Annotated in this window: 50 protein-coding genes, 1 pseudogene and 8 riboswitches (2 of these 59 only partly in view); of the genes and pseudogenes, 27 read left to right on the plus strand and 24 right to left on the minus strand. The window is 63.9% G+C overall.

All coding sequences use genetic code 11. The annotated features are described in order from the left end of the window. Positions 1-1,883, minus strand: partial view of a dynamin family protein gene (locus U5768_RS01580; protein WP_322028989.1) — the 5' portion only. Its footprint begins 235 nt before the window's first position; 1,883 of the gene's 2,118 nt are visible here — the first part of the coding sequence; it begins with the start codon at positions 1,881-1,883; its stop codon lies off the left edge, out of view. Next, positions 1,838-2,647: a hypothetical protein gene (locus tag U5768_RS01585; RefSeq protein ID WP_322028624.1), complete on the minus strand. Its 810-nt coding sequence runs from the start codon at positions 2,645-2,647 to the stop codon at positions 1,838-1,840. The genes U5768_RS01580 and U5768_RS01585 overlap by 46 nt, the downstream gene beginning before the upstream one ends. Then, positions 2,631-2,698, minus strand: a riboswitch (Fluoride riboswitch). (Overlaps the previous gene by 17 nt.) Positions 2,699-2,826: 128 nt before the next feature. On the opposite strand from U5768_RS01585, the gene U5768_RS01590 reads away from it, so the two are divergent. Continuing rightward, on the plus strand, positions 2,827-3,216 hold the full coding sequence (locus U5768_RS01590) for a hypothetical protein (RefSeq protein WP_322028625.1): 390 nt from the start codon (positions 2,827-2,829) through the stop codon (positions 3,214-3,216). Here the strand turns inward: U5768_RS01590 and U5768_RS01595 are convergent. Then, positions 3,213-3,683, minus strand: coding sequence for a hypothetical protein (locus U5768_RS01595; protein WP_322028626.1), 471 nt, complete (start codon positions 3,681-3,683; stop codon positions 3,213-3,215). The two genes, U5768_RS01590 and U5768_RS01595, sit on opposite strands and share 4 nt — an antisense overlap. Before the next feature lie 121 nt (positions 3,684-3,804). After that, positions 3,805-3,871, minus strand: a riboswitch (Fluoride riboswitch). A gap of 148 nt (positions 3,872-4,019) precedes the next feature. Next, positions 4,020-4,087: riboswitch (Fluoride riboswitch) on the plus strand. A gap of 182 nt (positions 4,088-4,269) precedes the next feature. Here U5768_RS01595 and U5768_RS01600 point away from each other — a divergent pair. From U5768_RS01600 to U5768_RS01670, 15 genes are all read left to right on the plus strand, one after another. Beyond that, positions 4,270-4,599 carry a DUF190 domain-containing protein gene (locus U5768_RS01600; RefSeq protein WP_322028627.1) on the plus strand — a complete coding sequence of 110 codons (330 nt, stop codon included), beginning with the start codon at positions 4,270-4,272 and terminating at the stop codon, positions 4,597-4,599. Further along, positions 4,599-5,135 carry an inorganic diphosphatase gene (ppa, locus tag U5768_RS01605; RefSeq protein ID WP_322028628.1) on the plus strand — a complete coding sequence of 179 codons (537 nt, stop codon included), beginning with the start codon at positions 4,599-4,601 and terminating at the stop codon, positions 5,133-5,135. The genes U5768_RS01600 and ppa overlap by 1 nt, the downstream gene beginning before the upstream one ends. Positions 5,136-5,196: 61 nt before the next feature. Beyond that, a complete protein-coding gene (gene eno / locus U5768_RS01610) occupies positions 5,197-6,507 on the plus strand; it encodes a phosphopyruvate hydratase (protein WP_322028990.1) in 1,311 nt (436 codons plus the stop codon). Between the two features lie 43 nt (positions 6,508-6,550). Beyond that, positions 6,551-7,843: a phosphopyruvate hydratase gene (gene eno / locus U5768_RS01615; protein WP_322028629.1), complete on the plus strand. Its 1,293-nt coding sequence runs from the start codon at positions 6,551-6,553 to the stop codon at positions 7,841-7,843. 134 nt (positions 7,844-7,977) lie between these two features. Next, positions 7,978-8,346: a DUF190 domain-containing protein gene (locus tag U5768_RS01620; RefSeq protein WP_322028630.1), complete on the plus strand. Its 369-nt coding sequence runs from the start codon at positions 7,978-7,980 to the stop codon at positions 8,344-8,346. Positions 8,347-8,396: 50 nt separating this feature from the next. Continuing rightward, a riboswitch (Fluoride riboswitch) is annotated at positions 8,397-8,468 on the plus strand. A gap of 167 nt (positions 8,469-8,635) precedes the next feature. Then, a complete protein-coding gene (locus tag U5768_RS01625; RefSeq protein WP_322028631.1) occupies positions 8,636-9,583 on the plus strand; it encodes a respiratory chain complex I subunit 1 family protein in 948 nt (315 codons plus the stop codon). 4 nt (positions 9,584-9,587) lie between these two features. Beyond that, positions 9,588-10,268, plus strand: a complete 681-nt coding sequence (locus U5768_RS01630) for a hydrogenase (protein ID WP_322028632.1) — start codon at positions 9,588-9,590, stop codon at positions 10,266-10,268. A gap of 2 nt (positions 10,269-10,270) precedes the next feature. Further along, entirely contained in the window at positions 10,271-11,749 is a 1,479-nt protein-coding gene (locus U5768_RS01635) for a hydrogenase 4 subunit F (protein WP_322028633.1), read from the plus strand. Continuing rightward, positions 11,746-13,233: a nickel-dependent hydrogenase large subunit gene (locus U5768_RS01640; RefSeq protein ID WP_322028634.1), complete on the plus strand. Its 1,488-nt coding sequence runs from the start codon at positions 11,746-11,748 to the stop codon at positions 13,231-13,233. Before U5768_RS01635 ends, U5768_RS01640 begins: the two co-directional genes overlap by 4 nt. A gap of 30 nt (positions 13,234-13,263) precedes the next feature. Next, positions 13,264-14,076: an NADH-quinone oxidoreductase subunit NuoB gene (gene nuoB, locus U5768_RS01645; protein ID WP_322028635.1), complete on the plus strand. Its 813-nt coding sequence runs from the start codon at positions 13,264-13,266 to the stop codon at positions 14,074-14,076. Next, complete coding sequence (locus tag U5768_RS01650; RefSeq protein WP_322028636.1) at positions 14,066-16,060, plus strand: proton-conducting transporter membrane subunit; 1,995 nt, start codon at positions 14,066-14,068, stop codon at positions 16,058-16,060. The genes nuoB and U5768_RS01650 overlap by 11 nt, the downstream gene beginning before the upstream one ends. Before the next feature lie 94 nt (positions 16,061-16,154). Next, on the plus strand, positions 16,155-16,832 hold the full coding sequence (locus tag U5768_RS01655) for an MgtC/SapB family protein (protein ID WP_322028637.1): 678 nt from the start codon (positions 16,155-16,157) through the stop codon (positions 16,830-16,832). A gap of 63 nt (positions 16,833-16,895) precedes the next feature. Beyond that, positions 16,896-16,961: riboswitch (Fluoride riboswitch) on the plus strand. 77 nt (positions 16,962-17,038) lie between these two features. After that, the gene (locus tag U5768_RS01660; protein WP_322028638.1) at positions 17,039-18,355 is read left to right on the plus strand and encodes a voltage-gated chloride channel family protein; all 1,317 of its coding nucleotides are present in this window, start codon (positions 17,039-17,041) and stop codon (positions 18,353-18,355) included. A gap of 25 nt (positions 18,356-18,380) precedes the next feature. Continuing rightward, positions 18,381-18,737 carry a DUF190 domain-containing protein gene (locus U5768_RS01665; protein ID WP_322028639.1) on the plus strand — a complete coding sequence of 119 codons (357 nt, stop codon included), beginning with the start codon at positions 18,381-18,383 and terminating at the stop codon, positions 18,735-18,737. An 86-nt stretch (positions 18,738-18,823) separates the two neighbouring features. Further along, on the plus strand, positions 18,824-19,999 hold the full coding sequence (locus tag U5768_RS01670; RefSeq protein ID WP_322028640.1) for an MFS transporter: 1,176 nt from the start codon (positions 18,824-18,826) through the stop codon (positions 19,997-19,999). Here U5768_RS01670 and U5768_RS01675 read toward each other — a convergent pair. After that, entirely contained in the window at positions 19,979-21,259 is a 1,281-nt protein-coding gene (locus tag U5768_RS01675) for a hypothetical protein (protein ID WP_322028641.1), read from the minus strand. The two genes, U5768_RS01670 and U5768_RS01675, sit on opposite strands and share 21 nt — an antisense overlap. A gap of 62 nt (positions 21,260-21,321) precedes the next feature. Beyond that, a riboswitch (Fluoride riboswitch) is annotated at positions 21,322-21,394 on the minus strand. Positions 21,395-21,503: 109 nt separating this feature from the next. Further along, positions 21,504-21,566, plus strand: a riboswitch (Fluoride riboswitch). Positions 21,567-21,745: 179 nt separating this feature from the next. Here U5768_RS01675 and U5768_RS01680 point away from each other — a divergent pair. Continuing rightward, on the plus strand, positions 21,746-23,422 hold the full coding sequence (locus U5768_RS01680; protein ID WP_322028642.1) for a dynamin family protein: 1,677 nt from the start codon (positions 21,746-21,748) through the stop codon (positions 23,420-23,422). Between the two features lie 70 nt (positions 23,423-23,492). Here U5768_RS01680 and crcB read toward each other — a convergent pair whose 3' ends face one another. The 9 genes from crcB to U5768_RS01725 form a co-directional block, all read right to left on the minus strand. Then, on the minus strand, positions 23,493-23,885 hold the full coding sequence (gene crcB / locus U5768_RS01685) for a fluoride efflux transporter CrcB (protein ID WP_322028643.1): 393 nt from the start codon (positions 23,883-23,885) through the stop codon (positions 23,493-23,495). A gap of 59 nt (positions 23,886-23,944) precedes the next feature. After that, positions 23,945-24,008: riboswitch (Fluoride riboswitch) on the minus strand. Positions 24,009-24,077: 69 nt separating this feature from the next. Then, positions 24,078-25,322 (minus strand): MFS transporter, encoded by a 1,245-nt coding sequence (locus tag U5768_RS01690; RefSeq protein WP_322028644.1) that lies wholly within the window; start codon positions 25,320-25,322, stop codon positions 24,078-24,080. 16 nt (positions 25,323-25,338) lie between these two features. Beyond that, the gene (locus tag U5768_RS01695; protein ID WP_322028645.1) at positions 25,339-26,088 is read right to left on the minus strand and encodes an SDR family NAD(P)-dependent oxidoreductase; all 750 of its coding nucleotides are present in this window, start codon (positions 26,086-26,088) and stop codon (positions 25,339-25,341) included. Between the two features lie 63 nt (positions 26,089-26,151). Then, the gene (locus tag U5768_RS01700) at positions 26,152-26,997 is read right to left on the minus strand and encodes an alpha/beta hydrolase (RefSeq protein ID WP_322028646.1); all 846 of its coding nucleotides are present in this window, start codon (positions 26,995-26,997) and stop codon (positions 26,152-26,154) included. 241 nt (positions 26,998-27,238) lie between these two features. Further along, positions 27,239-27,742 carry a DUF3237 domain-containing protein gene (locus U5768_RS01705; protein WP_322028647.1) on the minus strand — a complete coding sequence of 168 codons (504 nt, stop codon included), beginning with the start codon at positions 27,740-27,742 and terminating at the stop codon, positions 27,239-27,241. Positions 27,743-27,774: 32 nt separating this feature from the next. Next, complete coding sequence (locus U5768_RS01710; protein WP_322028648.1) at positions 27,775-28,521, minus strand: glucose 1-dehydrogenase; 747 nt, start codon at positions 28,519-28,521, stop codon at positions 27,775-27,777. Continuing rightward, entirely contained in the window at positions 28,514-28,945 is a 432-nt protein-coding gene (locus U5768_RS01715; protein ID WP_322028649.1) for a DUF427 domain-containing protein, read from the minus strand. The genes U5768_RS01710 and U5768_RS01715 overlap by 8 nt, the downstream gene beginning before the upstream one ends. A 65-nt stretch (positions 28,946-29,010) precedes the next feature. Next, on the minus strand, positions 29,011-30,210 hold the full coding sequence (locus U5768_RS01720) for an MFS transporter (protein WP_322028650.1): 1,200 nt from the start codon (positions 30,208-30,210) through the stop codon (positions 29,011-29,013). 41 nt (positions 30,211-30,251) lie between these two features. Beyond that, a complete protein-coding gene (locus U5768_RS01725) occupies positions 30,252-30,998 on the minus strand; it encodes an SDR family NAD(P)-dependent oxidoreductase (protein WP_322028651.1) in 747 nt (248 codons plus the stop codon). 155 nt (positions 30,999-31,153) lie between these two features. Here U5768_RS01725 and U5768_RS01730 point away from each other — a divergent pair, with 155 nt between their 5' ends. Beyond that, entirely contained in the window at positions 31,154-32,035 is an 882-nt protein-coding gene (locus U5768_RS01730) for a LysR family transcriptional regulator (protein WP_322028652.1), read from the plus strand. Between the two features lie 39 nt (positions 32,036-32,074). On the opposite strand, the gene U5768_RS01735 is transcribed toward U5768_RS01730, so the two are convergent. The 6 genes from U5768_RS01735 to U5768_RS01760 all read right to left on the minus strand — a co-directional run bounded on the left by U5768_RS01735 (position 32,075) and on the right by U5768_RS01760 (position 37,342). Next, entirely contained in the window at positions 32,075-32,890 is an 816-nt protein-coding gene (locus tag U5768_RS01735) for an IclR family transcriptional regulator (protein WP_322028653.1), read from the minus strand. A 54-nt stretch (positions 32,891-32,944) separates the two neighbouring features. Beyond that, positions 32,945-33,673 (minus strand): SDR family NAD(P)-dependent oxidoreductase, encoded by a 729-nt coding sequence (locus tag U5768_RS01740; RefSeq protein WP_322028654.1) that lies wholly within the window; start codon positions 33,671-33,673, stop codon positions 32,945-32,947. A 27-nt stretch (positions 33,674-33,700) separates the two neighbouring features. Continuing rightward, positions 33,701-35,002: an MFS transporter gene (locus tag U5768_RS01745; protein ID WP_322028655.1), complete on the minus strand. Its 1,302-nt coding sequence runs from the start codon at positions 35,000-35,002 to the stop codon at positions 33,701-33,703. A gap of 34 nt (positions 35,003-35,036) precedes the next feature. Further along, entirely contained in the window at positions 35,037-35,774 is a 738-nt protein-coding gene (locus U5768_RS01750; RefSeq protein ID WP_322028656.1) for an SDR family NAD(P)-dependent oxidoreductase, read from the minus strand. Continuing rightward, positions 35,771-36,292, minus strand: a complete 522-nt coding sequence (locus U5768_RS01755; RefSeq protein ID WP_322028657.1) for a 2,4'-dihydroxyacetophenone dioxygenase family protein — start codon at positions 36,290-36,292, stop codon at positions 35,771-35,773. The genes U5768_RS01750 and U5768_RS01755 overlap by 4 nt, the downstream gene beginning before the upstream one ends. Positions 36,293-36,406: 114 nt before the next feature. Further along, positions 36,407-37,342 (minus strand): LysR family transcriptional regulator, encoded by a 936-nt coding sequence (locus tag U5768_RS01760; protein WP_322028658.1) that lies wholly within the window; start codon positions 37,340-37,342, stop codon positions 36,407-36,409. A gap of 175 nt (positions 37,343-37,517) precedes the next feature. On the opposite strand from U5768_RS01760, the gene U5768_RS01765 reads away from it, so the two are divergent. Further along, entirely contained in the window at positions 37,518-38,657 is a 1,140-nt protein-coding gene (locus U5768_RS01765) for an iron-containing alcohol dehydrogenase (protein ID WP_322028659.1), read from the plus strand. 43 nt (positions 38,658-38,700) lie between these two features. On the opposite strand, the gene U5768_RS01770 is transcribed toward U5768_RS01765, so the two are convergent. The 3 genes from U5768_RS01770 to U5768_RS01780 form a co-directional block, all read right to left on the minus strand. Next, positions 38,701-41,445 carry an EAL domain-containing protein gene (locus U5768_RS01770; RefSeq protein ID WP_322028660.1) on the minus strand — a complete coding sequence of 915 codons (2,745 nt, stop codon included), beginning with the start codon at positions 41,443-41,445 and terminating at the stop codon, positions 38,701-38,703. An 8-nt stretch (positions 41,446-41,453) separates the two neighbouring features. Beyond that, entirely contained in the window at positions 41,454-42,236 is a 783-nt protein-coding gene (locus U5768_RS01775; RefSeq protein WP_322028661.1) for a substrate-binding periplasmic protein, read from the minus strand. Between the two features lie 237 nt (positions 42,237-42,473). Continuing rightward, a complete protein-coding gene (locus U5768_RS01780) occupies positions 42,474-43,826 on the minus strand; it encodes an MFS transporter (protein WP_322028662.1) in 1,353 nt (450 codons plus the stop codon). A gap of 305 nt (positions 43,827-44,131) precedes the next feature. Between U5768_RS01780 and U5768_RS01785 the strand changes: the two genes are divergently transcribed. From U5768_RS01785 to U5768_RS01805, 5 genes and pseudogenes are all read left to right on the plus strand, one after another. Then, the gene (locus U5768_RS01785) at positions 44,132-45,916 is read left to right on the plus strand and encodes an IlvD/Edd family dehydratase (RefSeq protein ID WP_322028663.1); all 1,785 of its coding nucleotides are present in this window, start codon (positions 44,132-44,134) and stop codon (positions 45,914-45,916) included. A 27-nt stretch (positions 45,917-45,943) separates the two neighbouring features. Beyond that, positions 45,944-47,122 carry a fumarylacetoacetate hydrolase family protein gene (locus U5768_RS01790; RefSeq protein WP_322028664.1) on the plus strand — a complete coding sequence of 393 codons (1,179 nt, stop codon included), beginning with the start codon at positions 45,944-45,946 and terminating at the stop codon, positions 47,120-47,122. Between the two features lie 41 nt (positions 47,123-47,163). Continuing rightward, positions 47,164-48,605, plus strand: a pseudogene (locus tag U5768_RS01795) (aldehyde dehydrogenase family protein). A gap of 186 nt (positions 48,606-48,791) precedes the next feature. After that, positions 48,792-49,352 (plus strand): DUF308 domain-containing protein, encoded by a 561-nt coding sequence (locus U5768_RS01800; protein WP_322028665.1) that lies wholly within the window; start codon positions 48,792-48,794, stop codon positions 49,350-49,352. A 131-nt stretch (positions 49,353-49,483) separates the two neighbouring features. After that, the gene (locus U5768_RS01805) at positions 49,484-49,864 is read left to right on the plus strand and encodes a PLD nuclease N-terminal domain-containing protein (RefSeq protein ID WP_322028666.1); all 381 of its coding nucleotides are present in this window, start codon (positions 49,484-49,486) and stop codon (positions 49,862-49,864) included. Between the two features lie 88 nt (positions 49,865-49,952). Here U5768_RS01805 and U5768_RS01810 read toward each other — a convergent pair whose 3' ends face one another. Further along, entirely contained in the window at positions 49,953-50,279 is a 327-nt protein-coding gene (locus tag U5768_RS01810) for an RcnB family protein (RefSeq protein ID WP_322028667.1), read from the minus strand. Positions 50,280-50,666: 387 nt separating this feature from the next. Between U5768_RS01810 and U5768_RS01815 the strand changes: the two genes are divergently transcribed. From U5768_RS01815 to U5768_RS01825, 3 genes are read left to right on the plus strand one after another with little or no spacing between them, the layout of a single operon-like run. Next, positions 50,667-51,830: an efflux RND transporter periplasmic adaptor subunit gene (locus tag U5768_RS01815; RefSeq protein ID WP_322028668.1), complete on the plus strand. Its 1,164-nt coding sequence runs from the start codon at positions 50,667-50,669 to the stop codon at positions 51,828-51,830. A gap of 11 nt (positions 51,831-51,841) precedes the next feature. Further along, positions 51,842-55,027, plus strand: a complete 3,186-nt coding sequence (locus tag U5768_RS01820) for a multidrug efflux RND transporter permease subunit (protein ID WP_322028669.1) — start codon at positions 51,842-51,844, stop codon at positions 55,025-55,027. Further along, positions 55,020-56,489 carry an efflux transporter outer membrane subunit gene (locus tag U5768_RS01825; protein ID WP_322028670.1) on the plus strand — a complete coding sequence of 490 codons (1,470 nt, stop codon included), beginning with the start codon at positions 55,020-55,022 and terminating at the stop codon, positions 56,487-56,489. The genes U5768_RS01820 and U5768_RS01825 overlap by 8 nt, the downstream gene beginning before the upstream one ends. Positions 56,490-56,498: 9 nt before the next feature. Here the strand turns inward: U5768_RS01825 and U5768_RS01830 are convergent, their stop codons facing one another. Continuing rightward, positions 56,499-57,442: the 3' portion of a diguanylate cyclase gene (locus U5768_RS01830; RefSeq protein WP_322028671.1), read on the minus strand. It continues 556 nt past the right edge of the window; only the last 944 of its 1,500 coding nucleotides appear in the window; its start codon lies beyond the right edge, outside the window; it ends in the stop codon at positions 56,499-56,501.

The raw sequence follows: 57,442 nt of genomic DNA on the forward strand, positions 1-57,442 counted from the left end.
CGCAACGTAACGCGCGCGCCGAAATAGAACCCCAGGCGCCCGAAAACTCGCCCCCATGATCCCGGCAGCAATGTCATCGGCAATTCATCCTGAAGCACGAACGCCGGAGCGATGAAAGACACCGGAAGCGCGGGGACCACGCCGGGTAGCCCCAAGGCATCGGCAAGACCGCGCAGCGCAATGCGAGCGCTGGCATGATGCGTTTCGACCGTTCGCGTGGCCGCACCGGAAAACGACAACGCGCGCGCATTCGTTGCGAGTTCGAGTAGCCGCGTTGCATCGAACGCGAGATCGTGAGTTTCGGACCATAGTGCGGCGGCGTTGTGGGCAATTTCGTCGATGAGACGATTCGTTATCCTGTCGATTGATTTCGCGGCGTCCGCACGTGAACGGATCGCGGCATGAACGGCGTCGCGGCTTGCGGCAAGGGCTCGCAGTGCTTCATCGACTTGCGCTTTCGTACCGGTGGCGGGCGCGCGCAACATCAGGCGGGTCTGGAGCGCGTCGAGTACGTCGCGGCGCAGTGTCGCGAGTTGGCGCTGGCGTATTTCGGCTTGCTGCGACCGGCACTGCGCCACGGCCTCGGCAAAGGGACCATCGATCCACGCGCGTCGCCACGGCGGGTCTTCTTCGCGTGTGCTGACCAGGTAGACCGGCACTTCGAGTTGCGTGCTTTGCCAGATTCCGCGCACGACGTGTTCGTAGATGCGCCAACGGTCCTCCGCGCCGACAAGATCGACCTTCGTAACGAGCACGACCACGCGCGCGCCACGGCCGGAAAGCTGGCGCACGAGCGTGGCCTCATGAAGGGTGAGAGGAGCCGCGGCCGAGATGAGCACGACTGCGATATCGCACCACGGCGCGGCAGTGACGCCTCCCTGCGCGTTGTCCCATTCTTCCCAGTTGATGCCAGGCGTGTCGATGATAGTCATGCCATCGGAAAGGAGTGCCGCGGGGGTTTCAAACGTAATCCGCGTCACGCCGCGGCAATTTCGAGGGTTCGAATGCTCGTCGACAAATTCGGCTATGCGGGCGTGGTCGATCAGTTCGGTTTTCGAAGCAGCGAATTCGACGATACCGCGCTCCGCTTTTCCATAGCGTATCTCGACGGGTACGGCGGTTGTCGGCAGCGCGGCGACGGGCAATAGCGCGTTGCCGATCAGGCTGTTAAACAGCGACGATTTTCCCGCGCTGATGGCGCCGAAGAGGCCGACAACGATATCCGGCGACGCCAGATGTCGCACGAAGTCCACGCTGCGGCAGTGAAGTTCGCCAAGCCCGTGCGCGGCGGTAATCCGTTCGAGTTCGCTTGCGAGCGATTGAGCCGGCTGATCGGCGGCCGTCGCATCGGCGCTTGACTTCGTGTGGAGGTCCCGCGAGAGTGAATTTTCCAGCCCATCGAGCAACGCCATTAAATGACCGACGAGCCGGCAGGCGTCCTCTTCCTGATCCTCTGTCAACAAGTAGTCGGTCCGCGCGCGGATTTCATTCGTGGCGCGCGGATCGAGTTCGGAGAGTGCAAGCATCGCTTCGCTGATACGAAGCCTGCAAGACTCAATGGAACTGGCGCGTGGCGCGGGCAACGAAATATCGTGGCGGGCGGTGATCGTCTGCATGGCCTTGCGGATCAGTTCCAGCTCGCTGAGCACCATGCGGTGCTGGACCGGAATCGCATCGGCGATGCGGGAGGCGAAGGGCGAACGCTGCATGACAGGATCGAGGTAGTGCAGCGCATCGGCGAGGCTCGCGTCAATGCGAACGAAAACATCTCCCACGCGCCTGGCGTATGCGGGAGGAAAGCCGTGAGTGTCGCGTCGCTGCATGGCGGGCTCTTTGTTCAATGGGCAGGGAACGTTTGCAGGATCTCGCTCCAGCCGGCGCACCAACCGATGGCCGCGAGGAGTGCGCCCCGATCCTCGGCTGCGTCCGTGCCGCGGCTGTCCCAGCGAAAGGCGTGCTCGAAGCGCGCGAGGTGCCCGGCAATGCGGGAAACGGCCGCGCCGTGGTGCTGAAGCGCGGTCGATGCATCGTGCTCCATTGCTTCGATCAGATGATGGCGGCAAAGGACGTCGCCGTCGTTTCCCGCGCATCGACCGCAGACGTAGGGCAGCCATCCTTCGCTGTTCTCAGCCGCGAATGCACGCGCATTCGCGAGATCCCGTCCTTGCGCCAGGCGCTCCGGCGGAGCGTTCCCGGACGATTCGGGGCCGTAGCCCAGGCTGCACATATGGCACGGTCCGAAAAGACGCAGCCGGTGTCGCACCATTGCCGGCGGCGCCAGGCTGTACACGCCGTGACCGGCCAGCAGATGCGCCGCGCGCTGCATCAGTTCGTTGTACAGAATGGTGCTGCCATGGATCAGATGCGGGCGAAAGGCCGCCTCGACGCAGAAAAAGGCGAGGGCGTGCCGCGCGCACATTCCCCAATGGGCATGGAGGCGCGCTCTCACGTCCGCATCCATGATGCTGCCCTGGATAAACCACCATAGAAAATCGACCTCGCCATCGGACAACGCCAATGGCGAGTGCGAAGCGAAAGGGGAAGAAGCGGGCACGATGCGCTGTCCGGTAAGCCAAACAGAAAGCAAAACCTGGACAGGGGCATTGGGATGACCCGACAGCTCCTGACCAGGAACCGTAGGCATCATCAGCCGGGCGAAGCCGGCGGTTTGAGGAGGTATGCCATCTCCCGCAACTTCATTCTAGTGACGCAGCCGCGAGTTGGCAACGGATGGCCGGTGCGGACCGCTACGTTGTCCTACACTATCGCCAAGGCGAAAGGAGGCGCGAAAAAATGGCGGCACCATCCGAAAACACGAGGCGCGCTTTGCGTGGACATCTCTGGCGTTTGCTGGACCTGCTCGAAAAGGTGCGCGAAACGAGTGGCGTGCAGGCGAATAGCGGCGCGCATTCCTGCTACGTGCATCGTCTCGACGACGGCAGGCAGCGCGACGTCCAGCGCTTTCTCGAACAGTTCGACGAAGAGATCGACCGCGCGGCGGCGAAGTGGCAGATCGACATGGAAGGCGCGCCCATCGACGCGATGCACGCACTTTCTGTCACGCTTCAGTTCGTCGGGATTGCGCTTGACGAAATGTCGCCGTCGCGCCTGTCCGGTTTCGGGCCGCTCGATCCCGCGTTCGAGAAAGACTACGCGGCGTTTATTCAGACGCTTCGCGCGCAGCTCGACGCCATTCAGCACTCGCTCGATCCTTAACTGCGCAGCGTTGCGACAAGCCGTTTCGGGCGCAGCAGAAGCCCGAGGCCATCGACCGCGTGGCGAACCACGACGTCGGCGGCGTTCAGTGCGTCAACGGCGAGACCTTCGGTGCCGAGCACGGCGATTCCAAGCGCGGCCTGTTCGAGCATTAGCGCGTCGTTTCGCCCGTTACCGATTGCCGCCACGCGCTCCGGCCCAAGGCGTTGCACATAGTCGCTTTTGGCGAGCGCCTGGCCCGTTGCGGACAGGCAGACGACTTCCACCGGACAATCGCGCAGATGCTCACGCGCATCGCCGTAAGTGTTGCCCGTTACCACGTGTAAATCCAGCTCATTGGCCAGCGCCGCAAGACGCGACTCGACGCCGTCGAGCAGACGTCCGTCGACGGCGAGCGTTCCATTGAAGTCGAGAACAAGATGCTCGAGGGTGAGGGTGCGAAACCCCGGGATGTCGATGACGATCATCCGTCTCTCCTTGCGCGCCTCGCGGAAAATCGGGCCCCTGCCACGGCGCAACCTGGCGATTTGCCCGCACCATCCTGAAGCATGGGGAGACGCTTGCGCAACAGCGCGGCCCGATGTCCGGACGGCTGCAGGCATCATTAGCCGGTCGCACCGGCGGTTTGGCGGAGAATGCCATCTCCGTAATCGATATTTCCACTCTAGACAATGCGGGGAAGCTGCGCAATCCGGTTTTTCGGCGCGCGGCGCAGTGTGCATTAGTCTGATTCCGGGACCGGCGTGTGCTTCGAAAGTGCTTCGGAGCAGGCAGTAGCGGGTGCGAAATATGCGTGTTACACTGGCCCGAAAGGAGATGGCATTCCTCCTCAAACCGCCGGCGTCGCCCGGCTAATGATGCCTACGGTCCCTGGGTCAGGAGGTCGTGGGCATTGTCAAAGCGTCCCGCTCCTTTCTGCTGCCCGGATTTGTTCAATCTACGAATCTGGTACTTCATGCGATCTGTTTCTTTTCCGTGCCTGGCGAGGCGTGGTGCGCACATGCGCTCATTTTTTCCTGACATGACGGTCCTTTTGTTTGTGCGGAGGCGCTCATGAAAGGGAGCCAGCTCACCTTGTACTCGGCAAACCAGAGTCACCGCGTGAAGCACATGACGGTGGTCGACTGGTTGCTCCATGAAGCCAAACAGGCGGGCATTGTCGGCGCGACGGTGGTCGAGGTGGCCGAAGGCATCGACGCGAAAGGCCGCTACCACGCCGCCCGATTCTTCGAGCTGACGGATCAACCGGTCGCAGTTACGTTGATTGGCGACGACGAAAAGATCGATGCCATGCTGGCCTTGTTGCGGGCCGGGGGCCTTCGCCTCTTCTATACGCGCACGCCTATCGAATACGATACCTTGGGAACGCTGGGAGGCCAGTAATGGATTTCAACGCTATTCCACCCGGCGAGAACGTTCCGCTGGAAGTCAATGCCGTCATCGAGATTCCGGCCCAGAGCGAACCTGTGAAATACGAGGCGGATAAAAGCCTCGGACTCCTGAGGGTTGACCGGATCATGAGCGCCGGTATGCGCTATCCGGGCAATTATGGCTTCATCCCCCAAACGCTTGCGCGCGACGGCGATCCGCTGGACATCATCGTAATAGCGCCGTTTCCGCTCGAGCGGCTCTCGCTGATTGCTTGCCGGCCGGTAGGATTGCTGAATATGACCGATCAGGCGGGGCCCGACGAAAAGGTGATTGCGGTGCCCACCGACGGCGTGTGCCCGGCCACCCGCACCATCACGGATCTGAATGGCGTTGGCGAGTACATGCTGAACCAGATCCAGTTTTTCTTCGAGAACTACAAGAAGCTCGAACCGGGCAAGTGGGTGCAGTTCGAGGGATGGGCGGATGTCGACGCGGCGTATCAGGCAATCCGCAGCGCCGTCGCCGCGTTTCACGACGCGCATCCCTGATTCTGTCTTCTTCCGATTTCCGTTCGCCGGCGTTGAGCGCCGGGCCCACAGGAGCGCCGCGATGAGCAACCACGCAGTGATTGAACGCGCAGTGATTGACCGGATAGTGGCCGACGAAATCCTCGATTCGCGCGGCAATCCGACCGTCGAGGTCACCGTCACGCTGTCCAACGGTATCGCCGCCAGTGCGGCGGTGCCGTCCGGGGCTTCGACCGGCGAGTTCGAAGCGGTGGAGCTTCGGGATAAGGACCCCGGGCGGTATGGAGGCAAGGGCGTGCTGCGCGCGGTCCAGCACGTGAACGAGGAAATCGCGTGGGCGCTCACGGGAATGAAGGCGGACGACCAGCGGCTCATTGACGGCAAACTCATCGAGCTGGATGGCTCCGAAACGAAGGCAGTGCTCGGCGCGAACGCGATCCTCGGCGCCTCGCTTGCCTGTGCGAAAGCTGGGGCCATGGAGAGTGGCCTGCCGCTGTTCCGCTATCTCGGAGGGACGAACGCCCACGTGCTGCCGGTGCCGATGTTCAACGTACTCAATGGCGGCAAACACGGACATCGCGGCCCCGATGTTCAGGAGTACAAGCTAGTGCCGCTCGGCGCGCCGACGTTTCGCGAGGCATTGCGTTATGGCGCGGAAACGTATCACGCGCTGGGGACCGTGCTTGCCGAAGAGGGCGCATCGACGAATGTGGGCGACGAGGGCGGCTATGTTCCCCAACTGTCCTCCAATGCGGTTGCAGTGGAACTCATCCTGCGGGCGATAGAGCGCGCAGGCTACCGGCCCGGGGAAGATATCGCGATCGGTATCGATCCGGCGGCTAGCTCGTTTTACGAGGACGGCCGCTATCATCTGAACCGGGACGACAAGGTGCTGACGTCCGCGGAGATGATCGCGTACTGGGCGGACTGGGTGGACCGCTACCCGCTGATATCGCTCGAAGACCCGCTGGCGGACAGCGACTGGGAAGGGTTCGCCGCGCTCACGCGCGAATTGGGCAGCCGCGCGCAGATCGTGGGCGACGACCTGTTCGTGACGAACCGGAAGTTTCTGCAACGAGGCATCGACGAGCATTGCTGCAACAGCATCCTCATCAAGCTCAACCAGATCGGCACCGTGACAGAAACGCTGGATACGGCGCAGCTCGCGTTCTCCGCGGGATACACCTGCCTTGTCTCGCACCGGTCCGGCGAAACGGAAGACACGAGCATTGCCGATCTCGCGGTTGCGCTGGGCTGCGGTCAGATCAAGTCCGGCGCCCCCGCGCGCGGGGAAAGGGTGGCGAAGTACAACCGGCTGCTCGCCATCGAGAGAATGCTCGGCGACGACGCGCAATACGCCGGCCGCGCCGCATTTCGCCAATTCCGGCGTTAGCCGCGCCGGAAACGGGAATCGCCGGCGCCTGGGGAGCGAGGAGATGGCAACGTCCGCGTCGATCGCCCGCGTAATCGGAGAGGAGGTCCTGGATTCGCGGGGCAATCCGACCGTGCAGGTTACCGTCGTTCTCGACGACGGCTCGCTCGCCAGCGCAACGGTGCCGTCGGGCGCCTCGACGGGGGAGTCGGAAGCCGTCGAGTTGCGCGATGGCGACCGGCAACGGTATGGCGGCAAAGGCGTGCTGAACGCCGTCAAGCACGTCGACGAGGTGATCGGCCCCGCGCTGACAGGCCTGCTCGCCGATGATCAGTGGCGCATCGACGCCGTGCTGATCGAACTCGATGGAACGGATTTCAAGTCGCGCCTGGGCGCCAATGCAACGCTAGGCGTGTCTCTCGCTTGCGCGCGTGCCGCCGCGCAGGCCTGCCGCCTCCCCCTTTTCCGGTATCTCGGCGGGGACGAGGCGCGGGTTCTGCCAACGCCCATGCTCACGGTACTGGACGGCGGCAGTCATGGGACAGGCGGCCCCGACCTGCAGGAATTCATGCTGGTGCCCGTTGGCGCGCCGACATTCCGGGAGGCGCTGCGATACGGCGTGGAAACTTACCATGCGCTGCGCGACCTGCTCGTGGAGCGTCGCGCGTCTGTCAATGTCGGCGATGAGGGCGGCTTTGTGCCGGCGCTCCGGTCCAATCGCGCGGCGCTCGATCTGCTGGTGCAGGCAATCGAGCGTGCCGGATATCGCCCTGGCGAAGACCTCGCGCTCGCCATCGACTTTGCCGCGAGCGGACTCTGGCACGATGGCCGATACCGGCTGGCGCGTGAGGGGCGCGATCTCCGCGCGGAGGAAATGGCGGGGCTTTGCCGGGAATGGGGCGAGCAGTACCCGCTGGTTTCTGTGGAGGACCCGCTCAGATGCAGCGACTGGGGCGGCTACGCGCAACTGACGCGCGAACTAGGCGAGCGGATGCAGATAGCCGGCGACGACCTGTTCGTGAGCAACCGGCCGTTCCTCGTCAAAGGCATCGCCCAGGGTTGCTGCAACTGCGTGGTCATCAAGCCCAATCAGGTCGGAACGGTCACCGAGACGCTGAACACCGCGCGCATGGCGCTTGCCGCGGGCTATTCGTGCCTCGTGGCGCACCGCTCCGGGGAGACGGAGGACACCAGCATTGCGGATCTGGCGGTGGCGCTGAATTGCGGCCAGATCAAGGCCGGGGCGCCCGCGCGAGGCGAGCGCGTCGCGAAGTACAACAGGCTTCTGACCATCGAGGCGCAGCTTGGCGAGCGCGCGCAATATGCAGGCCGGGCGGCGTTCCAGCGCAGACGTTGAACGGCGGCCGCGCTTTCGCGGCGTTGCAGCATGCGTGACGCCCGCCGTCATGCACTAGAATTCTGTGCAGGGCGTTCGGCCCTGGGGCTGCCATCGTCGTGACGGCATCCTGGTGTCGTTTGACGGAGGCAGACATGAACGGCTACCAGCTCACTTTCTATACGGAACAGAATCGCCGGCATGGTCACCATACCGTCACGGACTGGCTGCTCCACGAGGCGAAACAGCTCGGCATTCACGGCGCGACGGTCATCAACTGCGCGGAGGGAACGGGGCATGCGGGCGCGCATCATGCCGCGCACATGCTTCGGCTCACCGATCAACCGGTCCAGGTCATCCTCGCCGTGACGGAAGAAGAAGCGGACCGGATGCTCGACGCCGTGAAAACCGAACACGTGCATGTGTTTTATACCCGTTCGCCCGTGGAGTTCGGCGTGCTCGGCGATGAAGGGCACGAGGGCGCGGGGAAGCATTTTTCTCTCTTCCATCGGCGGCCGCACTAGAAGAAGGCTGCGGGCTTGCATGTATCGATGTGTCTCCTATACTCGATACTGTTGTTTGCGGAGATGGCATCCTCCCTTAACCGCCGCGTCGCCTCCACGCGGCTAATGATGCCTGCCAAGTCCCCGGCAGCCGGGGCCGGCAGGTATTTTTGGCCGGCTCGCATTCACGAGCATCCCGGGCATTTCAATGCCACAAAAAAGCGAAAAACATGGGATGCACCAGCGAGCGTTCATGGCAAATCCCCCGTTGCGTTGACCCTGGCTCCCCTGCATGTGCAGGAGCACGGCCATGAGCGCGCGCGACGTCCTGCTCCAGATCGCCCAGGTGGTGACCGTGCTCGCCCTCTCGCCGCTGCTGCAGGGCGTGATCCTGCAATGGGAGGAGCGCATCCAGCGCGGGCGCGGGCCCGGCATCTTCCAGCCCTATCGCGACCTGCGCAAACTTTTCCTCAAGCAGATCGTTGTGCCCGAAACGGCGTCGTGGATCTTCTGGTGCGCCCCGGTCGTGGCGTTCACCTGCATGATGACGGTGCCGATCCTGATTCCGGTGCTCACCGATTTTCCGCTGCCGCTCTCCGACATGGGCGACATACTGGGCGGCGGCCTCATTCTCACGCTGGGTTCTTTCGCCATTGTTCTGGCGGGACTCGACTCGGGCAGCGCCTATGGCGGAATCGGTTCGAGCCGTTCCGTCATGCTCGGCATACTGGCTGAGCCAACGTTGATTCTCGTGCTCGTTGGCATTACCTTGCTCGCCAAGTCGATGCTGCCGTTCGTGGTGAATCACCTGCTCGTCCAGCAGCCCGCCGTTTACTGGAGCCCGGCGCACCTCTTTCTCGTGTTCGCTTTCTTCGTGTTGCTGCTCGTGGAAACGGACCGCCTGCCGATTCATTCGAGCACGCATATCGAGGTCTACATGATCGAGGAGGCGCGCATTCTCGAATACTCCGGCCCACTCCTGGCACTCCTGAAGTGGGCGTCGATGATGAAGCAGTTCATTCTTTTCACGATCTTCTGCAACGTGCTCACGTTGCCGTGGGGGCTTTCGCAGCATGGTACGGCGATCGGCGCAATCGGCGCGGCAGCGGGGCTGTTCGCCCGGATGCTCGTCGTCGCGGTGGTGATCGTGCTGGTCGAAACGGCGCAGTCGCGCCTGCGCTTTTTCCGCTATCAGGAACCGCTCGCGGCCTCGTTCATGCTCGCGGTGCTCGCCATCGCGGCAAACCAGTTGCGGTGACGCCATGCTACTTGCCCATCTGAATCCACTTGCGGCTTCCCTGTTCAGTCTGCTCGCGATCGGCAGTCTGCTGCTGGCGTTCGTCATGCTCGGTTCGCGCTGGCTCAAGGACTATCTGCTCGCGTTCATGGCGGAGTCATGGTTGATCGCGATCCTTTCCGGCGCGGTGGGCTATTTCGGCAACTTCCACGAACTCTATCTGGTGGCCGTGCTCACGGCGTTTTTTCGCGGGCTCGTGCTGCCGTACCTGATCTGGCGGATCATCGCGCGGCTGTCCGTCGAGCGCGAATTGCACGTCACGTTGCAGCCGAGTTCGAGCCTCGTGCTCGGCGCATTGCTCGTGCTCTTTGCTTTCGTGGTTTCCAGTCACCTGGGCAATTCGCTGGGGCTGGGCGGCACGGTGGTCGTGCTCGCGTTGACGGTGATGCTTTCGATGAAACTCATCGGCTTTCTGATGCTCGCCGTGCGGCAGGAAGCGATCAGCCAGGTGCTTGGCCTGCTGGTCCTTGAAAACGGCATTTTTCTCGGCTCGCAGATTCTGGTTCCGGGCATGCCGCTGCTCATCGAACTCGTTCTCCTGTTCGATCTTCTCGTCATCGTGGTGAGCTTCGGCGTGCTTGTGCGCTATCTGGTCGCGCACGTGGGCAGCACGAGCAGCCATGAACTCAGGCGTCTGGTGGGGTGATCATGATCGAAGCCTGGCTCGCGATTGTCGTCCTCGCACCGGTGCTGGCCGCCGTGCTCGCCGGCGTGAGCCAGCACGGCAGAATGGCCGAGTACGCCAACCTCGCGGCCGCGCTCGTGTGCCTCGTTGCGTCGTTGTGGCTCGTCGTCCATGTCGACGGATCGAGGACGTTCATCAACGGTTATGTTCTCTTCGACGGCCTCGGCGCGTGGACGCTCGTTTGTACCTGCGTCGTCTATTTCCTCGCCTCCGTCTACGCGGTCGGCTACATGCGGCTGCTCAAGGAGGAGGAAGGGCGCTTGCCCGGCTTTTACGCACTGTTTGCGTTGTTTGCCGCGACGATGATCTGCGGGCCGTTGATGAACAACATCGGCGTCTACTGGATCGCCATCGAACTGACTACGCTGGTGAGCACGTTTCTGGTCGGTTTCGAGCGCGGGCAGGAAGCTATCGAGGCGGCGTGGAAATACATCATCGTGGTGTCGGCGGGCATCAGCCTCGCCCTGCTCGGGACGGTGCTGTTTTACTGGGCCGGCAGTCTCGTTCTCGGTCCGACCTACGACATGACGTGGGATGCCTTGCGCCGCGCGGCGCCCCGCATGAGCCCCGCGCTCACGCAGATGGCTTTTCTTCTGGTGCTGGTCGGTTACGGCACCAAAGCGGGTCTCGCGCCCATGCACACATGGTTGCCGGACGCCCATAGCGAAGGCCCGGCGCCCGTCTCGGCCATGCTCTCGGGGGCGCTGCTGAACACGGCGATGCTCGGCGTCGCGCGTTTTCTGACCATAACGGATGCGGCGAGCGGATCGATGCTCCCGCGCACGGTTCTCGTCGCGTTCGGCGCGTTCTCGCTGTTCGTCGCCGCGCTTTTCATCGTGCGGCAGCAGGGCATCAAGCGGCTCATGGCGTATTCGAGCGTCGAGCATATGGGCGTGCTCGCGCTCGGCTTTGGGTTTGGGGGCTCGCTGGCCATTGCCGCGGTGCTGTATCACATGCTCAACCACTCGCTGAACAAGTCGCTCATGTTCTTCGGCGCGGGAAACGTGATGCGCGTGTATGGAACGAAGGACATGGACGCCATACGAGGCGTGTGGACGCGCTTTCCGGTGACCGGCGCATTGTGGATCGCAGGGGCGCTCGCCATTACGGGCGCGCCGCCCTTCGGGCTCTTTCTGAGCGAACTGGCGCTGATGCGCGCGGGGTTCGCCACGCCCAATGCATGGGCCGTTATCGTGCTGCTGCTGCTCCTCATCGTCATTTTCATAGGATTCCTGAATCATTTCCGGGCCATGTACTTCGATACGCGGACTCCCGATACCGCCGTGGCATCCGTCGCCAACGGCGTGGAGGTCAGCCCGTGGATGACGCTGCCAATGTGGATGGCGCTTCTGCCCGTATTCGTACTCGGGATCTGGTGGCCGCAGGAGTTATGGCGTTATTTCGGAATCGTCGCGGCGGATCTGGCCGGAGGCGCGCGATGACGAACTGCGAGTTCGAGACGCTGTCGATAGACGAGCTTGTGGCGCGCGCACAGGCGCTGGTCGCTGCGGGCGGGCGCTTTCAGGGCGTGTATGCGTGGTTCCCGAGCGGATCGGACGCGGAACTGCGATACGTCGCCACGTTGCCGGGCCGGGAGAAATTCACGGGCTGGCGCGTGCCGGTGAAGGGGCGCGCCGTGCCAAGCCTCGCTGCAATCAGTCCGCTCCTTGGCTGGCACGAGCGCGAAGTCATGGAAATGAGCGGTGTCGAGTTTTCGGGCCACCCGGAACCCGAGAGACTGGTCACGGCGTTCTTGCCGCGCGCCGAACGCGGTCCCCTGGAGCCCGCCAGCGCGCAGGGAGACAGCATCGCGGCGAAGCTGCCCGCGCCGGTGCTGCCGGCCGTATCGGGCAAGCATGTGCAATTGCTGCCCTTCGGGCCGGTGCGCGCCGACGTGCTGGAGTCCGCGCAGTTCATTTTCTACTACCTTGGCGAAGGCATCCTGCACTATCACCCGAATCTCTTTCTCAAGCACCGCGGCATGGAAAAGCAGTTCGAAGGCATGGACACCGGTTCCGCGACCTTGCTTGCGGAACGCGTGGCGGGCATCGACAGCGTGGCGCATGCGATTGCATTCGTGGAAGCCATCGAGGATGCTGCGGACTGCGAAGTACCCGCGCGGGCGCAATGGACCCGGCTCCTCGCCGCGGAACTCGAACGCATCTACAACCATCTGCATTACCTGGGGCACCTGTGCCACACGACCACCCTGAAGGTTGGCGAAGCTCAGGGAAAACTGCTTGAAGAACGGGCCAAACAGATCAATGGCCGCGCGAGCGGCAGCCGCTTTCTGCGCAGCCTCGTATGGCCCGGCGGTGTGCGGCGCGAGCTTGATCTTCAGGCAGTCAAGGAAGGACTCGCGGTGTTGAAGCCCCAGATCGACGAATACATCGGGCTGATCGAAAGAACGACGAGTCACCTCGATCGCTTGATCTCCACGGCGCCGTTGAGCCAGCAGCTTGCCTTCGACCAGGGCGCGACGGGCCCGGTCGAGCGGGCCTCGGGCGTGGACCGCGATCTGCGGCGGGACCACCCGTACGCGGCGTATCGCGCGCTGCAACCGGAGGTGGCCGTGGCGCAGGAAGGGGACGCCGCCGCGCGGATGCGGGTTCGCATCGCGGAACTGCGCGCGAGTATCGCGCTCGTTGACAAAGCCATCGCCGAGGGTTTGCCGCAAGGCCCGTTATCGGCCGCATGCGTGCCCGCCGCGAACACCGAGGGGCTCGGATGGTCGGAATCGCCGCGCGGGACGGTGCTGTATGCGGTGCATGTCGGCGCGGACGCCCGGCTGCTGCGCGTGAAGATCAAGTCGCCGTCGTTCGCGAACTGGCGTGTGTTTCCCTCGACTGTGCACGACAGCAACATGATGGACTACGCAATCAATGAAGCAAGCTTCGGGCTGACGATCTCGGGCTGCGCCCGCTAGCCGATGCGAATGTTTTGAGGAACGCGCGCCATGTCGCTCTGGACCTGGTTTGGACTCAAGGAAGGCAGTGCGAGCACGGACTGGCCGTCGAAAGGCGGCGAGGACGGGCAGCAGGGCGTGCTCGGCATGCCGCGCTACGACCCGTCGAAATGCCGGCCGCACTGCGACGAGTGTGCGCAGGTTTGCGTGACTCACGCTATCCGCTTCGCGCCGCGCGAAGATGACACGGTTACGCCGCCCGAAGTGGACTGGGGGCGCTGCATCGTGTGCCAGCGCTGCACCGAAGTTTGCCCGACTGCCGCGTTTACGCCATCGGCGGACTGGGCGCTCGGGGTTGGCGAGCGGCTCGATCTCAAATGGGACGCGGCGTTCAGCGAGCGCGTTCCCCGCGAGATCGTGGCGCATGGGCGCCGCGCGTTCGGGCGCAGCCTGCATATCCGGCACGTGGATGCGGGGTCGTGCAACGGCTGCGAGTCCGAACTGCAGGCGTTGAACAATCCCTTCTACAACCTGCACAGGCTGGGGATTTTCTTCACGCCGTCGCCTCGCTTCGCCGACGTGCTGCTGGTCACGGGGCCCGTCACGAAGGCCATGCAAGGACCGCTTCTCGAGACCTGGGAGGCAATGCCCGCGCCACGCTGGGTCATTGCAACCGGCACCTGCGCGGTTTCGGGCGGCGTCTCGGGCGGCAACTACGCATCGGGCACCGGGCTTGACGGCGTCGTGCCTGTCGATGTCTATCTGCCGGGCTGCCCGCCCAATCCCGCGGCGCTGATTCACGCGCTGCTGATGATCGTCGGGCGAGCGGAGCAGCGCATGAGGGGAGGCCGGATTGAACGCTAACCAGTTGCTCGGCATGGCGGCCGCGGCCTGGGCGCTGGCCGCCGTCCTGTCTACCCTGCGGGTCATGCATCGCCCGGTCCGCGCGCTGCTTGGCGCGGGCTGTGTGCTCGGGATGCTCGCGTGTCTCGTTGCTTTGCCGCTGGGAACAATGCCCGTCGCGCTGGGCGTTTCGCTCGCGTCCCAACCTGTTTCGTTCGCCGTCGAACCGTCCGGCCTGTGGTTGCTGGGCTTCGGGCTGGTCCCGGCCATCTTTGCCTGCTGGCTCGGATCGCCGCTTGCGGGGCGCTCGGGGCGCTGGTATGCGGGCGCGGCATTCAGCCTTCTTGGCGCGCTCGGCGTGACCGGCCTGCAGGAGGGGACCGCGCTGCTGGTGGCATGGGAGGTGATGAGCCTGGGCGGCGCGCTGATGCTCGCGGGGGAACGTGCGCAGGAGAACGAAGCAAAGCCGGTCTTGCTGATGCTCGCCCTTCTGGAGGTCGGCGCGGTCGCGCTAGTCTTTGCGATCATTCTGCTCGATCACGCCGCGCGCGGAACCGGATTCGGCAATTTCGTTGCCAATGCAACGACATCCGGCAACGTCGTTTCATGGTTCGCGGGTATTGCGCTTCTCGTCGGGTTCGGCGCGAAGCTTGGCTTGCTGCCCTTCTACGAATGGTTTCCGAGGGCCTATTCGAGCGGCAGCGGGGCGACGGGCGCGCTCTTTTCGGGCGTCGTGCTCAACGCCGCGTATTTCGCCTTGAGCCGCGGATGGAACACCTGGCTCAACGTGGCGTCGCATTCGGATACGGCGTTCGGCCTGGGCGTGATCGCCATCGCGGTGGGCGTCGTGAGCGCGATCCTGGCCGTGCTCTTTGCGTTCCAGCAGGACGACTGGCGGGCGCTGTTGAGCTATTCGTCGGCGGAGAACGCATCGGTCGCCGTGGTAATGCTGGGCGTGACGCAGCTTTTTCGCGCCGACCATCTTCCCGACCTCGCCGGCCTGGCCTGGACCGTGGCGATGCTGCATCTGGCCGGTCATGCGCTCGCGAAAGGGGCGCTCTTTCTCACCGCCGACGGCATTTTCCTCGCCTCCGGGAGTTACGACATCGTCTCGCGCGGCTGGCTCAAGCGCAGCGGTTTTCTGCTGGGGCTAGGCGCGGTGTTTGCCGTGATGAGCCTCGCGTCGGTTCCGCCTCAGGCAGGTTTCGTCAGCGAGTGGTATGTATTCCAGTCCGTTTTCCAGGGCTTTCACCTTTCGTCGTTCGCCGGACGGCTCGCGTTGGTGCTTGCCGGCGCCGGGCTCGCACTTGCGGCCGCCGTCGCGCTGGCGACCTTCGTCAAGGTCTTTGGTCTGGGATTGCTCGGGTTGCCGGACGTCGACGTAACGCCATTGGTGCCGCGCGCAAACGCAGTCGCGGTGGGCATCCTCGGTGTCTGCGTGCTGGCGGTGGCAGTCGGCGCGCCCTTGTGGCTCAACGCGCTGGCGGCGGACGCCCAGGCGCTGTTCAACGCCAACAGTCCGCAGGCGATGGTCGCCGGCTGGGTGCTCGTTCCGCTCACCAGCAAGTTCGCCTTTATCTCGCCATCGAAGCTCATCATCGTGATGCCGCTGCTGGCGATTCTGCCGCTCGCGCTGCTATGGCTCGCGAAGCGTCGCGCGGTCAGGCGGGCGCCGGTCTGGTTCGGCGGCATGACGACGAACCCGCGCGACGCGATGACCACCGCGCTCACTTTCTCGAACGCCATGCGCACGTTCTATAGCTTTGTGTACCAGCCGACCATCAGCACCACGCGCGAGCACGAGCAACGCGAGTACTTCATCAAGCGCCTTGTGTTTTCGGCAGGCGTCACCGACCTGTTCGAGCGTCACCTGTTCGACCCTGCCGTACGGATCGTGAACCGGTGCGCGGAGAAGCTGCGCGCCTTGCAGTCGGGCAATCTGAATTTTTATCTGGCCTTGATCGGCGGATTGCTGATCGCGATTCTTTTCCTCACGCTCCTTTAGCGCTGCGCCTTCCTGCGCGGCACAGTTGTCACGAAAATGTCAAAATAAGACGTTTAGGGGACGTTGTCCCCGTGACAACCAGGGGAGTTTCATCGTGATTGGCAATCTCGAACTGCTGTCGCGCCTGCTGATCGCGGCACTTCTCGGCAGCGTGATTGGATTCGAACGCGAGCGTCTAAACTGGGCGGCGGGTCTGCGCACGCACATGCTGGTATGCGTGGGCGCCGCGCTCATGATGCTGGTTTCGGCATTCGGTTTTGCCGACGTGCTCGGCGAAAAGAACGTTGTGCTCGATCCATCCCGGGTGGCGGCGCAGGTCGTATCGGGGATCGGCTTTCTGGGCGCCGGCTCAATCCTGCTTCGCGGCGAAGTCGTTCGCGGGCTCACGACGGCCGCGAGCCTGTGGTCGGTGGCCGGAATCGGTCTTGCGGTGGGCGGCGGCATGTACACGGCCGCAATCGGCGCGACGGCCATCATCCTGATCATCCTGGCCGGCATGAAGCCGCTGGAGCGGCGTTTCATTTCCGTGCGCCAGCAACGCAACATACAACTGCTGGTCGCACGCGGCAGCGTCACCCTCGACTCCGTGCACAAGGCCCTCGGCTCGGGCAGCGTGCGCGTGAAGCAGTTCATCGTCCAGCAGTCCGAGGATGACGCCGAACTCGACGACGTGCAGATCGCGCTGTCGCGGATGAGCGCCAGCGAATTCTCGGCGATCTGCTCGCGGCTCGAAGCCATGTCGGGCGTGCGCGAATGCCGGCGTGAGAAGTAGCGCCCGCCTGCTCATTTTTGCGACAGTCGGGTTGCGGGAGGGCGCGGCGTCCCTTACAATCGCACGGCTTTCGGAGATGGCATACCTCCCGTAACCGCCGCGTCAGCGGCTGATGATGCCTACGAGTTCCTGGGTGAAGGAGGTCGTAGGCCGTCTGTGCGGAGCCCCCGTCGCCCGGGTTTGATGATGTTTCAAACCTGGAAATCATGAAAAACCTGAAGTCTCTCGAGCAGGTGGCCATGCTGCCGTACATGGCGCGCTGGCTGCTCCTGTCCTCCATTCTCGGCACGCTCGCCGGCACCGCATCCGCTGTCTTCCTCTACGCGCTCGATCGCGCAACCGACATTCGCCTCGACAATCCGTGGCTGCTGTGGCTGCTGCCACTGGCGGGTTTCGCGATGGGCTGGGTCTATCACCGGGTGGGCCAGTCCGTCGAAGGCGGCAACAATCTCCTGATCGACGAGGTGCACGATCCCAAGAAGATCGTGCCCAAACGCATGGCGCCGCTCGTGCTGATCGCGACCGTGGTGACGCATCTCTTTGGCGGCTCCGCGGGCCGCGAGGGCACGGCAGTGCAGATGGGCGGCGCGCTGGCCGACCAGGTAACGACGCTCTTCGGCCTCCAAAAGGAGGAGCGCCGGATTCTGCTGATGGGCGGCATTGCAGCGGGCTTCTCGTCGGTTTTCGGCACGCCGCTGGCGGGCGCCGTGTTCGGCCTCGAAGTGCTCGCTATCGGCCGCCTTCGGTACGACGCGCTGCTTGCCTGTATCGCTTCGTCGGTCGTGGCGGACCAGGTATGCCGCGTTTGGGGCATCCATCACACCGTGTATAGCATTCCGGCCGTGCCGCCCGTCACGGCGCTCGGTGCGGCTTCGGTGATCGTCGCGGGAATTGCGTTTGGCGTGGTGGGCATGCTGTTCGCCGACTCGACCCACGCGCTGTCCGCTCTCATCAAGCGCAAGATCGCCTACGCGCCCGCGAGACCCTTGCTGGGCGGCGCAATCGTCGCGCTGGCCGGCGTGCTGCTGAACGTGCCGCAATATCTGGGGCTCGGCATCCCCACGATCGTTCAGGCGTTCAACGGACCGCTGCCGGTCTACGACTTTGCCGGCAAGTTCGCCTTCACGGCTGTCACGCTGGCGTCCGGCTTCAAGGGCGGCGAAGTGACGCCGCTGTTCTATATCGGCGCGACACTGGGCAACGCACTGGGTCATGTGCTGGCGCTGCCGATTCCCGTACTGGCCGGTCTCGGCTTCGTCGCCGTGTTTGCCGGTGCCGCGAACACGCCGATTGCATCGACCATCATGGCCATCGAACTGTTCGGTTCGGACATCGCGGTGTATGCCGCGCTCGCGTGCGTCGTGGCCTATCTTTTTTCCGGGCACACGGGCATTTATCGCGCACAGCGTGTCGGTCATGCCAAACATCCTCTTTTGCCTGCGGGAATGCGTCTTTCCGACATTCCGGCGCTTCGGCGCGCGCGTCGCGCCGCGGCCGCCGCGGCAGCGTCAACCCAGTCGTGATCCGATCACCATTCCCCTGAAGACCATGTCCAGACTGATTTCGCTTCGCCTGTATTTTCACCACTCCGAACGCGCCCACGCCCACGAACCGAGGCGCTTCTGGCAGCGCTTCACGCGGCCGAGTCTTGCGCGCCACTTGCTGGAGCATGCCCGGCGTGCCGGCATCGAGCAGGCGGTTCTGCACCGCGTGCACGCCGGTTATCTGAACGGAGACCGCGTTCATCACGAACACGTCGAGGCCGCGCATCACCGCTTCCCGCATTGCATCGAACTGATCGACCTCGAAAGCAAGGTGAGGGCGTTCTGGGGCGCGCACGGCAAAGGGCTTCATAACGTGCGCGCCGTGTTTCTTCCCTGCGAAGGCGCCGTAGTCGAGGGATAACCGGTTGTGAAGATCGTGATCGGGTGGTGATTGGTACTGCTATCTATCCAATGAACGGCACCGATGGATTCGCGGCGCGGCGCGCCATGAGGTTCGTACTCCTCGTGGGCGCGCTCAGCCTTTTTGCCGATTGCACCTACGAGGGCGCGCGAAGCGTTCTCGGGCCGTGGCTCGCCACCATGGGTGCGTCCGCGACGGTCATTGGAATCGTTGTCGGGTTTGGCGAACTGCTCGGTTATGGACTGCGGGTCGTATCAGGGAAATTCGCCGATGCGTCTCGCCGGTTCTGGCCGATCACCATCGCGGGCTATGTCGTGCAGATGAGCGCGGTGCCGCTCCTTGCTTTCGTGCATAGCTGGCAACTCGCCGCGGTTCTGATCGTGCTGGAGCGCACGGGCAAGGCCATTCGCAATCCGCCGCGAGACATGATGCTCGCCAGCGCCGCAAAGCGCATCGGCGGCTATGGTTGGGCGTTTGGGATTCATGAGGCGTTCGACCAGTTTGGCGCCATGGTGGGTCCGCTCGCGGTCGCCGCCATCGTCGCCGTGCATGGCGATTATCGGTTCGCGTTCGCCGTTCTGGCGATCCCGGCGTTCTTCAACCTGTGCTTCGTCGCGCTCGCGCGCATCGCTTTTCCGCGTCCCGAGGATCTGGAGCAACGCGAGGCCGACGAAGTTACCGCTGATCGTTATCCTTTGGACTACTGGGTGTATCTCGCGGGCGCAGGTCTCGTCGCCGCCGGCTTTGCGGACTACCCGCTGATCGCGTATCACTGGTCCGTTCATCGCGTGATTCCGGCGGACTGGGTGCCGCTGCTTTACGCAGTCGCCATGGCGGTGAGCGGCGGGGCCTCTCTCGTTCTCGGACTGCTCTTTGACCGCTACGGTTTTCGCGTCCTGATCGTGTTGACCGTCGTTGCGGCGGCTTTCGCGCCGCTGGTGTTTTTTGCGGGCCGCGTGGAGTACGTCGTTCTCGGCGCCGCGCTTTGGGGCATGGGCATGGGCGTTCACGAGTCCATCATTCCCGCAGCCGTGGCGCCCATGGTAAGCCGCTCGCGGCGAGCGTCCGCGTTTGGATTGTTTACGGCGGTCTATGGTGTCTGCTGGTTTGCGGGCAGCGCGCTGATTGGCTGGATCTACGACACGTCGATTGCGGGCGCAGTCGCTTTCTGTGTGATTGCGCAGTGCCTGGCGCTTCCGGTATTCGCGTGGGTCAGCCGCCGGAACGCGTCGGCAAGAAATTCAGGCGGTGCCGAAGAGTAGCGATTTCGTTTGGCATCCTATGCTTTTTGCGAACTCCGGCGCTGGCGGTGCATTGGGGTCTCGACGCAGGATACGGCAAAGCGCAGTGTTCAGCCGCCGCTCGATTACCGGATCCGACGCGTAGATAAGAGCCTCCGCGAAGTGTTTGATGCATACCTTCGAGGTGATCCGCATAGCGATATCGTCGTTCTTCGCGCGGGACACCTCCCGGATCAAGCGGGCAATGGCGCTGCGCGCCGCAATTTCTTCGGTGTCGCAGCCAGGGCACGATTCCCGGTGAACGGCTGTGGGCTCGTGCGCCGTACCATTCGCGTGATCGGCGCCGCCGGCCGCATTGAACCAGCGCAGCCTGCTGCGTCGGCGTTTTTTCGGTGCGTCGTTCGATGCCGAGGCGCTCACGATCGCGCGGCGGGGCAACGCGGCCTCGAAATAGCGCTGAAGCGCCGCGCGCCGCAGCGCGCTGTCGGGCTGCGCGAGACAGAGGAACAGGTGATTGCGACAGGTCGGGAGCGTGATCCAGCCAGGTTGTTCAAGGCGCACGTTCTGCGCGGCGGACGTCAGCCACTGGCCGCGCGTCACGCGAATCGACTCGCAGACCGGACAGTCGCAGGGCGTCGGCGCTCGGGGAATGGTGGCGCGCGCCAGTGGGTAAACCGTGGCTCTCACGCCAGCGGCGCCATTGATCGACGGCGCATCGAGCAACTCAATCGCGGTGTGAGCGAGGTTGCGTAGCTGACGCACGAAACGCCCTCGCAAGGGCGGCTCCGTACGCTGCACAAGAAGCTGGGTGTGGATGAAGCACAGCGGCGGCACAGGAGCATGCCTGCCGTTGTCTTTCAGGCCGTTTAGCACGCGCGCCAATGCACGCCCTTCGCTGCGGTGAAAATACGCGCATGCGGGACAGCGCCCGCGAGCATTAAACAGAATGTCCTGAAGCCACTCGTCCTGCAGGGCCGTGCGCTCGAGCAATGAGCCGAGATGGCGAGCGGCCGCGTGCAGCGTCTCGTCGAGCGCGCGCGCCGCGTTGCCAGCCGATGCCATCACGGCCGCATGATCCGCGCAGAAGCCCATGCTCGTCGCCATGGTTTGCGCAAGCAGCGTTCGTGCGCGTGCATCGCGCATCAGGCGTCCGAAGTATCGTTCGTCCGCATCCGCAAGCTGTGCGCAGACGACGCATTCTGGCCCCGCAGTAGCGAGGTGCCGGGCGTTAAGGCTGGTATTGCAGGGCGCGCCTGTTCGAGCAGAGGGCATGGCGGTCACGCTCAGTTTCGCTTACGTGCCCTGGGATGACGCCGGTAGACGACCTGCGGCGCCCCCTTAGGGGGTCCGTAGGCATCATTAGCCGCGAGTAGAAAACGCGGCGGTTAGAGGGAGAATGCCATCTCCGCGAGGTCAGTCTATCGCATATTGAAACGCCGCCGCAACGCGGAAAGCACGGCGCGCTTGAAATTCACACAAGCTCCGCGAACCCGTTGCGACGCGCAGAAACCGGGAATAAGATTAAGACACTGGTGGAGATGGCATTCTCCCTGACCGCCCCCCACGGGCTGATGATGCCTGCTGGCCTGCTCGAAGGCGGCACTGGCACGACCACCAGTTCCCTTTCAGCCTGCTTGTGCTCCTGGCGCATCGACGCTTCGTGCCAGGGTAGTCCTGTTGCTTCCGTTTCCAGTCGTTTTCCTGCGAGGGTCGCGCAACATCCGCGAGATCGGGTCGCGGCTCGTGATCGGTAAATGGAGGAGTCCGATGGATCTTCGTGAGTACGAAAACGCCAAGTTTGAACTCGCGGGAATGCTGCGCACTTTATCGGATGCGGCGAAGGACATGGGCGAGCCGATCACGGCGCAGATTCGCGATCTGTTCGTCCGTCTCGCCGAGGACCGCTTCAATCTCGCAGTGGTGGGGCGATTCGGGCGCGGGAAAAGCTCGCTCATGAATGCGCTGATCGGCGTCGAGCGCCTGCCTACCGGCATCCTGCCGCTTACGGCGGTGATTACGGCAGTAGTCTATGGCAGTACTGAGAAAGTCATTATCCACTATGAAGGCCGGCGTCTTTCGACGACCATTGCGCTGGAAGACCTTCCCGGTTTCATCACGCAACGCGCCAACCCCGGCAATGTGCGAGGCGTGAAGATTGCCGAGGTACAACTGCCTGCCGAACTGTTGCGTCGAGGTTTCCATTTCGTCGATACGCCGGGATTGGGTTCGGCCATCGCCGAGAACACGCGCACGACGGAGGCTTTCCTTCCGGAGGCCGATGCCATGCTCGTGGTGACGAGCTACGACAGCCCGTTGTCGGAAGAGGAATTCGCGGTATTGCGTCTGGCCGCGAGGTACGACCGTCACGTATTCATGGTGTTGAACAAGCAGGACACGGTGACTCAGGCGCAACGCGAGGAAGGGCTCGCGTATGTGAACGAGCAGTTGCAACGCGTGCTGGGACCGCGCGCCTCGCCGCCTTTTCCGGTTTCCGCGCGCGATGGTCTAGCCGCGAAGTCCCGCGGCGATATGGATGCCCTGCGCGAAAGCGGCGTGGCCGCGCTCGAAGACGCGCTGGTCCTGTTCCTGCTGGAAGGCAAGCGGCGCGCGTTTTTGGCCAGCTTCTGCGAACGGCTGCTGGACGTCGCGCGGCAAGCCCCTTCCGATGCAAACCTTGGCGCCGTTGCGCTGGAAATTCAGGCGTTTCGAACCCGTTTCGAAGCCGATCGCGCGAGCGTGCGCAGTCCCTCCGGCATGCAAGTCTCGCCGGCCGATGTCGATTTGGGCTCTTTGCAAAACCTTCCGTCCTGCGAAATATGCGAGCGCATCCAGTCGGTGAGTTTCGACTTCTTATGCCACTACCAGTATGAGTTGAGCGTCAGTGCGCAGTCGCAGAACCGTCATGCCCGGGCACGGGGACTGTGTGTCACCCACACGCGGCAACTTGCTTCGCTCGCGTCGCCGCGCGGCGTCGCGGTGGGCTATCCCGCGCTTCTCGGGGCGCTCGCCGCCACGCTGGAGCGCGCGGCCCACGCGGCCGCGGGAGGCGCCCGGAATGTTCTCGACCGCAAGGACGTGCTGCCCGATACGCACGAATGTGAGTTGTGCAGACTATGCATGGAGACCTTGCATACGGCGATTGCGGAGATCGCGGGGCGTCTCGCCGAGGATAGCGCGCATGGCGTGGACGCGTTGTCCGGCATCTGCATGCTGCATCTTCCCGCGTTGGTAGCCGGCCTGGACGACGCCAATGTGACGAGTGGCGTTCTGACGCGCGAAGCTGCGATCCTCTCAAGGCTCGCCGACGATCTCCGGCGCTATGCGACGAAACACGATGCAATACGCAGGCAACTCGCGAGCGCGGAAGAGACCGAAGCGGCGGAGAAAACGCTCAAGTTAATCGCCGGGCTCGTCAACGTTCATGTTCCATGGGCAGACGGGTAAGGATGATTCCTTGCCAGCATGTTTCGGATTGCATAGCAATATCGCACAGGCCCGCGTAGCCGGGCGGCAATCACGCGATTGCCAGACGCGAGACCGCGCCAACCGTGGCGAAACCCAGTATGGTCATGACGAGCGATGCCGAAAGATGAATGACGACTTCGCCGGCGGCCCAGCCAAAGCGGCCTTGCTGAAGGTCGGATACGACCTCGGCGGAAAACGTCGAAAAGGTCGAGAGGCCGCCCATCAGTCCGGTTGTGACGAACAGGCGCCATTCAGGCGGAATCTGGGGTAAGCGCGCAAAAAACGCAATGGCGACGCCGATGATGTAGCCGGCAATGACGTTTGCCGCAAGCGTGCCAAGCGGCAGGTCGGGATAGAGGCCGTTGAGACGCACGCCGAGAAACCACCGAAACAACGAGCCGAGCGCTCCACCGATAGCGACTGCAAGAACCGATTGAAACATATTCGATGCCCCAGTTTTGATTTGACCTCGACGAAGACAAATACATGCCGTTCATCTGGCGGGTGGTAGGCATCATCGGCTCGCAGCGAGCGGTTAAAGGAGAATGCCATCTCCTCGAAACAGTCTAACAGGTCGCAATTCAGCGTCAAGGCGCCTGCCCGCGTGACGTTTGCGGCGGCCGCTTCGCAGCGGTCAATCGTCTGTTGTGCGCCTCGCGCCGAGCGCGAGTCCGAGCGTGGCGCAACTCAATGCGGCGATGACGCCTGCGCCCACGTACACGGCGAAGCCCAGGCCGTGGACCGTGGCGACACGACCCAACACTGGCGCGAGAATGCCAACGGCCAGATAGCCCAGCAGATACAGTGCCGAAAGCGTGCCGCCTCGTCGTTCGACGGGCGTTGCGCGGTTGATGACTTCCAGCGCGCTCAGGAACAGCAGGCTGTAGCCCGCGCCCGTTATCGCCGTGGCAAACAGGAAGAGCGTCATTCCGTGAATGGCGCTTGCCGCCGCCAGCAATCCCATGCCCGCACAGGACGCGGCGGCGCCCGCAATCATCGCGCGCCGGGTCGGCAAAGATCTCGCGAGCACGCTGACGATACCGGACGCGATGGCGAAAACCGCGAGGATCGAGCCATTGACGAGCGTGTTGGGGGAGCGGACCAGGTCGTGCGCAATCTGCCCGCCGAGCGACAGGATCATGACGCCGTGCGTATAGGCGGTCGTCATGGCGAATGCGGCGACCATGAAAGCCGTGCGCGCGTCTGGTGGCACCGAGGGCAGGCGTGGCGTGAAGAGGCCCGTCGTGCTGCGCTCGCCAGGCCGGGGCAGGGACCACGCGACGGCGAACAAGGCAGCGATCAGCAGAGCCAGCAGCCAGAAAACCAGATGCAACGGCCAGGGCGCGTATTGCGTAAGTGCGCCGCCCACGATGAGCGCCGCCGCGAATCCCGCGGCCTGGGCGGCCGTGGCCACCACGGAGGCGCGGCGCGGCGCACCGTCCCCGTTGAATTCGACCATCGCCGCCGTCGACGGTCCGGCTGTCAAACCGACGCCGACGCCCATGAACGCCCGCGCCGCGAAAAGCCATGAGACATCGTGTGCGAGCGCAAGCGTCAGCGCGCCGAGGAACGAGGCGCCCAGGCCGAGCAGCATCGTCGCTCTCCGGCCGATCTGGTCGGACAGGCCCCCGAACGCGATCAGCACGCTGACGACCACGATCGGGTAGATCGCGAAGATTTCGGCCGTGGTCGTGGGCGTGAGGTGCCATTCGCTTGCGTAAAGCCGGTATGTCATGGCGGGCGCCGCGCTGGTCCAGAGGGTATGCGCGACCACTGCGGCCGAGACCCAGAAGCTGGCCCGGCGCCCGAGCGCGACGGGCGTGTATCGACGCGCGCCTCGTTGCTTCGCGGAGACGCTCGGGCAGGCTGCGTGGGTCATGGCCGTCTCTCCGGTATCAAAGCTTCGAGCCGCCATCGACACGCAGCGTGTCTCCCGTCACCCAGCGCGCCGCGTCGGATGCGAGGAACAGGGCTGCGCCTGCGATGTCGTCGGGTTGCGCCACGCGCTTGAGGGCCTGCATGCCGAGCGTGAAGTCGCGCCCCGCATCGGTCCTGGCGAAGTTCGACATATCGGTCTCGACGACGCCCGGCGCGACGGCATTCACGCGGATGCCGCGCTCGCCCAGCGATGCGGCGAAGTGTTTGACCAGCGTGTCGATCGCCCCCTTGGTCGCGGCGTAGGCGGACAGATTGCCCACCGCGTTGTGGGCCGCAAGGGAGGACAGCAGCACCACGCTGCTGCCTTCGCCCAGAACGGGCAGCAACTGCTGGACGAGGAAGTACGGCGCGCGCACGTTGACGGCGAACAGGCGGTCGAAGTCCTCGACCGTCGTTTCCGCGATTGGCGCGGCCTTGGACACGCCCGCATTCGCCACGAGAATGTCGAGGCGCTCGCCGACCAGCGTCCGCACCTGGCGGGCCAGTTCGTGCGGGCCGTTCGCCGCGCTCAGGTCTGCCGCGACCTTGTCGGCCGAACCGCCCGACGCACGGATTGTCTCGACCACGGAATTCGCGGCCTGTTCGTCGCTGCCGAAGTGCACGAGCACGCGCGCGCCTGCTGCGGCCAGAGCGAGGGCGGTTGCACGGCCGATGCCGCGCGAAGCGCCCGTCACGAGGGCTGTCTTGCCATTAAGATTAGTACTCACAATTAATTCTCCTTGAACGATATGCCAAAAACGCGGGGTGACGATTACAAAAAGATTAACGGCTCAGGAAAGGAACCTGGAAACGTCTGCTACGAAACGCTCGGGGTATTGATAGAGCGAACCGTGATTGGCGTCCGGATAGATGATCAGTTGGGCATTCGGAATGTGCTCGCGCAGGATCAGCGAATTGACCGTGTAGATGATCACGTCGTTGTCGCCATTCACAACCAGCGTCGGCTGGGCGAGCGCGGAAAGGTACGCGTACGGATTCGCTTGCGGCTTGCCCCATTTGGCGAGTGCCGCGAGCTGGGCCGGCGCGACGGCTTCGTTGGCGGCGGGGTCGCGGTTTTCCGTGCGGCGGCCAAAGCGTTCGAGGAACGCGCGTCCGGCGGCCTGGCTGGTTTCGGTCGGCGAAAAATGCACGCGCAACCACAGGTGATCCGGTTCGTCGTAGGTCGTGCCGAAGATCTCCTGAGCCTCGGGCGTTAGCGACTCCATGCCTTCTCCGCTGCGCGGGCCGGTGCCCACGAGGATCAGGCGGCGAACCAGCTTGGGCTCCGCAATCGCAAGCGTCTGGGCAATCAGGCCGCCCATCGAGAAACCCAGGACATCGACCTGTTCGAGACCGAGCGTGCGGATGAACGCGGCAGCGTTGGCGGCCATTTCCTCGATCGACTCGGGAACGCTGCCCGAACTGCTCGAAATACCGGCGTTGTTGAACAGGATGACCTCGCGTCCGGCGGCCAGGCCGTCGGTCACGGCGGGGTCCCAGTGATCCATCGTGCCGGTGAAGTGGATGTTCATGACGAGCGGAATGCCCTCGCGATTGCCGAAGCGGCGATACGCGAAGCGGATGCCGTTGGCCTCGACGTACTGCGTCGGCGCGGTGTGATGAGTAAAGTGGGCCATGATCGTGATCCTTTCAGATGTAAGTTGAGCGGTCGATTTACGGTATGTCTGAAATGCATGGGTGCTGCGATTTCAATCCAGTCACTTGCCTGAGGTTCTTTGGCGGCGGTGCCTGTTGATGAGTACTGTATGCGCTGGCCGGCAACAGTAAAAAGACTTTCGAGGCAATCGTCCATGCCTCGCAGGTATGGAGCAGGCATGGCCCCGGTCCGACGGACCAACCGGGGGATTCCAGCGGCTATCAAAGCACTTCGAACACGCTGTACACGGGGCCGTAAGCGAAGCGATGGCCGACGCCGACGGCCAGAATGTTGTTCAGCCACTCGTAGCGCCCCTCTGGCGCTTCGAACACAGGGTTGATGCGAAAGTAATAGCTCGCGGGATCGACGACTTCGCCGCGTTCCAGACGCTGGACCACCTCGGCCGGTCCGTGCCGGACGCCGCGGTACGACATCAGGAGATTGACGCCGTCGCCGGTGCGCAGCGCGAGGCGCACGTCGTGCGTCGTGCCGGTGTCGCCGCGCACGGTCTGCCAGTCGTTGCTGCCGTCCAGCACGGTGCCGGCGAGCCGGTCGCCCTCGAAGGTGCCGGACTCGACGATGCCGAGGCGGCGCAAGGCGCTTGGCGTCCGACCGACTGTCACGATTGGCTTGACGCCCAGGCGGACCACGAACAGCGGCCGGGTCCGAACTTCCTGCATGACCGGCGGCAGATCGTCGAAACGGGGCGCAGGGTTTGCGGACATGTTGTTCTCCTCTTGGCCGATATCCGGCCGGTTCAGGCGGTCCTGCCGCCGTTGACGCGCAGGACTTCGCCGGTCATGTAGCTGGCTTTGTCCGATCCCACGAAGACGATGGCTTCGGCGATTTCCTCGGGCGTGCCGGCGCGCTTGAGCGGAACGCTCGACAGCATGGCGGCCTTGCGTTCGCTGGAGCCGGTTAGCCGGGTGAGCATCTCCGTGTCGATGGGGCCGGGCGCGACGGCGTTCACGCGCACGCCCGAAGCGGCCGCTTCCAGCGCCGCGGACTTCGTGAGGCCCTCGACGGCATGCTTGCTGGCGGCGTAAAGCGACATGCCCGCGGCCCCGCGCACACCCATCGTCGACGACACATTGACGATGCTCCCGCGCTGCTGCGCCGCCATCGCGCGCAGTTCGTGTTTCATCGCGAGCAGGGTGCCGAGCACGTTGGCGTCGAAAACGGCGGCGTAGCGTTCGGGCGTCTGCTCCGTGAGCGGGCCGGATTTCCCTTCGACGCCGGCCGCGTTGACGGCAATGTCCAGTTGTCCGAAGCGTTCGACTGCGCCCCGCACGAGTGCTTCGACGTCTTCTTCATGGCGAACGTCCGCCTGGATGAATTCGGCTTCGATGCCGGTAGCGCGCAGTTCTTCGGCGAGCTTTTCGCCGACTTCGGCGCGGCGGCCGGCGAGCACGACGCGGGCCTTCTCGCGTGCGAACGCGAGGGCCGTGGCGCGACCAATACCGGAGAGCGCGCCGGTAATCAGTACAACGGGTGCGTTATTCATGTTGCTTCTCCTGTTGGGTGGAAGGCGCGTCGGCGGGCAGTTCCTCGATTGCGTCGATACGGTCGGGATAGAACGCCAGATGCTCGCGAATCGGCGCAACCGCCGCGTAAGGCTGCTCATACGTCCAGACAGCATTAGTGCCGCGTTCGCCGGCGCCAGGAATCGAGAAGTAGGCGCAGTCGCCCTTGTATGGGCAGTAGGTGGCGTGGTCGGTGCGTTCGAGCAGCGTCATGTCGACGTCCTTGCGCGGGACGTAGATCACGGCGGGGTAGCGCGCCTCGCGCAGCGTCAGCGCCGCGCGGGTGTCGGCGATCACCTTGCCGCCGGCTTTCACGACGATTCTCGACGGATGCCGTTCGATCGTGATGGGATGGTCGGGGCTCGGAATCTTGACGGGCTTTTCGTTCGTATGCGGGGTAGACATGTTCAACTCCTGGTCGGAACAGCGGAGTAAAGCGGGCCGCCCGTTAGCAGCCCGCGCGATTGCGTTCAGCAGGCCGCGGGCTCGTCGATCCGGCGCGGATGGCCGCCTGTTAGCGCGAGCGTCAGGATCGAGAGCACTGCGAGCCCCACGCCGAAGTACAGGGTGTGGAAGAGCCCGAAGCCATCGACGATGCGGCCGCCGAGGAACGAACCCAGCGCAATCGAAATCTGGAAGTTGGCGACGAAGAGCGCCATGCCGCCTTCGCGCACTTCGCGGGTCGCCTGCGCCATCCACATCTGCAGCGCGACGGGCAGCGCGCCGTACGCGGTTCCCCACGCGGCCAGCGCGATCAGCACCCACGGCCGGCTCGCGCCGAGTGCGGGAAGCGTGGCGAGCGGCAACGCGATAAACAGGATGCTCGCGATCAGGGTCGTCCTGACGTTACGTTGTGCAGATGAACCGCCGATGAAATTGCCGAGCAGACCGATGAACGTATAGCCGAGCAGCAGCAACGAGATGACCTTGCCGCCAAAGCCCGGCACCGTCGCGAGGAACGGGGTGATATAGGTGTAGGTCGCGAACTGCCCGCACAGGGCGAGGGTCATGGCGATCAGGCCGATGCGGGCCGGCCGCGTACCGAAGATCCCGAGCAGGTCGCGCGCGGCGACACGCTGGGCCACGTGCAGGGAAGGCAACGACGCCCACTGCGCCAGCAGCGCCGCCACGGACAGCGCGAGCGCAGCGCCAAACGCGGCGCGCCAACCCGCCAGTTCGCCGATCAAGGCTCCAGCCGGGCCGCCAATCAGCATGCCGAGCGAAACGCCCGCGAAGATCAGCGACGTAGCCCGGCCGACCTGTTCTTCCGGCACGAGCCGGGACCCGAGCCCCACGCTGATCGCCCAGAAGCCGCCGATACCGAAGCCGAACAGCGCGCGCGCCACGACGAGAATCGTGAAGTCCGGCGCAAGCATGGCCGTGAGATTCGAAAGCACGAGCAGCAGGCCGAGGCCGAGCAACACGCGACGGCGGTCGAAGCGTCCCACGGCTACGGTCAGAAGTGGCGCGGCTATCGCGGCCAGCAGCCCGGGCGCCGTGACCATGATGCCGGCGGTCCCCTCGCTGACGCCCAATCCCTCGCTGATATAGCGCAGCAGGCCGACGGGAAGGAATTCAGTTGTACAGAACACGGTCGCGCTGAGTGCGATCGAAAGCACCGCGAGCCAGTCTCGCGTGCGCGGCGGATGGAGTGAGGTGGTTTGCGTCATGATGGATTCCGGTGCGTGAGTCGTATGGTTGGTCGATGGGTCTAGAGCTTCGAGCCGCCGTCCACGCGCAGCGTCGCGCCGGTCGTCCACCGGGCCTGGTCGGAGGCGAGAAAGGCGATTGCGGCGGCGATGTCTTCGGGTTCGGCAAGCCGCTTGATGGCCTGCAGGCCGAGCGCCATGTCGCGGCCTTCGTCGGTGCGGGTGAAGCTCGACATGTCGGTTTGCACCACGCCGGGCGCGACCGCGTTCACGCGGATGCCGCGCGCGCCGAGGTCGGCCGCGAAATGGCGCACGAGGGTATCGACGGCGCCTTTCGTGGCGGAGTAGGCCGACAATTCGCCTACGGCCGCATGGGCCGCGAGCGACGAAAGCAACGTAATGTTGCTGCCCTTGCACATGATCGGCAGAAGCTGCTGCACGAGAAAATACGGCGCGCGAACGTTGACTGCGAACAGCGCGTCGAAGTCCTCGACGCCGGTTTCCTCCAGCGTGGCGGCCTTGGCGATGCCTGCGTTGGCAACGAGAATGTCGAGCCGCTCGCCGACGATCGCGCGGACCTGGCGTGCGAGCCGGTGCGGGCCGTCGGGCGCGGCCAGATCGGCCTGGATCGCATGCGCACGGCTGCCCGCCGCCGTGATTTCGGCAACGACGGCTTGCGCTTCGTGCGCGCTGTGGCCGTAGTGAACGATGACCTGCGCGCCGGCCTGCGCGAGCGCAAGCGCCGTGGCGCGTCCGATGCCGCGCGAAGCGCCCGTGACGAGCGCGGTCTTTCCGGTGAGGGTCTTCATGATCGTGTCCTTCCAGCAGATGACTGACGTTGAGGGGGAGACGGCTTCGTCTGGCTGATGGAATCGAACGATAGTTGGCGCTTGCCCCGCCGAAAAAGACTTTGTAAGCTGGACGCCATACCTGGCAGGCATGACTACCGTAAAGGACCGTGCGCATGGAACTGCGTCATCTGCGTTATTTCGTTGCCGTGGCGGAAGAGGGCAGCTTGACCGTCGCGGCGGAACGGCGGCTCTATACGTCCCAGCCTTCCCTGAGCCGGCAGATCCGCGATCTCGAGTACGAAGTGGGCGCGCAACTGTTCGTGCGCAGCGCGCGCGGCATCGACCTGACCGATGCCGGAAAGGCATTTCTCGACCATGCGCGCCTCGCGCTCGCCCAGGTCGATGCGGCGTGCGAGGCGGCGCGGCGGGCGGCGCGGCCATCGAAGCCGACTTTTGCGGTCGGCTTCCTGAGCGGCCAGGAAGTGACCTGGCTGGCCGAAGCGACGCGCGTGCTCGCAGGGGACCTTCAGACGCTGGAGATGACGGTATCGAGCGAACATTCGCCCGATCTCGCCGAGGGACTTTCGACGGGCCGCCTGGACGTTGCGTTCATGCGTGCCGAGGCCAACCGGCAGGACCTCGAATACGTGACGGTCGCGCGGGAGCCCTTTGTCGTGCTGATGCCAAGCGATCATCGCCTGGCAGACCTGAAGGAAATCGACGTGCGCGAGCTGGCGAGCGAGCTGTTCATCGGCGGCTCCGATGTGGCGGGTCCCATGCGCCGCGCCATCGAGAGCTATCTGACGGCGAACGGTCTCGCTATCGAGCCCGCGCATCGCGTTCACAACCTCACGATGGCGATGTCGTTGATCGCCTCGACCCGCGGTGTTGCGCTGCTGCCCGCGTATGCCGAGAAATTGCTGCCGTGGTCGGTGACGAGCCGGCCGCTCAAGGGTGAACCGCCGACGATCGAACTGGTGGTCGGCTATAACCGGAACAACCGCTCACCGATTCTTGCGACATTTCTCTCGCGCATCGATCAGATCAGACGATAGGCGCGACGGCGCGGCAGGCCAGCGCCGCGCGCTGTTGCGCTAACGCGCGCAAGCCGGGCCGAGCCGCGCGGCAATCGCGCGGCATGCGGCGAGCAGCGGTTCGATGTAGCTGCGCTGCGCGTCCGCCTGGCGGCGAAACATCGGCATGCTGACGCTCACGCAGCCTACCGCCCGGCCTTCGGCGCCGAGAATTGCCGCGCCGTAGCACCAGATCGATTGCTCGTTTTCTTCGCGGTCTTCGGCGTAACCGCGCTGCGCCGTGAGTTCGACCTCGTTGCGGATCGCGCCGAGGTCCGTCATCGTATGCTCGGTGAAGCGCACGCGTGGCGCCTGCGCGAGCAAAGGCTCGCGTTCGGCGGCCGTGAGCGTCGCGAGCCACGCCTTGCCGACCGAACTCGACGTGAGCGCCACGCGCGTGCCGATGCGCGAGGCCATGCGCACGGCGTGCGGACTTTCGAGTTTTTCGATGTACACCATTGCGCCGTCGCTGGGCACGGCCAGGTGCACTGTCTCCGAGGTGATGTTGCGCAGTTCCATGAGGGCGTCCACGGCGGCGATGCGCAGGTCGGAGCGCTCCCAACTGCGGCTCGCGAGATTCACGAGGCGCGGCCCGAGCGCGAACGTATTGCCGCCGCCCACCGCAGCGACGAGCCCTTCGGCCTGCAGCGCCGCGACGATGCGATGCACGGTCGGGCGCGGATAGCCGCTCGCCGTCACGAGCTTCGCGATGTTGGGCGGCGCGCTGGCGTCGGCAATGAGCTGAAGCACGGCGATGAACTTCGAGAAGGCAGCCGTGCCGGCAACGCCTTTGGCGTCGCCGGGCTGGGAAGGAGCGGGGGAGTCAGTGGTCGACATCGGAAAGCTGGCGGGCATCGTGTGTGGCGCCATTATGCCCGCAACGACAGGACATCAGGCGCACAGATAGCCGCCGTCCACGGGCACGATCGCGCCCGTCATGAACGAGGCGGCGGGCGAGCAGAGAAACGCGGCCACGTTGGCGATTTCCTCTGGCTTTCCCCAACGCTTCATCGGCGTGCGTTCAAGTATGGCTTGCGAGCGGCCGTCGTCGTCCTGAAGCGCCTGCGTGAGAGGCGTGGCAATCCAGCCCGGCGCGAGCGCGTTCACGCGGATGTTGTCGCTCGCATACGCAATGGCGAGCGAGCGCGTGAGCTGCGCCACGCCGCCTTTGCTCGCGCTATATGCTGGCACGAGGCCGCCGCCGAAAAAGCTCAGCATGGAAGCCGTGTTGACGATGCAGCCCGATGTGGCCTTGAGCAACTCGCGCGCGCTCGCGCACACGCGCATGGTGCCGTTGAGATTGATGTCGAGCACGCGCTCGAACGCTTCGATCTGGTGCTCGTCGCCGCGGCTGATCACGCCCGCGCAATTCACGACGATATCGAGCCTATCGAAGCCGTTGACGAGCCGCGTCACGTCTTCAGTAGAACGTACGTCGAGCGAGGCGCGCTGTACGCCCGCATCGAGCGCATCGGGCGCGGCGGCGGCCGGCGGCAGGCCAGCGGCTGTCGTGCGTGCGCCGAGTTGCGCGAGCCGGTTGGCGATGGCCGCGCCGATGCCGGAGTGGCCGCCCGTCACGAGCGCGACCTTGCCCGCGAGAAAGTTGTCCTTGAATGTCATGATACGGAGTGCGAATGAATGGATGAATCAGGTGGGTTGGGTGGCGGCTGCCCGTCGCGCGCCTTCCGGCGCGACTTCCCTGACCACGAACAGGTAGACGAATGCGGCAGCGAACGCAACGGCTGCGCTAATGAGCAGGGCGTTCACGAACGAATGCGTCTGGTCCACCACGATGCCGGTAATGACCGGCGCAAACGAGCCGCCGAGATAGCCGCCGAAGTTCTGCATGCTGCCAAGCGAAGCCACGAGATGGCGAGGGGCTGCCACGCTCACGAGCGCCCAGGCCGCGCCGCTCGACATGTTCACGAAGAACATCGCGACGGAGACATAGGTAATGGCGAGCGCCGTGCTCGGCGTGTAGGCCGCGGGCACGGTGAACGCGGCCGCGCCGATCAGGCCGACGCACAGCGGCCACTTGCGGCTGCGGATGGGCGCCATGCCCCGATTGAGCAGGTAGTCGGAAATGAAGCCGCTGCTCGCCATGCCGATGGTGCCGAACACATAGGGAATGGCGACGAGCCAGCCCGTATGCGCGATGGAGATATGGCGTTCCTTCTCCAGATAGCCGGGCAGCCAGGTGAGATAGAGCCACACCATGTAGATCACGCCCATGAAGCCGAAGATCATGCCCCACGTGTTGCGCTGCTTGAGCAGCATGCCCCACTCGGCGAAACTCAGCGCGCTCTTTTTCGGTGCTTCGGTTGCGCCGTCTTCGAGCCATGCCGTTTCTTCAGCCGTGAGCGTGACTTGATCGCGGTTGCGATAGACCATGTACCAGCCGATCGAGACGAGCACGCCCAGCATGCCCATGATGATGAACATGGGACGCCAGCCGAACGCGAGCATGAGCACGGTGAGAAGCGGCGGCGCGATCATCGGCGCGATGGTCGACGAGGAAACGAATGTACCGGTGGGCGCGCCGCGTTCGCGCACGGCGAACCATTCGTGAATGACCTTGGCGCCCGCTGGAAAGAGCGGCGCCTCGGCGATGCCCAGCACGACGCGCGCCGCCAGAAAATGATTGAGTGTTTGAATGAAACCGCCCGTGACCTGCGCAACCGACCACACCAGCATGCCGAGCCCGAGCATCACGCGCGAGCCGAAACGGTCGAGCATGGCGCCCACCGGCAATTGCGCGAACGCATAAGCGAGCGAGAACGCAGAAAGCAGCAAGCCCATTTGCGAAGCGCTCAGATGCAGTTCCTCCGCCACCGAATGATTGGCGATGGAAAGCGTGCTGCGGTCCAGATAGTTCACGATGCCCGCTATCGTCAGAAAGGCGATGGCTATCGTCTGTGTGCGTTTGAGCCGTTGCGATTTTTTTGTCATGGATTGTCTCCTTTTGGCTGTTATCGTGTGTGTGTCAGTACGTCGCGCGGCCGCCGGAAAGATCGAATATCGCGCCGGTGCTGAACGTGCAGGAATCCGAACAAAGCCATAGCGCGAGATCGGCAACCTCATCGACGGTGCCAAGACGCCCGAGGGGGCTTTTGTCGATCATCGTCTGCACGTGGGCCGGCGACATCTGCGTGAGCAGCGGCGTTTCCACAGCGGCGGGCGCAATGCCGTTGACGAGAATACCCGTTTGCGCGAGTTCCTTGCCAAGCGATTTGGTGAGCGCGATCACGCCGGCCTTTGCCGCGCTATAGGCGGATGCGTTGGGCGTGCCTTCTTTGCCCGCGAGCGAAGCCACATTGACGACGCGCCCCGAACCCGCGCGGCGCATGGCGGGCACCACAAAGCGGCAAACGTGATAGGTACCCACCAGATTGACGTCGACAATGCGTTGCCATTCGGCGGGATCGTAGACGTCGAGGGGAACGGTGGAACCTGCGAAGCCCGCGTTGTTCACGAGATAGTCGATGCGCCCGAATTCGGCGAACGTCGCGGCCAGCGCCGCTTCGATCGTCTCGGGGCGCGTGACGTCGGCTTCGATGTGACGCGGTGCATCGGGCGTATCGAGCGAGCCGGGCACGCGGTCCCAGTTGACCGTGCGCGCGCCGCCGCGTGCGAATGCGCGGCAGATTGCGCGGCCGATGCCGCCCGCCGCGCCGGTCACCACCGCTACGCGCCCCGCGAAATCGTACTGGGCGCGGCTCATCGAATGAACTGGTCCACGTAATCCTCGCCGAGACCCACTGCCGCGTAATGCTTGCGGCACATGTCGATCTTCGTGAAAACGTCTTCATAACCCGTGTAGTTGCCCCACGGATCGCAATAGAACATCACGCCGTTCACCTGAAAGTACGTGATCATTTCCTCTACGTCTTCCGGCACGTAGAGCGTGTGCGTTTCGCCGGGCGGCTCGAACACGTAGCTGCCTTCGGTCGCTTCCCAGTCGTGTTCCAGATAGCGCCAGCGGCCCTTGAGCACCATGCCGTGAACGGCCTGCGGATGCCGGTGTCTGCTCAGGACACCTGACTTGCGCACGCGCAGCAAATTCATCCAGTAGCCCTGCGCCGTGTTCAGGCACAGCGGGCGGAACCACACGTTTTCAGCCTGGGGCACCCACACGCGTTCGTCGGTGGGAATGGCGTGAGGAATGACGATTTCCTGCTGCGCTTCCTTGGGGAACGGAAGCTGATAGGGCGTCATGGGGGAATAGGCTTTGTCCGTCATCGGCTGCTCTCGTTTGTCCATAATATGGACGTGTAGTCCACGATATGGTTCATTGTGAGGGAGGGTTTTGATTCCGGTCAATGCCAGGGTTTCCCCCGCCCGGCCGCGACGCACTCAGCATTCGATGCCCTGTTTGTCGCACAGCGCTTCGACGAGCAGCCGCGCCGCGGGCGCGAGCGGTGCGCCTTTACGTGTAACCAGCTCATAAGGTTCGCTGCGGGAGGCAAGGCGCAGCGGGAGGATGCAGGCCATTTCCTGACTGGCGAAGAACTGCGCGACGTCGATGGAGACCAGCGCGACGAACGACGGATTGCCCTGCAGCAGCGCGAGCGTCGCGAACGCGGAGGTCGTTTCGAGCAGATGCGTGGGAAAGCGGATTTCGGCCTCGCGAAACTCGCGTTCGAGCAACAGCCGCATCGGCATGTTCGCGCGGTAGACCACCCAGCGATACTTTTCCATGTCCTTGAGCGCGAGCTTTTTCGCGCGGCGCTGGGGGTGCCGGACGTTGGCGATCACGGCGAGCGTTTCGTCCTGAAGCCTGACGCTTTCGTAGTGCTGCGGCGCCTGGCTGATCGTGGTGCGGCAGATCGCAAGATCGAGCCTGCCGGCGTCGACCTGGCCCAGAAGCGCCGCGCTCGTGTCTTCGACGATTTCCACCGACATTTCCGGATGCGCCGCGATCAGCGTGGAAATCGCATCGGTAAGCAGCGGCACCGCGCCCATGATGACGCCAACCGCCACGCGTCCGCCGCGCCCGCGCGAAAGTCCCACGAGTTCCTCGCGCAAATGCGTGAGATCGGTATGAATCAGGCGCGCGTAGCGGATCGCGCAGTGTCCCGCTTCCGTGGGTTCCAGTCCGCGGTTGGTGCGATTGAATAGCGCTGTGCCGAACGTCGTTTCGATTTCCTGCAGCGCCTTGCTTGCGCCAGGCTGCGTGAGCGCGACCTGCTGTGCGGCCTTCAGCAGCGAGCCGTGGTCGCCCAGCGCGATCAACAGCCTGAGTTGTTTCGCATGGAGACGGGAGATGATGGAATTGAGCGACGGGGTCATGGGGTTGAGGAAAAGTTATAGCCGTATCAAATCTTCTCAATTACCGCGTAATGGGCGTCTCCCTATACTGGCCCGAAACAATAACACTATGCGCCGGATATGCGGTAATCAAATCGCGGTTCCGGACGATTGATGCCGCAAACGCGCGAATTCACTATAACTGAAGCTCAATCCTATGTCCCTCATCAATTACGTTACGCAGATTCAGTTCGATTTTGGCGCCATTCGTTTGCTCAGGAACGAATGCGAACGTGTGGGCATCAGCCGGCCTTTGATCGTTACGGATAAGGGCGTGCGCGCGGCGGGAATTATCGACAGCGTGCTGGGCGCGCTGGCGGACGTTGCGCCCGCAACGATCTACGACGGCACGCCGCCCAATCCGAACGAGGCGGCGGTGCGCGAGGCCGTGGCGGCCTACCGCGCAGGCGAGTGCGACGGCATCGTTGCGGTAGGCGGCGGTTCGGCCATCGACCTTGCCAAGGGCGTAGCCGTTTGCGCGACGCACGAAGGCCCGCTGCAACGCTTTGCCGTGATCGAAGGCGGCGCGGTGAACATCACGGGGAAAACGGCTCCCGTGATCGCCGTGCCGACGACCGCCGGCACCGGCAGCGAAGTGGGGCGCGGCGCCATTCTGATTCTCGAAGATGGCCGCAAGGTCGGCGTGATTTCGCCCTATGTCGTGCCGCGCGTGGCGATTTGCGACCCCGAACTGACGCTGGGCTTGCCACCCGCGTTGACGGCGGCAACGGGCATGGACGCCATTGCGCATTGCATGGAGACTTTTCTCGCGCCTGCTTTCAATCCGCCCGCGGACGGCATTGCGCTGGACGGGTTGTGGCGAGCGTGGCGTCATATCGAGCGCGCGACGCGCGATGGCGGCGACCGCGTGGCGCGGCTGAACATGATGAGCGCGTCGATGCAGGGCGCGCTGGCGTTTCAGAAGGGTTTGGGCTGCGTGCACAGCCTGAGCCATTCGCTCGGCGGCATCAATCCGCGTTTGCATCATGGCACGCTGAACGCTATTTTTCTGCCGGCTGTACTGCGCTTCAACGCGCCGGCCCCAACGGTGCGCGACGAAGGCAAGCTCGACCGGCTTGCCACGGCGATGGGGTTAGGCAGCGGCTCCGAAGTGGCGCCCGCCGTGCGCGCGATGACCGAACGCCTCGGTTTGCCGACGGGCCTCGCGCAGCTTGGTGTGACCGCCGCGATGTTCCCCGCGATCGTCAAGGGTGCGCTCAAGGATCACAGCCACAAGACCAATCCGCGCGAGGCCGCCGAAGACGATTACCGCGTCATGCTCGAATCGTCGATGTGATGCGGTGCGGCCTCGGGTTTGATGACGCTGTGCGCCCCTGGTTTCAGGTCAGGAATGCCGGGGCTTCGAGTCCGCGTAACGCCGCTTCGAACTCCTGAACAGGAATCGGGCGGCAGAAAAGATAGCCCTGATACGCGTAACATCCCGCCGAGGCGAGGAAAGCGCGCTGTTCCTCGGTCTCGACCCCTTCGGCGATCACGCCGAGGCCCAGACTGTGCGCGAGCGCCACGATGGTTCGGGCGATTACGGCGTCGTTCGGATCGACGAGGACGTCGCGCACGAATGAGCGATCGATTTTCAGTTGATCGAGCGGCAGGCGTTTCAAATACGAAAGCGACGAATAACCGATGCCGAAATCGTCGAGCGCGAAGACGATGCCGCTCGCCTTCAGCGCTTCCATCTTCTCGATGATCTCCTGCACGTTGTCGACCAGCACGCTTTCCGTCAACTCCAGCTTCAGCCGGTTCGCGCGCGCGCCGGTTTGTTCGAGCGTGGCCAGCACGCTTTCCACGAAGTCCGGTTGGTGAAGTTGCTGCACGCTGACGTTGACCGCGATGGTCAGATGTTCCATGTCGGGCTGCATGGCCCAATGCGCCAGTTGGATGCAGGCCGCGCGCAGCACCCAGGCGCCCAGCCCGGCGATGAGTCCGGTTTCTTCGGCAACGGGAATGAAATCGGCCGGGTACACGAGCCCGCGCATGGGATGTTGCCAGCGCACCAGCGCCTCGACACCCGTAACGTGGTCGCGATCGATCTGCATCTGGTAGTGCAGGACGAACTGCTCGTCTTCAATGGCTTCGCGCAGCGCCGCTTCGAGCGCGGCGCGCTCCAGCACCACGGTTTGCATGTCGGGGTCGAAGAGGCGCACAGCGTTGCGTCCGCGTTCCTTCGACTTGTACATCGCAAGGTCCGCTTGCTTCATGAGGTCGTCCGTCGATGCCTGGAAGCCCTTGAAGACCGTTGCGCCAATGCTGGCCGTGCTGCGATAGTCGATGTCGTCGAGTCGATAAGGATTCCCGAGCACCGCCAGAATGCGCTCTCCCAAGGCCTCGGTCTGGCGCGCCGCCTCGGATGGAACATGGTTCAGATTGCCGACCACGACGACGAATTCGTCGCCGCCCACGCGCGCCACGGTGTCGCCTGCGGGTATGCTCGCCGCCAGGCGCTTGGCCACTTCCCGCAGCAGCAGGTCGCCCTTGTCGTGACCGAGCGTGTCGTTGAGCGTTTTGAAGTGATCCAGATCGATGAACAGCAGGGCGCCGCTCGTGCCGTTTCTCGCGCTGACGGTAATCGCGTCCTTCAGGTTGTCGAGCAGCAGCGTGCGATTGGGCAAGCCGGTAAGCGCGTCGTAAAAGGCCAGTTCCTTGATACGCTGATCGGCGATCTTGCGCTCGGTGATGTCGCGGCAGCTCGTGCGAAAACCGATGAAATCGCCCCTGGAGTCGGTAATCGGCACCCACGAAGCGGAGAGCCACATGAGCGAGCCATCCTTGCGCACGCAACGAAACTCGAGGTTGTCGCCGCGCGAGCCCAGTTGCGCGGCGCGAAATTCGGGCGCGACGCAAGAGGCGTCGCCCGGATAGATCACCGTGCAGGCGAAATCGCTCATGGCCATGCATTCTTCGACGGTATAGCCGATGTACTGCTCCACCGCCGAGTTGATCCAGCGCGGCTTGCCTTCCGGCGACCACCAGATTTCCCAGTTGACGGTGCAGTCTGCGATGGCGCGGAATTTTTCCTCGTTTTCGCGCAGTTCCTTCGTCATCGACGAGGCAAGCCGTATCGCGCGGCTGCGGCCCGTCATCATGAGGCGCGTGAGCAGCGCGAGCAGCAGGCTCAGACCCGTGCCGGTAATGGCGATGAGCGTTGCCGCGTCGCGGCCGAAGCGGGCCTTGAAGCCGTCGCGCGCCATCAGCTTGAGCATCCAGTCGTGGCCGCAGACAACGAGATATTCGGTCGCCGAGAGGTCGCTCGGCGGATGGTGGGCAGTAGCGCTCGATGTTCTGTACAGCAAAGCATCCGGCGACGATTCCACGCCGTCGTAAATGGAGACCGAGAGGCCCGGCGGCTCCTCGCCGTAAAGGCTTGCGATGACGTCGTGCATGCGAAACGACGCATAGACCCAGCCCACTAGCTGCGCCTGGCGTTCCGTGGCGTTTTCGGGCGTCTGGCCGTGGGCGTAGACAGGCATGTACATCACGAAGCCGGGGTCCGCGCGGGGATCGGTATCGACCGAAAGGCGCACCTTGCCGGAAATGGTCGCCATGCCGGTGTCGCGCGCCTGTTCCATGGCGCGCCGGCGCACCGGGTCGGCCCACGCGTCGAAGCCGGGCGCCGCGCGATTGGCGCCGATATACGGCTCGCGCTGAACGATCGGCGCGTAGTTCGCGCGTGCGCCTTCGGGCTCGATCGAGTAGCCCGGCAAGCCGCGCTGCTGCATGGCCGCGATATGCGCGGCCTTTTGCGTTTGCGGCACCCACGCGATGATGCCGAGGGCCTGGATGCCGGAAAAATTGGCGTCGAGATTGAGCGTGTTGACGTAAGCCCGAAAAGCGTCGCGGTCGACTTCTCCACTGGCGGCAAAGAGGCTCTGCACGCCGCGCAGCAAAAGCTCGTACGTGCCCATGCGCTGTTCGATGCGGCTCACGACGTCGCCGAGCGAAAAGTCGAACTGCGTGAGCAGTTCGTGGCGCGCGGCTTCGCGCTCGTGGTTCCACAGCGCCCACGTCACGCTGAGCGCGGCGGCAAGAACCAGTAGCGGGAGCAGAATGAGGCGCGTCCGGGTCATGGTGGCGTCTAGAAGGGAACCATCGAGTCGGCGAGGTCGGGCTTGAAGTACTTCGTGAAGATGCGCCGCACCGTGCCGTCCGCGATCATTTCGTTGACGAGGGCGCGCCACTTGTCCCGCTCTTCGGGCGAGAGCGCCTTCTTCGACATGATGAGTCCATGCGGAATGGGTGGATCGTCGAACTCCACGATATTGGTCACGCTCCGGATCTTGGCTTCGTCGATAGCGGGATAATCGAACGGCTCGATGATCATTCCCTGAATGCGCCCGAGAATCAGCGCCTGGTAAAGCGGTTCCAGGCCGCCGGCCTGACTCACTCGATTCTCGGCGGAAAGCGAGTCGACGAGACGATTGGCCGATTCGCTATAGCGGAAACTGCGAATCACGCCAAGCTGAAACTTGTCGTTGTGCTCGAAATCGGCCAGTTGATGAATGCCGGAATCCTTGCGAACCAGCAGATAGTACTTGTTGCTGAAGTACCAGGCAAAATCCGCGTATTGATTGCGCTCTTCGTTGGCGATACCCGAGAGGCTGAAATCGAGCGCGCCCGATTCGATGAGTTTCCAGATGCGCGCGCGCGACATCAGGCTCACGCGGATCTGGCAGCCGCTGCGCCGCGCCAATGCGTCGGCGAAGTCCTTGTCGATGCCCGTGTCCGTGTCGACCGAGTAGAGTAGCCCGTGATCGTGTAAGGCAAGCGTAAATGAGCGCGAGCAGTCGGGGCCCGCGGCAACGGCGGTGCCAAGACAACCGAGCGCCAGCAGCAGGCCCGCCAGGCAGTGTCGAATCACAGCGTCTCCAATGCTTGATAGTGGCCCGACGCGGTGCATCGGGCGGAAAACAGTCTTCACGACTTATCGGCCGCGCGCTGAAATTCTTTAGACACTTCCATTGTTTATTTTGCACGCTTTTTGCGCAGGCGCAGGGGTGTTCAGGATTATGCAGCTCAAAAAAAAGCGCCGGCGCAAGGCCGACGCAATGGACAAGAAGGGAGCGTGCAAGAATGGTTTAGCCGATTCGCATAATTCTCAGTTCTCTTCGACCGGATCTTTATTCAGCATGCTTTTCGGAATCGACAGGATCAACACGCAGCTCACGAGCAAACACGCGCCCAGTGCATAGGTGCCGTTGTTGATGTCGCCAGTCAGGTCCTTCGCCACGCTCGTGATCATGGAGCCCGTAAAGCCGGACAGATTGCCGACCGAGTTGATGAGCGCAATACCCGCCGCCGCGGCCGTGCCCGAGAGAATCTGCCCAGGGAACGTCCAGTAGATCGGCATGAGCCCGAGAATCGCACAGGTGGCGATAGTGAGGAATACGATGGAAAGCGCCACGTTGTGCGCAAAGAGCGCGCTCAGAATCAGGCCGACGCCGCCAATGCAGGCGGGAATGGCCGCATGCAGCCGCCGCTCGCCTGTCTTGCGGGAGTGCGACGCATTCCAGATCATGGCGACCACCGCGCTGAGGTAAGGAATGGCGGTGAGCAAGCCGATATTGAAGGTGCTCTTCACGCCGGAAGCCTTGATGATGGAGGGCAGCCAGAACGCGAGGTCATAGAAGCCCGTATTGAAAGTCAAAAGAATGAACGTCAGCAGCCACACGCGCGGGCTTTTCAGCGCTGCCACGGCACTATGCGTTTTTTTTCCGCTTTCCTGTTCGAGATTTTTTTGCAGCACGGCTTTTTCAGCGGCGCTCAGCCATTTCGCCGACTGAATGCCGTCGCCCATGCACAGCAGCACCACGAAGGCGACGAGAATCGACGGAATGCCTTCGAGCAACAGCATCCACTGCCACCCACCCAGCCCGAACAGGCCGTGCGTGTTCTCCATGAGCCACCCCGAAAGAATGCCGCCGAGCGTGAGGCTCACCGGAATGGCGATCAGGAACCCCGACATGGCGACGCTCTGGCGGCGCGCCGGAAACCAGTAGTTCAGGTAAAGAATGATGCCGGGGAAAAAGCCCGCTTCGCACACGCCGAGCAGAAACCGGAGGATGTAGAACATCGTCGCGGTCTGCACGTGGAAAAAGCTCGCAAGCGGCGCGATGAACGCGAGGGACGAGGAAACGATACCCCACGTCACCATGATGCGCGCGATCCAGAAACGCGCGCCATAGCGGTGCAGGAGCAGGTTGCTCGGCATTTCGAAGAGGAAATATCCCCAGAAGAAAATGCTTGCGCCCACGGCGTAGACGCTGTCGCTCAGGCTCAGCGAGTCCAGCATCTGTAGTTTGGCGAAACCGACATTCACGCGGTCTAGGTAGGCGACGACGTAGCACAACAGCAGAAGCGGCAAGATGCGCTTCAATACCTTGCGATACAGAAGGTCTTCGGCTTCGTTGACGGCGGCGGGCGAGTCCGCGATCTGGGTCAGGGTTGGCATGGGATGTGTCTCCTTTCACATATGCCTTTGAACGGTCCCGCTGAAGGGGAGGCGATTTTCACGACTATTTTGTTATCGGTAACACAGCGGCGCTAAATTAGCACGGCACCGGGTGTCGCGGCAAGTCGGCGGACGCGCGCGGAGGGGCGCCGATGCGTTCGCGGCACGGGAAAAGGCGTGGTCTCACCTGGTGCACAGTCCGCCCGCAAAGTGCTAATATCCAGAAATGTTACCGATAACAATTCGGCGCAAATTTAGATGTGCACCGCCACATCGTCGAGACAAGGAATAATGGAGTGAGTGACATGACCCAGCCCAACGCACGGCGACTGCGCAGCCAGGAATGGTTCGACGACCCCGCCCATGCGGACATGACCGCGCTTTATGTCGAGCGCTTCATGAACTACGGACTGACCCGCGAGGAACTGCAGTCGGGCCGCCCCATCATCGGCATTGCGCAAACGGGGAGCGATCTCGCCCCCTGTAATCGCCACCACATCGAGCTTGCCGCCCGCACGAAGGCGGGCATTCGCGACGCGGGCGGCATTCCGATGGAATTTCCGGTTCATCCGCTTGCCGAGCAGAGCCGGCGGCCCACGGCGGCGCTCGACCGCAACCTGGCTTACCTGGGGCTCGTCGAGATTCTTCACGGATTCCCGCTCGACGGCGTCGTGCTGACCACGGGCTGCGACAAGACCACGCCCGCGTGCCTGATGGCCGCGGCAACGGTCGACATGCCCGCCATCGTCCTTTCGGGCGGCCCGATGCTCGACGGCTGGCACAACGGCCAGCGCGTCGGTTCGGGCACGGTCATCTGGCATGCGCGCAATTTGCTCGCGGCCGGCGAGATCGACTATGAAGGCTTCATGGAACTGACAACGGCGTCGTCGCCTTCCATCGGCCACTGCAACACCATGGGCACGGCGCTGTCGATGAACAGCCTCGCGGAAGCGCTGGGCATGTCGCTGCCCGGCTGCGCGAGCATTCCGGCCGCCTACCGCGAGCGCGGCCAGATGGCGTACGCAACGGGCAAACGCATTGTCGATCTCGTGCGCTACGACATGCGGCCTTCGCGCATCATGACGAAAGAAGCGTTCGAGAACGCCATTGTCGTGGCGTCGGCGCTGGGTGCGTCCACCAATTGTCCGCCTCACCTCATCGCCATCGCGCGGCATATGGGCATCGAACTGAGCCTCGAAGACTGGCAGCGCGTGGGCGAACAGGTGCCGCTCATCGTGAACTGCATGCCGGCGGGCGAGTATCTCGGCGAGAGCTTCCACCGCGCGGGCGGCGTGCCGGGCGTGCTGCGCGAACTCGATCGCGCGGGCCTCGTGCATCGCGAGTGCCTCACGGTGTCGGGCCGAACCATCGGCGCCATTGCCGACAGCACGCCCGAGCCCGATCGCGAAGTCATCAGGACAACGGAAGATCCGCTCAAGCATGGCGCGGGCTTCATGGTTCTTTCGGGCAACTTCTTCGACAGCGCGATCATGAAGATGTCCGTGGTCGGCGAAGCGTTCCGGCAAACGTATTTGAGCGAGCCGGGCGCGGAGAATACCTTCGAAGCGCGTGCGGTCGTGTTCGACGGTCCCGAGGACTATCACGCCCGCATCAACGACCCGTCGCTCGAAATCGACGAGCGCTGCATTCTCGTGATTCGCGGCACGGGCACGGTGGGCTATCCGGGCAGCGCCGAAGTGGTGAACATGGCGCCGCCGGCGGAACTCGTGCGCCAGGGCATCACCTCGCTGCCAACGCTTGGCGATGGACGCCAGAGCGGCACGTCGGCGAGCCCGTCGATCCTGAACATGTCGCCGGAGGCGGCGGTGGGCGGCGGCCTCGCGCTGCTGCAAACGGGCGACCGCATTCGCGTGGACCTGAACGCGCGCAGCGTGAACGTGCTGGTCGACGAAGCCGAGCTTGCGCGGCGCCGCGAAACCGCGCACTTCGAGATTCCGCCCGCGCAGACGCCCTGGCAGGAGCTTTATCGCAAGACGGTGGGGCAACTCTCCACGGGCGGCTGCCTCGAACCGGCCACGCTTTATCTGAAAGTCATTGCCGAGCGCGGCAACCCGCGCCACTCGCACTAAAACATCGCCTACCCGACTGGACGCATCATGACCTCGAATACATCTTCAAACTGGCTTCCGCGCGACGTCGCGCAGGCGCTCCTCGTTGGCCGCGTGTGGCGCAAGGCAGGCGCGCATGAAGGCCCCTGCGTCGTGCTCGTTCGCAACGGCGAAGTCATCGACATCACGGCCAGCGCGCCGACCACCGCGGACCTTTTCGACCGCGAAGACGTCGCGCAATTCGCGCGCACGGTAAGCGGCGAATCGCTCGGCCCGGTTGCGAAGCTGATCGAAGCGAATCTGCCCGGCAGCGAGGCGCCCGCGCTGCGTCTGCTCGCGCCCAACGACGTCCAGGCCATCAAGGCATGCGGCGTGACGTTCGCGGTGAGCCTGATCGAGCGCGTGATCGAGGAACAGGCGGGCGGCGACCCCGCGAAGGCGCAGGAGGTTCGCGAAACCATCGCGGCGACGATCGGCACCGATCTCTCGAAGATCAAACCGGGCTCGGAAGAAGCGATGAAACTCAAGGCGGAACTCGAGCGGCGCGGCGCGTGGTCCCAATACATGGAAGTAGGCATCGGGCCCGACGCGGAAGTGTTCTCGAAGTCCCAGCCCATGTCGGCGGTGGGATTCGGCGCCGATGTCGGCTTGCTGGCTGCCTCGGTCTGGAACAACCCCGAGCCCGAAATCGTGCTTGCCGTGAACAGCCGCGGCGAAATTGTCGGCGCGACGCTCGGCAACGACGTGAATCTGCGCGACATCGAAGGCCGCTCGGCGCTGCTGCTCGGCAAGTGCAAGGACAATAACGCCTCGTGCGCGATTGGCCCGTTCGTGCGTCTGTTCGACGAATCGTTCGACCTCGACACCGTGCGCAAGACGAGCGTCGCGCTGCGCGTTGAGGGCACGGACGATGATTTCGTGCTGGAAGGCATCAGCCATATGAGCGAAATCAGCCGCGACCCGGCCGACCTCGTGGCGCAGACGTGGGGCCCGCACCACCAGTATCCCGATGGCTTCATGCTGTTCCTCGGCACCATGTTCTCGCCGATCAAGGACCGCGATACGGCCGGCGGCGGCTTTACGCACCACCTGGGCGACAAGGTCGCCATTTCCGCGCCGGAACTCGGCGCGCTGATCAATACCGTGCAATTGAGCACCGAACTCGCGCCGTGGACCTTCGGCGTGCGCGCGCTCTATCGCAACCTGGCTGCGCGCGGATTGCTCTAAAGCACTGAATCTACAGAATCCACCGAATCAGGAAACGCGACATGAACCAGTTCGACAATTACATCGGCGGCCAATGGGTGCGCGGCGCCACGGCGTCCACCAACGTCAATCCTTCCAATCTCGACGATGTGATCGGCGAATTCGCGCAGGCGGACGACGCGCAGACGCGCGAGGCCATCGCCGCCGCGCGCAACGCCTTCGCGCAGTGGTCGCTCTCCACGCCGCAGCAGCGCTTCGATCTGCTCGATCAGGTGGGCAGCGTCATTCTCGCGCGCAAGGCCGAGTTGGGCCGCCTCCTCGCGCGCGAGGAGGGCAAAACGCTACCCGAGGCCATCGGCGAAGTGGGCCGCGCCGCGCAGATTTTCAAGTTCTTTGCGGGCGAGGCGCTGCGCCTTGGCGGCGAGATCGTGCCTTCGGTGCGCCCGGGCATGACCGTCGAGGTGACGCGCGAGCCGGTTGGCGTGATCGGGCTCATTACGCCCTGGAACTTTCCGATCGCCATTCCCGCGTGGAAGATCGCGCCCGCGCTGGCCTATGGCAACACGGTCGTCATCAAGCCCGCCGACCTCGTGCCGGCGAGCACGTTTGAACTCGTGAAGATCATTGCGCAAGCGGGTGCGCCCGCTGGCGTCATCAACCTCGTGATGGGGCGCGGCTCGGTGGTGGGCGAGGAGATCGTCAGTTCTCCTGATGTCGATGCCGTGAGTTTCACCGGCTCGGTCGCGACGGGCCGCGCGATTGGTGCGAAGTGCTTTGCCACGGGCAAGAAGTTTCAGCTTGAGATGGGCGGCAAGAATCCCATGGTGGTGCTGGACGACGCCAATCTCGACGTGGCCGTGGAAGCCTGCATCAACGGCGCGTTCTTCTCGACGGGGCAGCGCTGCACGGCGTCGAGCCGCCTGATCGTGACCGAGGGCATTCACGACCGTTTCGTCGAAGCGATGAAGGCGCGCATGAAAACGCTGAAGACGGGCGACGCGCTCGCGGACGGCACGCATATCGGGCCGGTGGTCGACGAGAAGCAGCTTCAGCAGGACGAGCGCTACATTGCGATCGCGCGCGAAGAGGGTGCGAAGTCTACGGCGGTGAGCGTGTGGAAGGCGCTACGCGCGGGTACTTCCTCGCCCCTGCGCTCATTACCGGTACGGCTTCGGAAATGCGCATCAACCGCGAAGAAGTGTTTGGCCCTGTCGCCTCGGTCATCAAGGTGAAGGATTATCACGAAGCGCTGGCCGTGGCGAACGACACGGAGTTCGGCTTGTCGGCGGGTATCTGCACGACTTCGCTCAGTTATGCTAATCATTTCCGCCGCCATGTGCAGGCCGGCATGGTCATGGTGAACACCGCAACGGCGGGCGTGGATTATCACGTGCCGTTTGGCGGTCGCAAGGGTTCGAGTTACGGCCCGCGCGAGCAAGGCAGCTATGCCCGCGAGTTCTACACCACGGTCAAGACTGCGTACGTGAATCCGGGCGCCGTGTGATCTCGCGCGGGCGGCGTGTGCGGCGAGTGCGGCGAGAAATGCGCTCGCAGTGCCGCTGCCCGCCGCAATCGCGCCCTTGTATTTGCACACTCACGCACTATACTTCGACGGCTGATAGAGAGCGCTTAATTTCGCTTAAGCCTATAATTCGACAACAATGCGCGAAAGTCAGCGCGCAAGTCGGATATGCCGATCTATGTAACCGTATTGACGCAGTTACATTCGAATATGAAAAAGCGTGCTATTTTTCCGATTGCCAGCTCAACTCTTCTCGTCGCGGCGGGAATTTTCTGCATCGTCTTGTCGCTCACGACAAGGTCATTGATCGGAACGCTTTTCATCGCGAGGATGCTGCTTTTCTGCGGCTTCGTGCATGCCTTGAATCTTCTCACGACGCGAGACTGGAAACTCGCCGTCAGGCGCATTCCGCCAGTCGTCGTGCCCTTGCTCATCGGCATTCTCATTCTGGTCAACGACAGCGCACGTGCGCGCGGTCTTACCGTGATGCTGATGATCTTCTTCGTTCTTGACGGCTTCTTCAAGATCATTGCCTCGGTCGGGCAGGACGTGAAGATCAACAATATCGGCATTGTCAGCGCGGCGCTTTCTTTCCTGCTCGCCATTTTTCTGGCCGCCAATTTTCCGAGCGTGCCTTTACCCTTGCTCGGACTGTTCCTCGGGCTGGATCTCATTTCCATGGCCGCGGTGCCGTTTGCCGGCCGGGAGCGCAGGCGCGGTCTGATCTGACCTGACGAAAGCGCAACCGGCGGTCGCGTCACGTCCAGACATCATGTTACTTGCGGACACGGTATCTTCTGCGATGCCGGAGTCAGTGCACTGTTGCAGCTTTCCACACGCAAAACCGACGGAGGGGATTCATGATCTTCGCAAATGGCTTTACGTTTTCAAACTTTATTATCGATACGTTTTCGATATTCATGTTCATTCTGTGGTTCTGGCTGTTCATCACGATCACGAGTGACCTGTTTCGCCGTACCGATATATCGGGATTCGTGAAGATCGTCTGGGTGATCTTTCTGATTGTTTTGCCTTATATCGGCATATTCGCGTACGTGCTCACACAGGGCAGGGACATGGCGCATCGCAATCAGGAGCGGGCGCAGAAGGCGCGCGAGGAACTGCGCCACATAGTGGGCTACAGCGTCGCGGACGAAATCGAGAAGCTGGACAAACTGAGAACGACGGGATCGATTTCAGACGACGAGTACAAGCGCCTGCGCTCGCGGCTCGTCGATTAAGAAGAGCAGCAGGCATGGCGTTCGCCCATGCCTGCGAATCATGCAACCATAGCGCGGGCTACGGCAACGCAGCCCTGCGCCTCACCGGTCATTCCGTACCCGGAACGATCTTCGAGATTTTCCAGTTGCTTCTCGTCACCAGAACATAGTCGCCGTTCACGCCCAGCCATTGCTGGCCGCGCTTCGGTGCGTCGAGGTTGTGCGATTTCCAGTCGCTCATCTGATAGTTGTAATGCCGGTACTTCGACGGAACCTGCTGACCTTCATGCCAGTCGCGATGCGGCATGGTCGGCATGACCTGCTGGCGACCTGTCCCCTGGCCTTGATCGCCGCCGGATGTGCCTTGTGCCATTGCAGACGAGGAAACACCCACGACGAGCGCAGCGATGACTGAGAGGACGAGTTGGTTTTTCATGATTCGATCTCCGGAGACAGGAAGATGATTGACGTCGCCATGACCTGTGGCTTCTTCAGTTATAGAACATCCAGGGGCTGAATAAGGGTGTGAAGCGTCTATCCATAGTAGTAAAGGGAATTCCGACTTCAAGAAATTTGCGAATGACGGATTTCGCGCCAGTTTTGTGTAATTCCTGTGAAGGTCGAAGCGTTATCTGTTAGATAACAATTAAAGCGCCGCGCGCCTTTTCCGTGTTTCCTTCCCGTTGGTTTGCACACATCTAGCGCTATAAATCGCGGTTTGGGTGAACATCGCAATGAGTTGTTCGAGTACATGTGCGCAATGAACCCGCGATGAACCGCTTCGGCGCGCACGTACCGTCTCTATTTTTCGGTGGAGCCTCGCGTGCCAAACTGCGAACCCGTACGCCGTCGACCGCTGTTGATCGCCGCTGCGGCCATGCTGCTGCTGGCGGGCTTTGGATGCCGCGACCGGCAAGCCCAGAGCGGCGCCGCGCCGCCGCCGCCGAGCGTGCTCGTCGAAACGGTGGCGGCGCACTCCATCCCGCGCGTGATCGAACTGCCGGGGCGTATAGAGGCGATCCGCTCCGCGGAGGTGCGCGCTCGCGTGGACGGTATCGTCGAGCGGCGACTCTTCGAGGAAGGCACCGACGTGCGCGCCGGCGCGCCGCTTTTTCTTATCGACCCGCGCGACTACCAGGCCGCGTTGCAGCAAGCCCAGGCGGCGCTCAACCGCGCGCAGGCCGTGCAGGGCAACGCGGCTTCCGAAGTGGCGCGCTTCAGGCCGCTGGTGGCGCGCCAGGTTGTGAGCGCACAGGAATTCGAGGCCGCTACGGCCGCGTTGCAGCAGGCCGATGCGAACGTTGTGGACGCACGCGCCGCCGTTACGCTCGCGCAGCTTCGCCTCGATCGCTGCACGGTTCGCGCGCCCATTGCGGGCCGCGTGGGCCGCGCGCTCGTGACCGAAGGCGCGCTGGTCAGCGCGGCGGGCGCGACCTTGCTCACGCAGGTCAACCAGCTTTCGCCCGTGAACGCGGTATTTACGCAGTCGAATATTTCGTTGCTGGAAGTACGCAAACAGATCGCGTCGGGTTCGCTCGCCGCGCCCGCCGCCGAGCACGCGCAGGTGCGGCTCACGCTCGCGAACGGCGACGAGTACGGCGAACCGGGCATGCTCGACTTCACCGATCTCGTGGTCGATCCTTCCACCGGCACGCAGGTTCTGCGCGCGCGTTTCAACAATGCGTCGCGCATTTTGTTGCCAGGGCAGTTCGTGCGCGGGCGCATCGTGATCGGCACGATACCGGACGGCCTCGTGGTTCCCGCGCGCGCCGTGCAGTTCGACAACAACGGGGCGAACCTCTCGCTCGTCGCCGGCGACGGCACCGTCGTTCGGCGCAACGTCGTTCTCGGACCGCAGGAAGCGGGGCAGTGGGTCGTGAAGGACGGGCTGGAGCCGGGTGAGCGCGTTATCGTCGACGGCTGGCAGAGGGTGCAGCCGGGGCAGCGCGTGGACGCCCATCCCGTCGCCGCCGCGGACCACTCCTGAGCGGCGCGCCCATGAACCGATTCTTCGTCTACCGGCCAGTCTTCGCGTGGGTGGTTGCCCTTTTCATCACGCTCTTCGGCGGCCTCGCGCTCATGCTGCTGCCGGTCGAGCAGTATCCCGACGTCGCGCCGCCCTCGCTCACGATCTCGGCGGTATTCAGCGGCGCGGACGCCAATACGCTGGACCGCACGGTCACCTCGATCATCGAAGACGAGATGAACGGCGTCGACAACTTCCTCTACATGTCGTCGCAAAGCCGCTCGAACGGCACGGCGCAGATCACCGTCACGCTCAGGCCCGGCACGAATCTCGACGTTGCGCTCTCGCAGGTGCAGGACCGCGTGAGCCGCGTCGAGCCGCGCCTGCCGCTGGAGGTGAGGCAGGTGGGCGTGAGCGTCACGAAAGCGTCGTCGGGCTTTCTGATGCTCATTGCGCTGCAATCCGCCGATGGCTCGATACCGGCTGTCGAACTGGGCAACTTCGCCGCCAACAACATCGTCAACGAATTGCGCCGCATTCCCGGCGTGGGCGACGCGCAGCTTTTCGGTTCGTCGTATGCCATGCGGATATGGCTCGATCCGGAAAAACTCGGCAGCTTCGGTATTTCGGCCAACGAAGTCATGACGGCCATCCAGGAGCAAAACAGTCAGACGGCGGGCGGGAGTCTGGGCGACCAGCCGCTTGCGCCCGGCGCCGAACTCAATGCGCAGATCGTCATGCGCGGCCGGTTTTCCACGCCCGAGCAGTTCCGCGAGGTCATCGTGCGTTCGAACCCGGATGGCTCCACGGTGCGAGTGGGCGACCTCGCGCGCGTGGAGCTGGGCAACGACAGCTATGGTTTTCGCTTTCGCGTGAACGGCAGGGAGTCCGCGGGTATCGCCATCCAGCTTGCGAGTGGCGCGAACGCGCTGGCCGTGGCAAACGCCGTGCGGCAGCGCCTCACGCAGTTGCAGCCCACTTTCCCGAAGGGCATGGAGTGGGTCGTGCCGTTCGATACGACGCCATTCATCACGACTTCGCTAAGCGGCGTGCTGCGCACCATGATCGAGGCGCTGCTGCTCGTCACGGTCATCGTGTTCCTGTTCCTGCAGAAATGGCGCGCGACGCTCATTCCCACGCTGGTCGTGCCGGTTGCGCTGATCGGCACGTGCGTCGGGATCTATTTGTTCGGACTCTCCATTAATCTGCTCTCATTGTTCGCCATGGTCGTGGCGATCGGCGTACTCAACGACGATGCGATCGTGGTGGTGGAAAGCGTCGAACGCGTCATGCAGGAAGAGGGCTTGAGTTCGCGGCGCGCCACCGTCAAGGCCATCGGGCAGATTGCGGGCGCGGCCATTGCGAGTACGCTCGTGCTCATTGCGGTGTTCGTCCCCATGGCGTTCTTTCCGGGCTCCACGGGCGCGATCTATCGGCAGTTCTCGGTCACGCTCACTGTCTCGATCTTTCTGTCCACCGTGCTCGCGCTCACGCTGGGCGTGTCCATGTCGGCGACGTTGCTGGGCGGCAAAACGAAGACCGATGGCGGCGCGGGCAAGCGTGCCCCGCGCTGGCCGGCCCGCGTGCAGCAGCGCATTTTCGACGCCTTCAATCGCGGCATGGAAACCGCCACCGACCGCTATGTGTTGGCCGTGCAGGCCATGTTGCGCAAGCCGGTGCGCTGGCTCCTCGTATTCGTCGCGGTTTGCGCGGCGACGGGTTTTCTCTTCACCCAGTTGCCGCGCGGCTTCATTCCGGGCGAGGACCAGGGGCATATCTTCGTCGCGTACACGGCGGCGCCGGGCGCGACCTCGCAGCGCACGCAGCAGGTCGTCGACCAGGTCGAGGCGTTTCTCAGGCAACAGCCGCAGGTGCGAAATATCGCCTCGGTCACGGGGTTCAGCTTTTTTGGCCAGGGGCAGTCGGCGGCCATGTCGTTCGTCGACCTGAAGCCGTGGTCGGAGCGGCCGGGGGCCGCGAATTCGGCCGGGGCGCTCGTGGCGCGCGCGAACGCGGCGTTCCGCAATATTCCGCAGGCGCTCGTCTTTGCGCTCGATCCGCCGGCCATTCCCTCGCTTGGCAATGCGAGCGGCTTCACGATGAAGATACTCGACCGCAGCGGCGTGGGCGGCGCGGCGTTGCAGCAGGCGAGCGCGCGCATGCTCGCGGAGGCCGCGCGCAGTCCCTTGCTGGTGGGCGTGCGCCCCGATGGTTTGCCGCCCGCGCCGCAACTGTATGTCGATATCGACCGCGTCAAGGCGCGCGCGCTGGGGCTGCAGATCGGCCAGGTGAACAGCGCGCTCGCGCTCGCGTTCGGCTCGAACTATGTGAACGATTTCGTCTACGAAGGCAACGTGCTGCGCGTGCTCATGCAGGCCGACGCCGACCAGCGCATGCGGCCCGAGGACATCGGCGCGCTGCGCCTGCGCAACAACGTGGGCGAGATGGTGCCGTTTTCGGCGTTCACGAGCGTGCACTGGACCGCGGGGCCGCAGCAGGTCGAACGCTATAACGGCTTCCCGTCGGCCACGATCTCGGGGCAGGCGGCGCCGGGCCGTTCCAGCGGGGCGGCGCTCGCGGAGATGGAGCGCATCGCGGACCATGTGCTTTCCGGCAGCCTGACCTACGAATGGACCGGTACGGCCTTCGAGGAACAGCAGGCGGCCGGGCAGATCGGTGCGCTGCTGCTGCTTTCGCTCGTCGTCGTGTTTCTGCTGCTCGCCGCGCTTTATGAAAGCTGGGCGATTCCCGTGGCCGTGCTGCTCATCATTCCGCTGGGCGTGCTGGGCGCGGTGCTTCTCACCATGGCGCGGCGTTTTTCCGCCGACATCTACTTCAACATCGGCCTCGTGACGATCATCGGGCTCGCGGCGAAGAACGCCATTCTGATCGTGGAATTCGCCATCAAGGAAGAGGCCTCGGGCAGCGACACCGTGAGCGCGGCCGTGAACGGCGCGCGCCAGCGCCTGCGTCCGATCCTGATGACGAGCGTGACGTTCGTGCTCGGCATGCTGCCGCTCGTGCTCGCCACGGGCGCGGGCGCGGCGGGGCGGCAGGCGGTGGGCACCGGCATCATGGGCAGCATGCTCACGGCCACGCTGTTCGGCATCTTCTTTACGCCCGTGTTTTATGTGGTGGCGCGCAGATGGTTGAGCCGCAAGCGCACCCAGGACGATGACGACGAAGACGCGCGGCCCGCGGGAGCGAGCGATGTTTAAGACTGCCAGGTGGTTGGCGATCGCCGCGTGCCTCGCGCTCGCTTCGTGCAATTTCGCCCCGCGTTACCAGCAGCCGGAAATGCCGGTTGCCAGCACCTACGAAAGCGCGGATATCGCCACGCCGGGCGGCGAGCGTCTTGCTTCGGAACTGACGTGGGAGACGTTTTTCCGCGACCCCGCGCTCAGGCAGTTGATTGCGCTCGCGCTCGCGCATAACCGCGATCTCGCGGCTTCCGTTGCGCGCATCGAACAGGCCCAGGCGCTCTATCGCGTGCAGCGCTCCGCGCGGTTTCCGCAAGTGGCCGCAGGCGCGGACGCCACGCGCACCAAAACGCCGCTGAACAGCATCGAGCCCGAGCTTCCCAACAACAACACCTCGGTCTACTTCAACCAGTACAGCGCGCAGGTGGCCGTCACGTCGTTCGAGCTCGACTTCTGGGGGCGCGTGGCCAACATGAGCGAGTCCGCGCGGCGCAATTATCTGGCGACGGTGGAGGCCAATGAAGCGTTCCGCCTCTCGCTCATCAGCAACGTGGCGGCGACCTACTACGCCATCCTCTCGGGCAACGAGGGCATCGACCTCGCGCAGCACACGCTCGAAACGCGCCAGTACGCACTGGAACTCGCGCGGCTGCGCCTCGAAGCAGGGGCGACGTCGCTCGTGGATTACGAGCAGGCGCGCATTCTGGTCACCCAGGCGCAGACGCAGCTTGCCGAGCTGCAAAGGACGACGGGTCAGCAGCGCAATCAGTTGGTTGTCCTGATCGGCGGGCCGTTGCCCGATACGGCAGGCATGACGCAGCGCCGCGTGCTGGCCGACGCCGACCAGTTCGGCACGCTCGACGCGGGCCTGCCTTCCTCGCTGCTCGCGCTGCGCCCGGATATTCGCGCGGCCGAGCAGTCGTTGCGAGCCGCCGACGCCGACATCGGCGCCGCGCGCGCCGACTATTTCCCGCGCATTTCGCTCACGGGCAATTTCGGCTATGTGTCTCCCGAGTTGAGCGATCTGTTCGTGCCCGGCAAGCAGGCGTGGCTCATATCCGGATTCGTCACGCTGCCCATTTTCGACGCGGGGCGCCGCAGCGCGCAGGTTCGCTTGTCCGAAGCACGTCAGACGGAACTCGTGGCGAACTACCAGAAAACGGTTCAGGTGGCGTTCCGCGAAGTGTCGGATGCGCTGATCGCGCGCCAGCGCCTGCAGGAGCAGATCGCGGCGCAGGAGCGAGCGGTGGCATCCGAAGCGCGTCTCGCGGAAGCGGCGGATTTGCGCTATCAGAACGGCATTTCCATCTACCTCGAAGTGGTCGATGCGAAGCGCAGCCTGTTCGCGGCGCAACAGCAGTTGATCCAGCTACGCGCGGCGGCGCTGCAAAACGGAGCGTCGCTTTATGTGGCGCTGGGAGGCGGACAGGATGCGCCCCCGCAGCATGCGGATGCGGCTAGCGGTGCAGCCGGTCCCTAGCGGCGCGGCTCAGGCGCCGCACATGGCGACCCGGTTGCGGCCGCGCGCCTTGGCGTCGTACAGCGCCTGATCGGCCGCCTTGATGACCTGCGTGACGTCGCCGTCGTGATCCGGCGTCCAGCTCGCGGAGCCGATGCTCGCCGTAACCCGCCCGTATTCGCTGCCCGAATGCTCGATGGCGAGTTCGCTGATCGCGTGGCGGATTTTCTCGGCAATCGCGCAGGCGCCTTCCAGCAGCGTATCGGGCAGCACGACGATAAATTCCTCGCCGCCATAGCGGGCGGCGGTATCGGCGGGGCGGCGGATGTTCTGGTCGATGCAGCGCGCCACGGCGGCGAGCGCGTCGTCGCCGGCCTGATGGCCGTACTTGTCGTTATAGGCCTTGAACCGGTCGATATCGACAAAGAGCAGCGAGAACACGCTGCGCGCGCGCCGGGCGCGCCGCCATTCCTGTTCGAGGATTTCGCCGAGCGTGCGGCGATTGTTCAGCCCCGTGAGGCTGTCGGTGCGAGCGAGCAACTGCAGTTCGGACTCGGCGCGCATTCTGCGCCGCAACTGCGTGGCGAGCACGAACGAGAGCGCGACGAAACCGACGGCGAAGGTGCCCATGAGCGTGCCGATGGTCAGCGCACGCCGCCGCCACGCGGCGTAGATATCGGGTTCGGCTTCCGCCACCATGATGATGAGCGGCTGGCGCGGGAAATTGCGGAAGAAATACAGGCGGCGTACGCCGTCGATCGACGACGTGTCCGAGAAACTGCCTTCTTTCGCGGCCAGAAACTGGCGGAACGTACTCGCGCCGCTGATGTTGCGTCCCACGACCGAGGCGTCGTAGGGCTGGCGCATGATCATGGTGCCGTCTTGCGAGATCAGCGAAATCGCCCCATGCCGGCCGAGCGAAAGCCCCGCGAACAACTGGTGAAAATACTCCAGGTTAATGGCGATCATGACGA

The sequence above is a fragment of the Paraburkholderia sp. J76 genome (genome assembly GCF_905220295.1).
GTDB lineage: Bacteria > Pseudomonadota > Gammaproteobacteria > Burkholderiales > Burkholderiaceae > Paraburkholderia.

Bases quoted from the DNA above. Each gene is read 5' to 3' on its own strand.
- U5768_RS01640 (WP_322028634.1), top strand. From the start codon at position 11,746: ATGACGAACTGCGAGTTCGAGACGCTGTCGATAGACGAGCTTGTGGCG.
- U5768_RS01715 (WP_322028649.1), bottom strand. From the start codon at position 28,945: ATGTCTACCCCGCATACGAACGAAAAGCCCGTCAAGATTCCGAGCCCC.
- U5768_RS01770 (WP_322028660.1), bottom strand. From the start codon at position 41,445: ATGACCCGGACGCGCCTCATTCTGCTCCCGCTACTGGTTCTTGCCGCC.
- U5768_RS01765 (WP_322028659.1), top strand. From the start codon at position 37,518: ATGTCCCTCATCAATTACGTTACGCAGATTCAGTTCGATTTTGGCGCC.
- eno (WP_322028629.1), top strand. From the start codon at position 6,551: ATGGCAACGTCCGCGTCGATCGCCCGCGTAATCGGAGAGGAGGTCCTG.
- U5768_RS01625 (WP_322028631.1), top strand. From the start codon at position 8,636: ATGAGCGCGCGCGACGTCCTGCTCCAGATCGCCCAGGTGGTGACCGTG.
- U5768_RS01595 (WP_322028626.1), bottom strand. From the start codon at position 3,683: ATGATCGTCATCGACATCCCGGGGTTTCGCACCCTCACCCTCGAGCAT.
- U5768_RS01810 (WP_322028667.1), bottom strand. From the start codon at position 50,279: ATGAAAAACCAACTCGTCCTCTCAGTCATCGCTGCGCTCGTCGTGGGT.
- U5768_RS01825 (WP_322028670.1), top strand. From the start codon at position 55,020: ATGTTTAAGACTGCCAGGTGGTTGGCGATCGCCGCGTGCCTCGCGCTC.
- U5768_RS01730 (WP_322028652.1), top strand. From the start codon at position 31,154: ATGGAACTGCGTCATCTGCGTTATTTCGTTGCCGTGGCGGAAGAGGGC.
- U5768_RS01620 (WP_322028630.1), top strand. From the start codon at position 7,978: ATGAACGGCTACCAGCTCACTTTCTATACGGAACAGAATCGCCGGCAT.
- ppa (WP_322028628.1), top strand. From the start codon at position 4,599: ATGGATTTCAACGCTATTCCACCCGGCGAGAACGTTCCGCTGGAAGTC.
- U5768_RS01750 (WP_322028656.1), bottom strand. From the start codon at position 35,774: ATGAGCCGCGCCCAGTACGATTTCGCGGGGCGCGTAGCGGTGGTGACC.
- U5768_RS01705 (WP_322028647.1), bottom strand. From the start codon at position 27,742: ATGTCCGCAAACCCTGCGCCCCGTTTCGACGATCTGCCGCCGGTCATG.
- U5768_RS01690 (WP_322028644.1), bottom strand. From the start codon at position 25,322: ATGACCCACGCAGCCTGCCCGAGCGTCTCCGCGAAGCAACGAGGCGCG.
- U5768_RS01670 (WP_322028640.1), top strand. From the start codon at position 18,824: ATGAGGTTCGTACTCCTCGTGGGCGCGCTCAGCCTTTTTGCCGATTGC.
- U5768_RS01710 (WP_322028648.1), bottom strand. From the start codon at position 28,521: ATGAATAACGCACCCGTTGTACTGATTACCGGCGCGCTCTCCGGTATT.
- U5768_RS01740 (WP_322028654.1), bottom strand. From the start codon at position 33,673: ATGACATTCAAGGACAACTTTCTCGCGGGCAAGGTCGCGCTCGTGACG.
- U5768_RS01585 (WP_322028624.1), bottom strand. From the start codon at position 2,647: ATGATGCCTACGGTTCCTGGTCAGGAGCTGTCGGGTCATCCCAATGCC.
- U5768_RS01600 (WP_322028627.1), top strand. From the start codon at position 4,270: ATGAAAGGGAGCCAGCTCACCTTGTACTCGGCAAACCAGAGTCACCGC.
- U5768_RS01665 (WP_322028639.1), top strand. From the start codon at position 18,381: ATGTCCAGACTGATTTCGCTTCGCCTGTATTTTCACCACTCCGAACGC.
- U5768_RS01700 (WP_322028646.1), bottom strand. From the start codon at position 26,997: ATGGCCCACTTTACTCATCACACCGCGCCGACGCAGTACGTCGAGGCC.
- nuoB (WP_322028635.1), top strand. From the start codon at position 13,264: ATGTCGCTCTGGACCTGGTTTGGACTCAAGGAAGGCAGTGCGAGCACG.
- eno (WP_322028990.1), top strand. From the start codon at position 5,197: ATGAGCAACCACGCAGTGATTGAACGCGCAGTGATTGACCGGATAGTG.
- U5768_RS01790 (WP_322028664.1), top strand. From the start codon at position 45,944: ATGACCTCGAATACATCTTCAAACTGGCTTCCGCGCGACGTCGCGCAG.
- U5768_RS01635 (WP_322028633.1), top strand. From the start codon at position 10,271: ATGATCGAAGCCTGGCTCGCGATTGTCGTCCTCGCACCGGTGCTGGCC.
- U5768_RS01780 (WP_322028662.1), bottom strand. From the start codon at position 43,826: ATGCCAACCCTGACCCAGATCGCGGACTCGCCCGCCGCCGTCAACGAA.
- U5768_RS01805 (WP_322028666.1), top strand. From the start codon at position 49,484: ATGATCTTCGCAAATGGCTTTACGTTTTCAAACTTTATTATCGATACG.
- U5768_RS01745 (WP_322028655.1), bottom strand. From the start codon at position 35,002: ATGACAAAAAAATCGCAACGGCTCAAACGCACACAGACGATAGCCATC.
- U5768_RS01725 (WP_322028651.1), bottom strand. From the start codon at position 30,998: ATGAAGACCCTCACCGGAAAGACCGCGCTCGTCACGGGCGCTTCGCGC.
- U5768_RS01785 (WP_322028663.1), top strand. From the start codon at position 44,132: ATGACCCAGCCCAACGCACGGCGACTGCGCAGCCAGGAATGGTTCGAC.
- U5768_RS01755 (WP_322028657.1), bottom strand. From the start codon at position 36,292: ATGACGGACAAAGCCTATTCCCCCATGACGCCCTATCAGCTTCCGTTC.
- U5768_RS01820 (WP_322028669.1), top strand. From the start codon at position 51,842: ATGAACCGATTCTTCGTCTACCGGCCAGTCTTCGCGTGGGTGGTTGCC.
- U5768_RS01630 (WP_322028632.1), top strand. From the start codon at position 9,588: ATGCTACTTGCCCATCTGAATCCACTTGCGGCTTCCCTGTTCAGTCTG.
- U5768_RS01800 (WP_322028665.1), top strand. From the start codon at position 48,792: ATGCCGATCTATGTAACCGTATTGACGCAGTTACATTCGAATATGAAA.
- U5768_RS01660 (WP_322028638.1), top strand. From the start codon at position 17,039: ATGAAAAACCTGAAGTCTCTCGAGCAGGTGGCCATGCTGCCGTACATG.
- U5768_RS01680 (WP_322028642.1), top strand. From the start codon at position 21,746: ATGGATCTTCGTGAGTACGAAAACGCCAAGTTTGAACTCGCGGGAATG.
- crcB (WP_322028643.1), bottom strand. From the start codon at position 23,885: ATGTTTCAATCGGTTCTTGCAGTCGCTATCGGTGGAGCGCTCGGCTCG.
- U5768_RS01760 (WP_322028658.1), bottom strand. From the start codon at position 37,342: ATGACCCCGTCGCTCAATTCCATCATCTCCCGTCTCCATGCGAAACAA.
- U5768_RS01720 (WP_322028650.1), bottom strand. From the start codon at position 30,210: ATGACGCAAACCACCTCACTCCATCCGCCGCGCACGCGAGACTGGCTC.
- U5768_RS01735 (WP_322028653.1), bottom strand. From the start codon at position 32,890: ATGTCGACCACTGACTCCCCCGCTCCTTCCCAGCCCGGCGACGCCAAA.